Origin of the sequence: uncultured Zoogloea sp. (assembly GCF_937894855.1) — a bacterium.
Lineage (GTDB): Bacteria > Pseudomonadota > Gammaproteobacteria > Burkholderiales > Rhodocyclaceae > Zoogloea > Zoogloea oryzae.
The window spans coordinates 1-42,071 of the sequence record NZ_CALAYQ010000011.1; the positions used below are offsets into that span (position 1 = coordinate 1).

Consider the following 42,071-nt stretch of genomic DNA (forward strand, 5'->3'; position numbering starts at 1 on the left):
GCCCCAACATCCACGAATGCTTCGGCAAGGGCACGGCCACCTTCATGATCATGGGTGACATCTGCACCCGCCGCTGCCCCTTCTGCGACGTGGGCCACGGCCGTCCCGAGCCCCTCAACGCCAACGAGCCGGCGGATCTCGCCAAGACCATCGCCGCGATGCGCCTCAACTACGTGGTGATCACCAGCGTGGATCGCGACGACCTGCGCGACGGCGGCGCCCAGCACTTCGTCGAGTGCATCCGCTCCACCCGCGAGGCCAGCCCCAAGACCAGCATCGAAGTGCTGGTGCCGGATTTCCGCGGCCGCATGGAGATCGCCCTCGACATCTTCGACCAGGCCCCGCCGGACGTGATGAACCACAACCTCGAAACCGTGCCGCGCCTCTACAAGCAGGCCCGCCCGGGCGCCGAATACGCCTACTCGCTGGAACTCCTTAAGCAGTTCAAGGCGCGTCACCCCGATGTGAGCACCAAGTCCGGCCTGATGGTCGGCCTCGGCGAAACCGACGACGAGATCCTCGAAGTGATGCGCGACATGCGCGCCCACAACGTGGACATGCTCACCATCGGCCAGTACCTCCAGCCCTCCGGCGGCCACCTGCCGGTGCTGCGCTACGTCCATCCCGACACCTTCAAGATGTTCGAGACCGAAGCGCTCAAGATGGGCTTCAAGAACGCCGCCTGCGGCCCCATGGTCCGCTCCAGCTACTGGGCCGACCAGCAGGCGCATGGGGCGGGGGTGGTGTAAGCCGCTCAGCCGGTAGGCATTGAAAGGGCGTCCCGCGGGACGCCCTTTTTCGTTGACGCCGAGCTTGGCACCCAAAATCGGCAGCAATAATACAAAATCTTCTTTGCACAAAGAATTCTTTGCACTATATTTTCTTTGCGCAAACACCAAGACCACATCATGGACAACATCGCCGGCTCTCCCGTCGAGGGCGACAACTTCTTCGGTCGCGACGACGTCGCCCGCCACCTCCGCGAAATCCTCAACCACGACGACATCCTGCTCCTCGGCCCCCGGCGGATCGGCAAGACCTCCCTCGCCCGCGCGGTGATGGCCATCACCCACAAGGACGGCTGGAAGGTCGTCGAGATCGTCGTTGCCTCGTGTAACGATGAAAAAGGCTTTCTCGACAAACTCGAAGATGCCCTCAAAAAAGCCCTCGACTCCTTCACCGGCAAGCTGTGGGACGAGATGCGAGACAAGCTCGGCGCCTTGGGCAAGCGCATCAAATCCCTCAAACTCGGCGGTTTTGGCGCCACAGCCGAAGTCGGGCTGGCCAGCACCGACGCCGACGACTGGGCCACGGTCGGCAACGATCTGCTGGCCCTCCTCGGCGAGCTTGACGACCACTGGCTGATCTACGTGGATGAGCTGCCGATCATGCTCTTCAACATCATTCGGCAAGACTCGGCAAACGGCGTGCAGCGGGTGCGCCGCTTCCTCGACTGGTTCCGCAACGACGTGCGCGCCCTCGCCAGCGCCGGCAAGGTGCGCTGGCTGATCTCCGGCTCGGTGGGCCTCGACACGCTGGTGCAGGAGCACGGCATGGCCGACACCATCAACAGCCTCAATCACCAGAACCTGCCGCCCTTCACCGACCCACTGGCCTGCCAGCTGATCCGCGAACTGGCCACCAGCTACGCCATCACCCTCGACGACACAGCCGTCCGTAGCCTCGTCGATGCCGTGAGCTGGCCCCAGCCCTATTACCTCCAGATCGTCTTCCAGCAACTGCGCAGCCTGATCGCCGCAAACCCCGGCACGCCACCGCAGGATCTCATCGACAAGACCATCGAGCTGATCATCCAGCCCGGCGTCGGCGCCGATAACGATTTCCACCACTGGGACAGCCGCCTGAACATGCAACTCAGCGCGCCCCTCGCCGCCCTCGCCAAGGCCCTGCTCAACCAGAGCGCCACCCTCGCGCGCGGCACCCGCGCCGAAAACCTGCTCGCCACCGTCCAGCAACGCCACCCCGACGCCACTGACGACGAAGCCCGCGCCCTCTTCGTACGCCTGCGCGACATCCTCCTCCGCGACGCCTACTGGCTCGCCGACGACAGCAGCGGCACCCGCCACTACCGCTTCGCCCTCGAACCCCTGCGCCGCTGGTGGAACCGGAGGAACAGCCTGTGAGCGTCGCCACCCACCACTACAACCCCGACTGGCTCAGCGACGACGCCCTCGTCGCCGGCTTCATCGTCCGTCAGGCGGAGTTCCGTTTCTTGCGTGACGAACTCGCCCGCGCTCCCCTCGAAGGCAGCGTCCAGCACTACCTGCTCATCGGCCTGCGCGGCGCCGGCAAGACCACCCTGCTCAAACGCCTCGCCGTCGCCATCCGCCGCGACGCCGACCTCTCCGACCACCTCATCGCCCTGTCCTTCCCCGAAGAGCTCTATCAGGTCAAGGACTTGGCCGATTTCTGGTGGGCCGCCTGCGAAGCGTTGGTGGATGAACTCGACCGCCTGGGTCGCAGCGCCGAAGCCGACGCCCTGATGGACCGTACCGACGCCGGCCGCGCCGCCTCACGGAGCGGCGACCAACCCGCCAACGCCGGCCTCACCCTGCTCCTCGACACCTGTGCCCAACTGCAGCGCCGCCCGGTGATGCTGGTGGACAACCTCGACATGGTCTTCGACCGCATCGACAAGCAAGGCCGCAAGCGCAAGGACCCCCACGCCGCCGCCTACTGGGAACTGCGCGAAGCCCTGTCCACCACCCGCTCGCCCATCGTCATCGGCGGCTCGGTGCGCCTCTCCGAGCCCTTCACCGACTACGACAAGGCCTTCTACGACTTCTTCATCCCCAAGCGCCTGGGCCGGCTCGAACTCGCCGAAGTCCGCCAAGTGCTCGAACACCTCGCCGACCGCCAAGGCAGCCCCGAGATCAAGGACCGCCTCAAAACCCGCCCCAGCCGCATCGAAGCCCTCTACGACCTCACCGGCGGCAACCCCCGCGCCATCGGCCTGATCTTCACCCTGCTCCAGCAAGGCCCCAACAGCCGCGCGGTGGACGACTTCGAGCGCCTGATGGACCTCACCACCCCCTACTACAAGGCCCGCTTCGAGGATTTGCCCGAGCAGGCCCAGGTGGTCATGCACGCCCTCGCGGTACGCCGGCCCGGCGACGGCAGCGGCCTGCGCTTCGGCCACACCGCCGCCGAACTGGGCGCCCACGCCGGCCTGCCCACCAACACCGTCTCCGCCCAGCTGGACGTGCTGGAGCGGGAAGGCCTCCTCGAAAAATCTGCCGCCCACGGCCGCACCCAATACCGCATCGCCGAACAACTCTTCCGCCTGTGGCTACAGATGCGCGGCAACCGCCGCGTCCGCCAGAGCGCGCTGGGCCTTTCCGAATTCCTCGAGGCGATGTACGACGAGGAAGAACTCTCCGCCGCGCTGCAGGGCGCAAGCGGTTCTGCCCTCGCCGAAGCTCGTCTCGCCTTCGCGATGGCAGACATGCCAGGCAGCCGCCCCAACCGCCGCAGCCTAGAGGCCTGGGGTGCAGACTGTGCCACCCGCTACGCAGCCGAAGCCGGCGCAGAAATGGATGAAGTTCTTCCGAGTAGCGACTTGAGCGAAGACCTCGCCACCCTGCGGGCCCTGCGTGCACGCCTCGCCAAGTGCAACTACCACGGTCTCACCCCTGCCGAACAGGATGCGCTGGTCGGCGCGCTCGATCTGCGTCTGGAAGCCAAACGCGCTGCCGTCGATGCACTGTGCTCACCGGCCTCGGCAATCGCTGAGGCCAAGCGCATGCGCACGTACCAACTAGCCGAGCGACGCAAGCTGCTTTATTTCGGCCTAAAAAACGACGATTTGCCCCTGCTTCATAGCTTACGAGCCCGCGGCTTCTTCCCGCTCCCATACCTTCACCCTGGCGACATCACGCTGGCACAACGATCAAGTGGGCTGACGAACATTACCGATCTAGCGTGGCGACTAGCAGGTACGTGGAACTACGTCGAATTTGCCGATGCGGAAGCCGCAGAGCATTGGTACTCCTGGGGGCGACTCCATGCGACGGGGGCCAGCACAGACGAGTGGGCACAAGTCGCCGGCGCCTTCCGCCGAGCTGGGCAAGTTGAGCTGGCCCGACGTGCTCTCGATGAGGCCATCCGCCGTGGCATTACAGCTCGCGCAGAATTCGAACGGGGATTTTTACTAGCAGCCAGTAACAAAGATTCAACAGGTGCCGAAGCAGCGATTCAACTTGCTATACAACTTAATCCTACCGATGCTCGCCTATGGAACGGACTTGGCATACTCCTGGCTAAACAATTCGATCGCGCCGAAGAAGCTGAAGCAGCCTTTCGCAAAGCGATCAGTATCGACCCGAATATCTCATGGCAATGGGTGTGCCTCGGCAACTTGCTCGCCGATCTTCCGGGGCGCGGAAATGAGTCCGAAGCAGCTTACAGAAGGGCCATTGAAGTGGAACCCTCGAACGTCATGGCAATGAACAACCTAGGTGCTTTTCTTGCATCGCAATCCAAAAGTACTGACGAATCGGAAGCCATTTACCACAGAGCCATCGATTTAGACCCTACTCAACCTTTCCTATGGGGCAATCTCGGCTCACTCCTCTCACTCAAACCGAGTCGTATCGAAGAAGCTAAATCCGCGTACCAACAGGCTCTCGCACTAGACCCCTATTACGGTCGAGTCTATGGCAATCTGGGGCGCCTCCAAGCAGAGCAAGGCAACCTCGACGCAGCTGAAGCAGCCTTCGAGAAGGCCATAACTTTGGAGACGGATATCCGCGGCTTCTGGCAATCCGAACTCGACCGCACCCGCACCCGCCGCCAAACCAACGCCGCCACCCACGCCCTCGCCGCCCGCAACTTCGCCGACACCCGCGCCGCCCTGGAAGCCCTCCTCGCCGGCGCAGGCGACATCCCCACCGTTTTGGTCAGCACCGCCTTCGTCGAAGACTTCCTCGCCCCCCTTCTCGCCAACCGCACCCAGGCGGCCAGTGTGCTGGGCCTGCTGCACGGTCTCGGCTACGAGCGCCACGCCCGCCCGCTGCTCCTCGCCTTCGAGGCGGCAGTGGAGGACAAGCCCGATCTGCTCGATGTGCTGGAACCAGAAACCCGCAACGCGGCCAAACGCATGTACGAACGGCTCACCAAGGCCGCCCAACGCAAGGCGCAATCCTGATTACCCCCCAACCGAGGACAACAACGATGACCCAATCCCTCTACACCATCCCCCTCAACAAGATCGACGGCACCCCCGCCACCCTCGCCGAGCACGCCGGCAAGGTGCTGCTGGTGGTCAACGTGGCCTCCAAGTGCGGCCTCACCAAGCAGTACGAAGGGCTGGAAGCGCTGCATGAGCGCTTTGCCGACAAGGGTTTTGCGGTGCTGGGCTTCCCGGCCAACGACTTTGCCGGGCAGGAGCCGGGCACCGACGCCGAGATCGCCAGCTTCTGCACCGCCAACTTCGGCGTGCAGTTTCCGATGTACAGCAAGCTCGTCGCCACCGGGGCGGACAAGCACCCGCTGTATGCCACCCTCACCGCCGCCAAACCCGAGACCGAAGACCGCGCCGGCATGGAAGACATGCTCCGCGGCTACAAGATCGAGCCGACCGCCGCACCCGAAGTGGTGTGGAATTTCGAGAAGTTCCTGATCGGCCGTGACGGCACCGTGCTGCGCCGCTTCGCGCCCGATACCGCCCCCGACGCCGACAAGCTGGTGGCCGCCATCGAGACCGCCATCACCGGCTGATCGCCCTGTGCCGGCGGCACCTGCCGCCGGCTGGCTGGCCCTCGGGGCGCCAGACTGTCAATCGGCGTCAAATATCGCCCTCTCCCGCCGTTAATGTACGGACCTACCGTCCGTCCACTCCGCCGGAGACCCGCGATGCCGACCGTCCACGCGCCCCCTGCCGCCACCCAAACCAACCCGACCAATTTCGCCATCACCCTGATGGAGCACCTGGTGGTGCCCACCTTCGTGCTCGACGCCGAACAGCGGGTGCTCATCTGGAACCGCGCCTGCGAACGCCTCACCGGCATCCCGGCCCACGAAGTCATCGGCACCCGCGACCACTGGCGGGCCTTCTACGACACCCCGCGCCCCTGCCTGGCCGACCTGCTGGCCCGCAACGACTGGTCGCTGATCGACAAGCTCTACACCACCCACGACGAGCCCGACACCCCGGCCCACGGCGTGCACGCCGAAAACTGGTGCACCATGCCCCGCCGGGGCAAGCACCTTTATCTGGTGGTCGATGCCGGCCCGGTGTTCGACGACGCCGGCAAGCTCATCGCGGTGGTCGAAACCCTGCGCGACAACACCGAGAGCAAGCTCACCCAGATCAAGGTGGCCGAGCAGGCAAGCCTGCTCCAGCACCACTACGACGAGCACGAGCGCGAAGCCAGGATGGCCCGGCGCATCCTCGACCACCAGATCCGCACCGACCTCATCCGCCAGGCCGGCATCCACTACACCCTGATGCCCGCCACCAACTTCTCGGGCGACCTGATCCTCGCCGCCCGCTCACCGGACGGCCGGCTCCACGCGCTGCTGGCCGACGCCACCGGCCACGGCCTGGCCGCCGCGGTGAGCGTGCTGCCGGTGGTGCAGGAGTTCTACCGCCTGGTCGAACAGAACGAGCCCCTCTCCGGCATCGTGGACGCCATCAACTTCGTGCTCGCCAACTCGCTGCCCGCCGGGCGCTTCGTGGCCGCCGCGTTCGTCAGCCTGGACGAGCAGGCGCGGGAAGGCGAGGTGTGGGTGGGCGGCATCCCGGGCATGCAGATGATCGACGACAGCGGCCGCATCGTGCGCCGCTTCGAATCCCGCAACCTGCCCCTGGGCGTGACCCGCGAGGCCGACGGCATCAAGGCTTTCGAGACCTTCAGCTGGACCGAGCCGGCCCGGCTGGTGATGCTCTCCGACGGCGTGGTCGAAGCCACCGGCCCGGACGGCGAAGCCTTCGGCGAGGCCCGCCTCGCCCACAGCCTCGCCAGCCCCCGCAGCGAGGATCTGATCGCCCGCCTGCGTGCCGCCCTCACCACCCACCTCGCCGGCACCCCGGCCCACGACGACATCTCGATCCTGGTCATCGACTGCCCGGCATAAGCCAGCAGCACCACGACGACAAAAGGCGGCACCCGCAACCGGGGCCGCCTTTTTGCATTTCTGCCTGACGCGGGATCAGAAGCTGCGATTCACCGACGCGATCCAGGTGCCCGCGCCCATGTCCTTGGTGGTGCCGTTGCCGGCGACGCTGGGGTAGTTCTTCCAGTAGTCGGTGCCAACGGTGGTGGTGTAGGCGAGGCCGAGCACCCAGCCGCCGTCCATCGCCTTCGTCACGCCCGCCTTGTAGTCGCTGTAGCTGAGGCCGCTGGAGTGGGTGATGGTCTGGCGGCCGGCGTGGAGCATGCCGGTCCAGCCGGGCAGGAATTCGTAGGTGGCGTTGGCCTCGATGTACCACGAGCCCGAGGTGTCGCTGCCGCTCACCCCCGCGCCGGGATTGCCGGGAAAGGCGCCGGGGCCGGCGTTGTTGTTGTTGAAGCCGAAGTAGCCCACGTCGGTCATGGCCCGCGAGTACTTCACGTTGAGCCACTTCCAGGTGCCCGAAAGATACAGCTCGGTGGAGTTGTAGCGCTTGCTGGCGTAGCTGCCGGCGGGGGTGATCTTGTCGTAGTTGGCCCCCGGGAAGAGGAACTGCAGCACGCCCACGTCGTAGCTGAAGTCATCCACCGCGCCCCGGTAGCCGCCGTACAGATCCACCTCGATGTTGGCGTTGGCGTACAGGTTGCTGCTGGTGTTGGAGAGCCAGGTGCCGGCGTAGAAGCCGCTCTCGTGGGCATAGTCGATGCCACCCTGCAGCGCCGGGTTGCCCCAGGTCTGACGGATGCCGCGGAAGACGTACTCCGACACGATGCCGACGTTGCTGGTGAGCGCCGGGGCGGGGGCCGGCGCGTCTTCGGCGAAGGCCGGCGCGGCAAGTGCCGGCAGGCCCAGCAAAAGGGCAAGGCGCAGGGCTTTCGGGGTCGTGGTTTTCATGGTCATGCCTCTGTCGGTGTTGGGGTGATGCCATTCCACGCCCGCGCGCGATGATCCTCAATTCCCCCTCCGACCTACTCCCAAAGTCGAATTGTTCAGTGCACCAACGAAGCCGAGAGTGCAGCCGTATCGCATTGATTGCGGTGTGACTTTTCCGACCTTCGAGGAGTACGCAGATGAACACGACGACAGTGGATGCCGTATCAGGCGGCATCGAGAGTGGCGGCGCGACGCTCCACCGCCGGATCGGCTGGGCCGGCGCCTTCTGGGTGGCCAGCGGCGTGCCGGCGCTGGTGCTTTTCTCCATCGGCTCCATCGCCGCCACGGTGGGCAAGCCGTCGTGGGCGGTGTGGATCATCTCCATCGCCTTCGGCTTCCTGCAGTCCTTCACCTACGCCGAGATCGCCGGGTTGTTCCCCCACAAGTCGGGCGGCGCGTCGGTGTATGGGGCGGTGGCCTGGGTGCGCTACAGCAAGATGCTGGCACCGCTGTCGGTGTGGTGTAACTGGCTGGCCTGGTCGCCGGTGCTGGCGATCGGCTCGGGGCTGGCGGCGGGCTACATCCTGTCGATCCTGTTCGCGCCGGACGCCGCCATCAACACCTGGCAGATCACCCTGATGGACCTGGGCTTCATCAAGGGCGGCCTGGCGCTGCGGGTGAACGCCACCTTCGTGGTGGGCGCGGCGGTGCTGCTGGCGGCCTTCGCGATCCAGCACCGGGGCATCCTGCAGGCGGCGCGCATGCAGATGGTGCTGGGCGTCGCCGCCCTCGCGCCGCTGATGCTGATCGGCCTGTGGCCGCTGGTTTCCGGTGACGTGCCGGGCGCCAACCTGGCGCCGCTCTACCCCCTCGCCAAGGACGCCGGCGGGGCGGTGATCGACGGCGCCTGGGACATGGCCGGCTTCACCCTCATCGCCGGCGGGCTGTTCATGGCGGCGTGGTCCACCTACGGCTTCGAGACGGCGGTGTGCTACACCCGCGAGTTCCGCAACCCGCGCACCGACACCTTCAAGGCCATCCTGTACTCGGGCCTCTTGTGCATCTTCGTGTTCACCGTGGTGCCCCTCGCCTTCCAGGGCAGCCTGGGCCTCGGCCAGCTGGTCACCCCGGCGGTGCTGGACGCCGCCGGCAACGTGGTCACCCCGGCGGTGTACGACGGCATCCTGTCGCCGGACATCTACAGCGGCATGGGCGTGGCCCAGGCCATGGCCCACATGCTGGGCGGCGGCCCGCTGGTCGAGCACGTGCTGATGGCCATGCTCGTGCTGGCCCTGGTGCTGTCGATCATGACCTCCATGGCCGGCTCGTCGCGCACCCTCTACCAGGCGTCGGTGGATGGCTGGCTGCCCAAGTACCTCTCCAACGTCAATGGCAACGGCGCCCCCACCGCGGCCATGTGGACGGATCTGGGCTTCAACCTGCTCCTGCTGCTGATGTCCGACTACGTGTTCGTGCTGGCCATCTCCAACGTCTGCTACATCCTCTTCAACTTCCTCAACCTCAACGCCGCCTGGATCCACCGCATCGACCGCCCGCGCTGGCCGCGCCCCTACCGCGCGCCCACCTGGCTGATCGCCGTGGGCACCGTGCTGGCCTTCGTCAATCTGGCGCTGATGGGCATGGGCGCCGACATCTGGGGCGCCGGCACCCTGGCCACCGGCCTGCTGGCGGCGGCGCTGATCCTGCCGGTGTTCTTCTACCGCCACTACATCGTCGATAAAGGCCAGTTCCCGGCGGCGATGCTCGAAGACATGCACCTGGGCAGCGAATCGGGCGTCGGCACCCGCGCCGGCATCCTCCCCTGGCTCACCCTGGTCGGCGGCGCGGCGGTGATCGCCATCGCCCACGCCGTGGCGGTGATCTGAGGAACGCCGCCATGATGATCTCCGACATCAAGAGCCGCCCGGTCTACCGCGCCCTGGCCCCGGAGCCCACCGCCAGCGGCCACCTGCTGGTGGTCGAAGGCGAGACCCTCACCCCGGCCCTGCTCGCCGCCTTCGCCAGCGCTTTCGGGCCGGTGGCGCCCCGGCTCCACACCTGGCTCGTGGGCGGCCCGCAGGATGTGGGCCCCCACCCGGGCCGGCTGTGGCGGCTTGGCAGCCTGGCCGACGTGGTGGACAGCCTCTCCTGCGCCAGCCGCGGCTTCGGCATCGGCGACCGCCTGTACGTGAGCGGCACCGAACCCTTCCTGTGGCGCGTTGCCGAGGCCGCCGGCCACGTGGGCTTCGCCAGCGGGCAGATCCAGCTCCACCACGCCGGCAGCCTGCGCCGCCGGGTGTGGTGCACCCACTGCCACAGCATCACCGACGACGTGACCACCCACATCGCCGACTGCGCCGGCTGCGGCCGCCACCTGCTGGTGCGCGACCACTTCTCCCGCCGCCTGGGCGCCTTCATGGGCGTGATGGTGGATGCCGAGGCGCCCGGCCAGGTGCCCGCCCGCGAGGAGGTCTTCGCATGATCGGCGACTCCCTCCTGCTGCGCGTGGATGCGGCCACCGCCATCGCCCCCACCCTGCGCCACCTGCGCCTGGTGGCGGCGGACGGCGGCAAGCTTCCCCCGGCCTCGGCCGGCGCCCACGTGCAGCTCAGCCTCAAGGCCGCGGCACGCACCCACCGCAACGCCTACTCGCTGGTCAGCCGCCCCGGCGCCCGCGACGCCTACGAGATCATCGTGCGGCGGGTCGAAGCCTCCCGCGGCGGCTCGGCCTTCATCCACGAGCAGCTCGCGGTGGGCGACACCGTCGAGGCCGCGTGGCCGGGCAACCTCTTCCCCCCGGTGCGCACCGCCCGCCACCAGCTGATGATCGCCGGCGGCATCGGCATCACGCCCTTCCTGTCGTATCTGGCCGAGTTCGGCCTGAGCGGCGCGTCCCACGCGCTGCACGTGTGCTGCCGCCCGGACGAACGTGAGGTGTTCGCCCCGTGGCTGCCGGAGGGCGCCGAGGTGGCCTTCCACTGGAACGCCGACGGCCACCGGCTCGACATCCCGGCCCTCCTCGCCGCCCAGCAGGCCGGCACCCACCTCTACGTGTGCGGCCCGGCGGCCATGAACGATGCGGTGATCGCCGCCGCCCGCGACGCCGGCTGGCCCGACAGCCACGTGCATTGCGAGCACTTCGGCACCGCCCTCAGCGGTGGCGAGGCCTTCCGCGCCTTCCTCGCCCGCTCCGGCATCGAGGTGAGCGTGGGCGAGGACGAGAGCCTGCTCGAAGCCATCGAGCGCGCCGGCGTGGCCGCCCCCTGCCTGTGCCGCGGCGGCGCCTGCGGCGTGTGCGCGACGCCGCTGCTCGAAGGCGACGCCGAACACCGCGACCACTTCCTGTCCCCCACCGAGCGCGAAAGCGGCCGCCTGATCATGCCCTGCGTGTCGCGGGCGCGCTCGGGACGGCTCGTGCTGGACCTGTGACCCTGCCCCGGAGACTCATCATGACCCTCGCCTTCAAGCCCGACGAAACCTTCCGCGGCGACTACACCTACCGCAACAGCGACGCCGCGATCCTGCGTTTCCCCTTCCCCTTCCCGGAAGACCGCTACATGTACAGCGTCAACATCGAGCCGCACACCCGCAGCGGCCCGACCGACGTCTTCCGCCGCCCCTTCGACGTGGATGAGCACTACATCGCCGAATGCCGCGACAAGGCCATCACCCTGGAGCGCGACCCCAGCCGCTGCCAGGCCCTGCCCCACATGATGCTGGCCCAGTGGGACACCCTCGAGCTGCTGATGGAAAGCCTCGCCGCCGATTACCCGGCCCACTTCGCCCTCATCAAGGAAGGCGACGACTTCGGCAGCCGCTGGACGTGGATCAACCGCCCGCTGGGCATCGAGCAGAGCTTCATCTTCGGCAACCCCGACACCCTGCCCTGCGAGCCCTTCGAGTACATCACCCGCCAGGCCCAGGGCGACTTCGCCATCTGCGACCAGCGCGACAACAACCTCTTCATGGACGCCGGGATGGTCACCTCCCAGGCCGACTGGTCGCTGGAATTCGACGTGGGCATGAGCTTCATGGAGTGGCACGGCCCGGTGCCCCTGGCCCACCAGGCCGGCGTCTTCGAGCGGGCGCTCAAGTTCCTGCTGATGCTGCGCCTGGGCCAGCCGATGCGCCGCCTCAACTGGACGATGACCATCAACCCGCGCCTCGACACCTCTCCCGAGAGCTACCCCGAGTGGGGCCCGGACCGCGCCAGCCTCACCCCCGACAACATCGGCCGCAAGCTGCACCTGCGCGTCGAGCTGCAGACCCTGTGGCGGCTCCCCCGCAGCAACGCGATCCTCTTCCCGATCCGCTGCTACCTCGCCTCCCTCGACGAGCTGGCCCGCGTGCCCAAGTGGGGCGCCCGCCTGCACCGGGTGCTCTCCACGCTGCCGCCGGAGCTCGTCGACTACAAGGGCCTCACCCGCTTCCTGCCCACCGCCCTCGACTGGCTCGCCGCCCACGACGACGGCCGCGAGCTGCCCATCGGCATCGAGCCGGGCATCACCACCCTCGCCCGCCCCTGACGGGCTGACCACCGGATTCCCCCCTCTTCAAACTGACAAAAGGACTACCACCATGAACGCCCCCACCCAGATCACCCCCACCGGCATCGGCGCGGAATGGAGCCCCCAGTGGCTGCTCACCCCCGAGCAGCGCGCCCTGCAGGCCGACCTGATCGCCCTGTGCGAGACCACCCTGCGCCCCAACGCCATCGAGAGCGACAAGAAGTACATCTACCCGCGCAAGAACTTCGAGGCGCTGGCCTCCATGGGCCTCCTCAGCCTCACCATCCCCAAGGAGCTCGGCGGCCGCGGCGAGAGCCACGTGTGCGCCGCGATGGTGGTCGAGACCATCGCCCGCTACGGCTGCCCCTCCACCGCCATGTGCTACACCATGCACCTGGGCGCCTGCGCCGCCGCGCTCTTACGCCACCACGACAACGAACGCCTGAAGGACATCCTGCGCCGCGTGGACCAGGACGTGCTGATCGGCACCCTGTCGTATTCCGACCCGGAGACCGGCTCCCACTTCTGGTATCCCATGTCGTCCCGCGCCGAGCGCACCGACAAGGGCTGGAAGGTCTTCAAGAAGGCCTCCTGGACCACCTCCGGCGGCTTTGCCGACTGGTACATCATCCAGACCACCTCCCCCGATTTCGGCGGCGACTACTCCAACCTGTCCTGCTTCCTCGTCACCAAGGACCAGATCCACGCCGACCCGGCCAACTGGGACGGCCTCGGGATGCGCGGCAACCAGTCCGGCCCGATCTCGGTGGACGGCGTCGACATCGCCCCGGACGCGCTGGTCGGCCCCATCGGCGACGGCGCCAAGTCCAACGACGAAGTGGTCGATCCCTTCTTCCTGGTGTGCTCGTCGGCCTGCTGGAACGGCATCTGCCTCGCCGCCATGGACATCACCAAGAACCACACCACCCGCAAGGTGCACAACGACGTGGGCATGCGCGTGGCCGACTACCCCACCATCCAGGACTACGTGGGCGAGTGCCTGATCGACACCAACGCCAGCCGCAGCTACGTATATCTCGCCGCCAAGGCGCTGGACGACCTGACCGACGGCTGCGACTGGTCGGCCCACGCCAAGATCGACCACCTGCCGCGCACCCAGATCCTCAACTGGCTGTGGCAGGTCAAGTTCTTCGCCTCCAAGAACGTCACCTTCGTGGTGGACAAGATGCTCCACGCCTGCGGCGGCACCGGCTACAAGCCCGCCCTGGGCATCGAGCGCCTGCTGCGCGACGGCAAGGCCGGCTGGGTGATGGGCCCCACCAACGAGGTGCTGCGCCAGTTCGTCGGCAAGGCCGCGCTGCTCGGGTTCGAGGTGCTGGATTACTGGAACCAGTCGGTCAACCAGCGCGTCCTCAACAACGAGCTCAAGAAGATGAGCAAGGACGAAAAAGCCGCCTTCGCCGCCAAGCTGCTGGCCGAAGCCCAGGCTTGACGCAACCCGGGCCGTCCCACCGGGCGGCCCGCCCCTCCGCCCCCGAAAACGGAGACACCATGACCACCGCCTTCTGCCCCTCCGCGCCAGCCGAGAACCTGCTCAGCGCCCCCTTCGACGCCCGCCTGTTCCGCCGGGTGCTGGGACTCTTCCCCACCGGCGTCACCATCGTCACCACCTGGGATGCCGACGGCCGGCCGGTTGGCGCCACCGTCAGCTCCTTCAACTCGGTGTCCCTCACGCCGCCGCTGGTGCTGTTCAGCCTCGCCTGCGAGAGCGCAGCCTGCGAGGTGTTCTCGGGCGGCGGGCCGCTGGCGATCCACGTGCTCGGCCACGAGCAGGAAGCCCTCTCCAACCGCTTCGCCCGGGGCGGCGCCGAGAAGTGGGCCGATCTGGTGTATGGCACCGGCGAGCTGGGCAGCCCGCTGCTGGAAGGCGCCCTCGCCACCTTCGAATGCGTGCCCTACGCCCGCTACCCCGGCGGCGACCACACCATCTTCGTGTGCGAGGTGCGCGGCCTGCGCTTCAGGGATGGCGAGCCACTGGTCTTCAGCGGCGGCCGCTACCGCAGCCTGGCGAGCCAGGAGGCCTTCGCATGAACGACCCCACCCCGATTTCTGCCCTCGACCCCGAAGCCGACGCCGATCCCTTTCTGCTCGACGCCGACGCCCCGCCGCCGGCCCCGCAGGCCTTCCCCGAGCCGCTGGAAGTGATCCGCGTCGCCGCCGCCAGCGCCCGCGCCTTCACCGTCAAGGCCGGCCAGTTCATCCAGGTGATCGACGTGGACGGCAGGCAGTGCTCCGATCTCCTCGCCTTCGACGCCGAAGCGCTGGCGGCCGGCGAGGAATGGGGCCTCGACCCCACCGTCACCCGCACCCTCGCCGGCTCGGCCTACCCGCTGCCGGGCCTCCACGCCAAGTATTTCGACGCGCGCATGCAGCCGCTGCTCGAAACCGTGCAGGACACCGTCGGCCGCCACGACGCCTTCGCGCTCGCCTGCACCGCCAAGTATTACGAGGACGCCGGCTTTCCCGGCCACCCCAACTGCAGCGACAACTTCTCGGCCGCGCTGGCGCCCTTCGGCATCAAGCCCCGGGCCGGCTGGCCGGCGATCAACTTCTTCTACAACACCTTCATCCAGCCCTGCGGCAGCCTGGGCTTTGCCGAGCCGTGGTCGAAGCCCGGCGACTACGTGCTGCTGCGCGCCCTGAAGGATCTGGTGGTGGCGGTGTCGTCCTGCGCCGACGACATCGACCCCGCCAACGCCTGGCAGCCCACCGACATCGAGGCGCGCATCTACGATGCCGCCCACCACTTCCCCCGAGCCCTGGCCCATCGCATGACGCCCGACGCCCCCGCCCGCCTGACCCGCCCGAGCGCCTTCGCGCCGGTCACCGAAACCCTCACCCGCGACTTCATCGACTACAAGGGCTTCTGGCTGCCCCGCAGCTTCGTGGGCCACGGCACCCTGGCCGAGTACTGGGCCTGCCGCGAGAAGGTGGCGGTGATGGATCTCTCCGCCCTGCGCAAGTTCGACGTCACCGGCCCCGACGCCGAAGCGCTGCTGCAAAAGGTGCAGACCCGCGACCTGCGCAAGCTGGCCATCGGGCAGGTGGTCTATACCGCCGTGTGCCACGCCCACGGCGGCATGATGGACGACGGCACGGTGTTCCGCCTGGGGCGCGACGTGTTCCGCGTCGTGTGCGGCGAGGACACCACCGGCCTGTGGCTGCGTGAGCAGGCCGCTGCCGGTGACTTCGACGTGCGCATCCGCGACGCCACCGACGCGCTGCATAACCTCGCGGTGCAGGGCCCGAAGAGCCGCGAGCTGCTGGCCAAGATCTTGTGGACCGCCCCGATCCAGCCGGCCATCGGCGAGCTGGGCTGGTTCCGCTTCACCGCCGCGCGCCTGGGCGGCCCCACCGGCATTCCGCTGGTGGTGTCGCGCACCGGCTACACCGGCGAGCTGGGCTTCGAGCTATGGTGCGCCCCCAAGGACGGCCCCGCCGTGTGGCAGGCGGTGATGGAGGCCGGCGCGCCGCTGGGCATCGTGCCGCTGGGTTTCGACGCGCTGGACATGCTGCGCATCGAAGCCGGCCTCGCCTTCGCCGGCCACGAGTTCTGCGACCAGACCGACCCCTTCGAGGCCGGCATCGGCTTCACCGTGGCGCTCTCCAAGCCCGACGACTTCATCGGCAAGGCCGCGCTGGAAGAACGCAAGGCCCACCCCCGCCGCAAGCTGGTGGGCCTCGCCATCGCCAGCAACGAGCCGGCCGCCCACGGCGACGGCCTCTACGTGGGCCGCGCCAAGGTGGGCGAGATCACCAGCACGGTGCGCTCGCCCATCCTCGACGCCCAGATCGCGCTGGCGCGGGTGGATGTGGCGTATTCCGCCATCGACACCGCGCTACAGGTCGGCCAGCTGGACGGGCATCGCAAGCGGCTGGACGCGACGGTGGTGGCCTTCCCGCACTTCGACCCCACCAAGGCGCGGGTGCGGGCGTAGCGTGTCGGGCCAGCGAGGCCCGGAAGGCATGCTACAACCCGGCGACCAGCTATCCGGCAACGTCCGATGGCTAGTCGTGAAGAGTCGGTTCAACATCCAAGCCGCCCGCCATCCTGACCGCACAAAGCCGGTTGTAAACTTGGCTACCGAGCCACTTGGACACCAGCTCCTGCACATCGAGTTTGCCCATGTAGTCCGCGAAAAGCTCTTCGTTCAACTCCATTCGTTCGATGAAAAGGGACTCGAGCACCTGCCGGAACACCAGTTGAAATTTTTCGAGGGAATTAACCTCAGCCGCTTTCTGCAGCGATTCGTTGAGGATCGCGGCCTCAGCGATCTGATCGAAGAACAGCTGGTCTGCCTCGTTCAACTCACCACCGAAGCGCTGGTTGATGATGTCAATAAGGCGAGACAACGAAACGAGCTCTTCCCGCACCATGCCCGACCCCACCTCTCGTGGGCCGTCCAGTGGTGTGGCGTAGCCTTCATTGAGGCTGATCGAGCCTTCACTGATCTTCTGTAACCGGTAGTAATCAAGCTCAACCTCCTCGTCGAACTGGTAACCCGGCCCGCTCCTGCGCTTTGGCAGCTTCAACGCGAGGTGTCGCAAGTAGGTGAATAGCTTTTCCAGATCGCTATCCTGGTAAGGGATCACCTGACTCAGGAAACTGTATAGATTACGGAAGGCCTGCAACTTTCCACGCCATAGTTCCGCTTCCTCCTCTTCGGTGTTCTGCAAGTGGACGAAGCGCGCGACCGCCTGATCGAGCGTCGCGTTCATCCTCTTGTGGTCTCCCGGGCTCTGGCGGCGCTTCGGCGCAAAAAAGACCCGAGAGAACTCGGTCACTTCGGCATGCAGGTAGATGCCCGATGCATCCAGCTCTGCCTTTACCTCGTACAGCTTGTCGGGGTCGACTTCCTCTCCCATCACCGAGCCCTCGTAGTACTGGCGAAACGCCTCCTGAATCTCGCCGGGCTCGTTAACGAAATCGAGCACAAAAGTGTCGTCCTTGAGCGGATGGGTACGATTCAAACGCGACAGTGTCTGCACCGCCTGAATGCCCGCAAGGCGTTTGTCGACATACATCGTGTGCAGCAGCGGCTGATCGAAACCGGTCTGGTATTTCTCGGCCACCAGCAGCACGCGAAAATCAGGCTTGGCAAACGTCTCGGGCAGCTCTTTTTCCTTTAACCCATCATTCATCCCGATTTCGGTGAAATGCTTTTCCGGGATCTTGTCGTCTTCCACGCTCCCCGAAAATGCTACCAGGCTCTTGATCGGGTAGCCTTTCTCCTGAATATAGCGGTCAAACTCCTGCTTGTAGCGCACCGCCTCAAGCCGCGAGCCGGTCACCACCATGGCCTTGGCATGACCACCGATCTTATGGCGGGTAAAATGCTGAAAATGCTCCACCATCACCTCGGTCTTCTGGCCGATGTTATGCGGATGCAGGCGCATGAAACGAGCCAAGGCCTTGGCTGCCTTCTTGCGTTCGACACTGGGGTCGTCCTCTGCCCGCTTGATCAGCTTGTAATAGGCTTTGTACGTAACGTAGCTCTTCAGCACGTCCTCGATAAAGCCCTCCTCAATCGCCTGCCGCATCGTGTAGCGGTCGAAAGCCTTACCGTTGCGACCAAAGATCGCCAAGGTCTTGTGCTTTGGGGTTGCCGTGAAGGCGAAAAAACTCATGTTGGGCTGCTGGCCTCGTTTGACCATGGCGCGGAACAAGCGTTCGAGTTCCGCCTCGCCCTCCTCCTTGGCCATTTCCTGCGCCTTGTCGCGCAATTCAGCGCCGCCCAGCACACCTTTCAACTCAGTAGCCGTTTCCCCCGATTGCGAGCTGTGCGCCTCATCAATGATGACCGCGTACCTGCGTGTGGGCAGATGGCTCCGGCTGGCTTCGCCCCGCTCTTCGTTCAGCTTGGCCAGCTGAGCCGACACAAACGGAAATTTCTGCAAGGTCGTGATGATGATGGGCACGCCTGCCTCAAGCGCCTCGGCTAACTGACGCGAATCCTCATCGATCTTTTGCACCACACCTTGCCGATGATCGAACTGGTAAATGGTGTTCTGCAATTGGCGGTCCAGCACCACACGGTCGGTAATGACGATCACGCTGTCGAACAGCCGCTCATCCCGCTCGTCATGCAGGCTGGAGAGCCGATGCGCCAACCAGGCGATAGTGTTGCTTTTACCGCTGCCCGCCGAATGCTCCACCAGATAGCTACGCCCAACGCCCTCATGCGCCGCTGCTGCAACCATCTCGCGCACGGCACGTAGCTGGTGGTAGCGCGGAAAGATCAGGGTTTCCTTGCGCACCTTCTTGCCGTCGTCCGTGTTTTTTTCTTCGACGTTCAAGTGCAAGAAGCGGGCAAGTAGATCAAGCAGGCTGTCGCGTTGCAATACCTCTTCCCAGAGATAGGCTGTCTTGTAATTGCGACCACTCTGGTCGGGCGGGTTGCCAGCGCCGCCTTCGAAACCGCGGTTGAACGGCAGGAAATACGTAGAAGTCCCGGCCAGGCGCGTGCTCATGTGCGCCTCTTCGGTATCCACGGCAAAATGCACCAGGGTGCGCTTGGCAAAAACAAAAATCGGCTCACGCGGGTCGCGGTCATGGCGGTACTGATGGATGGCGTTGGCTGCGGTCTGCCCGCTCAGTGGATTCTTCAGCTCCAGCGTCACCACCGGAATGCCATTGACTGACAACACCACATCTAGTGATTTTTCGTTTTTGGGGCTGAAGTGAAGTTGCCGTGTCAGCCCCAGGCGGTTGGCCTGGTAACGTGCTTCCAGCTCGGGATTCAAGCCGTGGGCCGGGCGCAAGAAGGCAATGCGCAGCGTTCTGCCAAAGCACTTGAAGCCGTGGCGCAAGGTGGCCAACGCACCCTGGGTATCCAGCCATTTGCACATAGACTCCAGCACCCGGGCGCCGGTCTGCTCGCCGTGCAGGGCCTCCAGTTTCGCCCACACTTTACCTTGCGTCGCGCGGATGAAGCTCAACGCTTCGTCGGGAAAGATGGCTTGCTCGCGATCGAAACCTTGTCCATCGACCCGGGCATAGCCGCTGGGCAACAGAGCGGCTTCGATAGCGGCTTCAAAGGCGGCTTCGGAGGTGGATTTCATCAAAGGTACCCCCTGGCGATTGAACCTATCACAAAGGCAAACTCAGGAAGATAACCGTCAATAGAAATCTCAACTGCTCGGACAACCTCTTCAAAATCATCTCGTGATTGGATCACATCAGGATCAAGCCACGCCTCAATTGCAGACCTTCTCCAATCATTGAGAGTTTCGTGATCTAACCGAAGGACCTCAATGCTTGCCGCCCCTTCAGCAGTAAGTCCGACAACACCACCATCCACTTCTCTAAAGCAGAAGTGATCACTGCAACCGTCCTGAGTAGGTAGTACTGGAAGTACGGAATTTTTTTTCTTAACGGCACCAAAATGCTCAGACTCTGCGCCTCGCACCTCCAAAGCAGCAATCATATTCAGATAATTCAGGTCATCACCGAGATTTCTACCAAAGACCCCACCCGCATCAACCACGCTCTTTTTGCACGCATCTTGGCACTTCAAATGCTCAACGTGATTTTTGAAAGCAACCCCATCCGATGGGCTCTTTAATTTCGCAAGTCTTTCAGCATCGACAGGCGCGCCTGTATATCCACACAAACCATGTTGCTCGGACGTTAACTCACCAAGTAATTTTGATTTATCTCTGAAATCCGAATAAGTTAAGTTTACCGGCTCCGGGACAATGGCCAGCTGACCGTCAATAAAATCTGTCAAACACTTCGGCGGGTGGGTTTTTACAATAGTCTTCATCTCCCAATCCTCTCGATGCGCTCAAGAGTAGACGATATTTTTTGTATTGCTGCCGTATTGCCTACCCTCTTCCTCAGATCTACCACCTTTTCTCTTGCGACCTTGAGATTACGATCAGCGATGAGGCGGGATATTCTTTCGATGTCTCTTTCAACATCCTCATTCATCTCATCCGCCCCCATCAGAACGCTCAAGATCCAGTTTGAGTCCGCGCCATAGGCCATACCGGGCGTTTGAGTGACTACCTTTCCGTCATTCAAAGTGAGCAGCCTGACGCAATTCGCCTTAACTTCACCGATAACCTGTGGAGAATGGGTAGTAATAACGAACTGACAACGCTCAAAAATAGCTGGCAATCGCCTCATAACATCCCGCTGCCACTTCGGATGCAGGTGCAGCTCGATTTCATCAATCAACACCAATGCAACCCCCTCGGCGATCGGGTTGTCACTGTCCGGGTTTGCAATGGCTAGGCGCCGGGTGAGGTCGAACACCAAGGCTAACAAGCCGCGCTCTCCATCGGAAAGCTGATGCAGGTAATACGGCTGCCCTCGCTTGTCCACAACGAAGCCCAAGCGAGGCTGCTCCTGAACACGAAGATTACCGAACTCAGGCACCAGCTCGCTCACCACAGCGCGTAATGTATTCAGCACTTTGAAGCGGCGGGGCTCGTTTTCCGCGCCCAACCTCTCTTGAGTGCGAAACCAGTGCATGAACTCGCGCAAATCCACCTCACGGTCGAGCAGGGCGTGGCTATAGGCAATAGACGGATCGAAAGGCTTCGCCTCTGGCAGGCTGCGTGGTTGGCCAGGTAGCTGGCGCTTGGGGGAGAAGTACACTGCGAGCGGTGGGTGAACAGCACTTTTTAAGCTCGCCAGCCCTACGCGAGCCTTCTTTATGCTCGCCTCCAGTTCGCCTGTCAGCGTGCGTGCGCTCAGCTCCTGGGCAAAATCATTGGTAGTGGAACTCCGTTCCATCTGTCTCAGTAGGATAAAACGGTCACCCTTCTCGTCTGTCGCGCGCAAACGCTGTACACGAGCATTGACGGTCTGACCATCAATCTGGATGCGGGCAGAAACCTCCAGCGAAGCCTTGTCACCGTGGATGTCGTCGTCAGTAAAGTACAGCGGCGCTGGCCGTGAGGGCGTGAACTCCGGCATGGCGCGCGACAGCAGTACCGCTAACGCGCGAAGCACCGTGGACTTTCCCACGCCATTGACGCCAGCAATAAGCGTCACATCGGGCTCAAAGGTGAGGTCAAGCTGCGCGAATCCGCCGCAGTGTGCGAGAGAGAGTGATTCCAATTTCATTCCATCATTTCCTTAAGCGGTATCTGGCCGGTGACAGCAGCAGCAATCAGCGCAGCACGGCGCTCCCTTAACAGAGCTACGGAGCTTCTTATGTGTTCGCGGACTGGAGTTGATGTCTCTGCGTCCCGCTCAAGGAATGCAACGATCTCCTTTTGCTCGGGCTTAGGTGGAAGGGGAATGTGAATCTCCCCATATCGCGTCGGGCTCAAATTGGCCTGTCCAATCGAAGGAATTGCGCTCTTTCGAGCGAACTCCAGAAACAGTGACGCATTCAGCAACTCGACTAAATACTCGGGCATCACACGATGATTCGTACGAATACGAACCAGATAAGAGGCAAAGGTCAAAGGCTCTTCGGGGTCGAAATCCACAAGCCCGACCTTCGCGATCTGATCAAGACTATTGGTTCGATTGAAAAGCAGATCGTTTCGTCTGAGCAGCAAGTGGCCGTCGACTTCGGTGATCATACCTGACTTCGAAACATCAACCCGACCATCAACTATGCAACTCATACGAAGAACTGCGATATCTCCTTCGTCCCTGATGCTTTCCGATAGCCCATAGTCCGATGAAGCCCAGGTACGCTTCAATTGGCATAAATCCCAATGAGCCGGAATCTCGCCCAACCATTCGTGGCCAGAGGGTTTGAGCGGGGCGTTGGGATCAACCCCCCGGGTGACAAGGCGGCTGATGAGGACTGCGCGCTTTTCTTCCAACAGCACCAGCATGCGCTCCTTCTCGGAAATCAGGCTGTCAATGCGAGCAGTTTCTTTATCGAGGTAGTTACCGATACAGGATTGATGACGAAATTCAATTTTCGGAAACGGAAGATTCCTCACCTTGTCGGCATTCAAATTATCTTGGGTATTACTGCTCGCCTCCGCAATCAGTAAAGGTTGAAGGTGACGTAACCACCATTTCGCGAAACCCCACTCTACGCCATCAGCAAACTCCAAGCCGAGCAAAGCTTGGTTGATTGTTGCCGGTATCGCAAGTTCTGCGACGTGTCCCATGCTTGCATACATGGAGTAAATAAGCGTCCCGGGTGGCAAAACGCACAGACGCTTGGATGCGATGCCACTTTCAGTAATTCTCTTCTCGGTAACTTCGACTCGATCTTTTGTGCTCATGTCGCCAATTGCGACCCAAGCGATGCCTTCACCGGCGGCAGCCCAATACTCATCATTGTTCGTGTCCGGTGTTCCTCCAGAAAAAAGACCGGACAGGACGTGTTTCAGCCGTGGGGTAGCTCGGTGGATGTTGCCAGTGAGGCGATTCTGTTTATTCACTCCGTCACCTCCCGCAGCAAGCCCATGATCCGCTTTTCCACTTCAGCCAGCTCCGCATCTATCTCATGCAGCGGTCGAGGCGCTTTGTACTGGAAGAACACTCGGTTGAAGTTGATCTCATAGCCCACCTTGCCGATGCCGCCATCCTGCTCGTCCAGCGTTTCCCGGTCGATCCAGGCGTCTGCCACATAAGGGCGCACCTCGTTCAGCAGGTAGCTGACGATGTCTTCTTTGAGCGGGATGCTTTCCGCGTCCTTGAGCGCTGGGTCGGGTTCGTACTCCACGAGAGCTTTGCCATGGGTGTGTAGCCCCAGCAGCGCGTACAACTCTGTGGCTTCCAGCGTGGGCAGGGTCTGCTGCGGAAACAGTTCCGCGCCGATGGAAACCTCGCCCTTCTTGTGGCGCCTGGCGATGACCGGAGCGGCATCGGGGTCGACGGTCGTGAAACAGTCCCGAAAGATCTTTCTCTGCGCGCTTCCCTTAGTGCCCTTGGCCCACCCTTCCATATCGTCGGGCAGCTTCTTGAAGATCTGCTGCACTTCATCCCACACCTGGTTCCAGTCAAAATGTGGCTCGTGGCCGAGTTGCTCTTCCACCGCCAACAGGGCGTCATACAGCTCGGGACAGGTGTTGAGGAAGCGCTCGCGGGCGTCATCGGTGATTTCAAAGCGCAAGCGCAAGGGGCGCAGCACGGCGATGCGGCGGTAGCCGAAGTCGGTGTTGTCGAACACCCGGCTGGTTTTGCCATTCTCCATCGCACCGTGTTCGCGGGTGACTGCATCGATGGCGGCCTGGTCCAGATAGCGGCGTTTGTCACCCAGGCTGCGCTTCATCGGGGTGTAACGCTCGCGGGCGTCGATGAGCTGGACCTTGTTCTTTCGGTCGGCAGCCTTGCGATTGGTAACGATCCACACAAATGTGCCGATACCGGTGTTGTAGAACATCTGCTCAGGCAAGGCGATGATGGCTTCGAGCATGTCGCGCTCGATGATCCAGCGCCGGATGTCGCTTTCGCCGCTGCCAGCGCCACCGGTAAACAGAGGCGAGCCATTGAAGACGACAGCCGCCCGCGAACCGGGCAAATCTTTGCTGCCCGGCTGGTAGTCGGCAAACTTGCTGACCATGTGCAGCAAGAAGAGCAAGGCGCCGTCGTTGATGCGTGGCAGTTTGCCGGCGTAGCCACGGAAGTTGGGCCAGCGGTCAATTTCCTTTTTCTCGGCCTTCCAGTCCACACCAAACGGCGGGTTGGCCAGCAGATAATCGAACCAGTGCATATCGTCAAAGCGGTCATCGGTAAGCGTATTGCCGAGCTCGACGCGGCTGTCCTTCTGACCTTTGATCAGCAAGTCGGAGGCCGCCACTGCGTAGGAGCGCGGGTTGTAGTCCTGCCCATACACTTTCACGGTGGCCTGGCCGTTGTGGGCGCGTATCCAGTTTTGCGCTTCGGCCAGCATGCCACCCGTGCCGCAAGCCGGGTCGCAGATGGTGACGACGATGCCTGCTTGGGTGAGCACCTTGGTATCCGGCTCCAGCAGGAGGTTAACCATGAGCTGGATGACTTCCCGCGGGGTGAAGTGGTCACCCGCGGTTTCATTGGCCGACTCGTTGAAGCGCCGGATCAGGTCTTCGAACACCAAGCCCATGGTGATGTTGTCAACCTTGCGCGGGTGCAGGTCGATTTCGGCGAACTGGGAGACGACCTGATACAGGCGGTTGGATTCTTCGAGCTTCTCAATTTCCTTGTCGAAGTCGAAGCGTTCAAAAATCTTGCGGACGTTCTCCGAGAAGCCATTGATGTAATCGGTCAGGTGACGGGCAACGTTGTCCGGGTCGCCTTTCAGCCGGTAAAAATTCAGTTGGCTGTGGTTGTGAAAACCCAGCGGCGTTCCCTCGTCGTTTTTAGCGACTTCGTTCAGCACCCTGTCCACCAATACGGGCTCCTTGCCCTTCAACGCCTCATAACGTGCAAGCACGGCTTCTTTTGTGGGTGCCAGCACCGCATCGAAGCGGCGTAATACTGTAAGCGGCAACATCACGCGTTCGTACTGTGGTGGGCGATACGGTCCACGCAGGAGATCCGCGACAGACCAGATGAAGTTGGCAAGCTGTTGGAAATTGGCACTCATGGCTAAGGTCTGAAATGCGAGGGGTTCTTGACACTATCGCAGCCCATGGGGCGTACGTTACGGAGGGCTGATCGTCTGGTGTTTCGATGGCCGGCACTTTGGCTCAACCCAGACGCATGAGCCAAGCAGAAAATTCCTTTATGGCAAGGAGTTAGCTGAAAAATCTTGCCGTTTGGAGCAAGGCATTGACCAAGGCCTCGCCGATAGGCTCATTGTTGAGCCAAGTGTGGGCAAGCAAAGCGCCGTCCGCTGCTTCAACGCTCGTCTGATCCACGCAAGTCGCGATGTTATCGCGTGCCATATTGTAGTGACGAGCGAAACGCGAAAGCATCCGCCGGCCCTCCTAACCTGTGCCCCGGCGGCTTCACCGCCATCAAGGCGCCGCCCCAGGGCGACGGGTATAACAACCCGCCTGCCCCACCGGAGCCCGTCCATGACCGCCCCCCGCCACATCCTCCGCGTCGTCTTCGCCCTCAGCGCGCTCGCGTGCTCGGTCATCCTGGTGCTCTTCGTGCGCGGCCGGGCGGAATGGAGTGATGCCTTCTGGCTCCAGCTCGCCGCGGCGTCGAGTGTCCTGTGCGCGGCGGCCTGCGCCGTGGCCTTCCGCGACGGGCGGCTGCGGCTCGACGGGGTGCCGATGCTGCGCTTCGTCCTCGTCTTCCTGCGCGAGCTGGCGACCATCTACATCGTCTCCGGCGTGGCCGTCACCGCGATTGCGCTGGCGGTGATCTACGGCGTCACGCGCTCCGGCGCCAACGCGCTGGCGCTGGCGGTGATCGCCGGGCTGTGGCTGTCCCTGTGGCTCGCGCCGGGCATCGCGTCCTTCACCACCTGGCGCAGGCTGCGCAGCGCAACGGCTGGCGACGTCCGGCAGCCCGCAAGGCCATGAAGCGCGGCCGCCACGCCCGGGCGGGAGACGATCAGCGCGCTTTCCAGAAGATGTAGTCGGCCTGGTAGGTCACGGTTTCGCGCTTGCCGCGGGTTGCGGGGCTGCACTCTGAGGCCGGTGCCACGCCGCCCTTCAAGGCAACGCGCTGGATGTGGGTGACACCGGTGAGCGCGCCCTGGCCCATCGCAGGGTTGGCCTTGACGAGCTGATAGGGCAGGTTGCCGGCCCCCGCGGGCGCCACGGCCAGCTGGGTGCCGGTCAGCCGCGAGCCGTCGCTGGCCTCCCAGGTGGCGGGGGGGCCGTAGTAGCTGCCCACCACCTTGCCGGCGCGGTCCTTGAGCACCGCCTTGGGGCCGACGAAGACCCATTCTGTCTGCCCGCTGGCACCGGCCTTGTCCCGGCATTCGTAGGTGATGTCGCCGCTGCCGACGGTCTCCCAGGCCACCGCGTGACCGGCAGGCACCCGGATGCTGTCGGGGAGGCCGTCCTGACTGTAGGCGCCGCTCATGGGGGTGGTGGAGCAGGCGCCGAGGGCCAGGGCGGAAGCAAGGGTGACGATGGCGGTTTTCATGATCGTTTCTCCGTGGGTTGGGGGCTGCGGTGAGCCTTTTTAGGGCAACGCGCAAGACGCTGCTGTAGTCACTACTCACGGCGGAGCGATCTGGATGCAGATATCTGAAAATATTTTTCTGGCGATGCTTCCCCAACCCACTGGCCCGGTTGTTTGCGCTGAATTCTCGCCAGCGGAGCGACGCTCACGCAGCCCTCAGCGCTTCGGTCAGCAGGGCCGAAGCATCGGTGCAGATGTAAGGCGCGGGCGCAAGGCCGATGCGGGCCTGCAGCTTGATGGCGTGCCCATCGATGCGCAGGGGGCGCTCCACAAGGCCGGCAAGGGCCGCGGCCAGATCGCCCACGCCACCTGACGCCGCCGGCCCCGCCCAGGCCAGCGTGGCCGGCCGGAAATCGGTGATCAGCACCGCAAAGCCGTTGCCGTGGCGGGTCGCGCCGTTGCAGTCGCCATGCACCACGCGCAGGCGCTTGCCGGTCTCCACCATCACCCGCTCGGCCATCGCCGGGCCGTAGTTGGCGGCGAGTGTCTCCAGCGCGTCGATCTCCAGGTGGATCAGCGCGAAGGGGTAGCCGGCGATGGCCGAGTGGGCCACCACGTGCTGCAGCCGGTCGAGGAACAGGCTGAAGCTGAGCAGCCCCGTGGCGTTGTCGAAGAACAGCCGGCGGCGGGATTCCTCCTGGGCCTCATGGCGGCTGCTCACGTCGGTGATGAAGCCCTCCAGCCCGAGAAACTCGCCGCGGCTCGAATGGATGCCGCGCCCCTGCTCCCACACCCAGCGGGTCTGGCCGTCCCGGTCGATGATGCGGTAGCTCAGTTCGTAGCGCTCGCGCCGGGCGAGGCGCATCTGCACGTAGTTCCACACGAAATCCCGGTCTTCCGGGTGGATCAGCTCGGCAAAGCTCGCCGACTGGTTATCCACCAGCTCCAGCGGCGTGTAGCCGGTGAGCTCGAAGCAGCCTTCGCTGACGAATTCCATCGTCCAGTGCTTGTCGTTCTGGCCCCGATAGATCATGCCCGGCAGGTTGTCGAGCATGGTGTGCAGGCTGCGCCGCTGGGCGCGCAGGGCTTCCTCGCCGCGGCGGCGCTGGTCGATGTCGAGCAGCAGGCCGACGACACCGCCATCGCCGTCGGCCCAGGCGCGCAGCTCCACCCAGCGCGGCGCGCCGCCGCGGGTGGTGACGAGGCGCACCTCCAGGCACAGGCCCTCGCGCCCGCCGGCCTGCAGGCGGCGCAGGCCCTTGGTGAGCGCGGTACGGTCTTCCAGGTGGAAGTGCGGCAGAAACGGCGCGAACTGGCAGTCGGCGAGGCTTCGCCCGGTGCTGCGCGCCCACTGGGGGTTGAGCCAGGTGACGGCGAGCTGCGCGTCCAGCGCGAAGAGGATCTCCCCCGCCTCGTGGGCCAGCCGGTTGCCCCACTGACCGTCGGGCCCGGCCTCGGGCAGCACGTCCGGCGCGGCAAACTGCAGCAGGGCCACCGACGAGCGATCCGCCCGGAACAGCGAGAGCCGCGCCTGCCAGGGCAGGCCATCGGCCCGCAGCAGCGTCACCGTGCCGGCGTCGCCCGACGCGCCCTCGGCCCCCAGCAGCGCCGCCACCTCGGCGTGGTGGCGCGGATGGACGATGTTCTCCAGGGGCATGCCGATCACCTCGTCGCCCCGCTCGGCCAGCCCCAGCCCCTTGAGCAGCGCCCGGTTGGCGTGGGCGATGCGGCCCTCCTCCACCAGCAGCGCGGGCAGGCTGCTGTACTGGGCGAAGTGGGCCAGCGGCCGGCTGGCGCCTTCAGCCTGACGGGCATGGCGCGGCCGCCACGCGCCGGGGGCGAGGCGCAGGGCCAGCCAGGTGGCGGCGGGCAGCAGCGGCAGGCCCCACAGCAGCGGCAGGCCGAGGCCGGACTGGCTGAGCACCAGCGCCGAGAGGCTGGTGGCAAGCAGCGTGGCGACCAGATAGAGCGTCATCGGAGTCCATCAAAGCGGGGTTGGAAACACCCCGCATCTAGCAGGAATCACTCCACCCTGCCCACCTGTCTTGTTTCACTACAGGCGCAAAAGTTGCTTTTTACTCCTCAGTTCATCGACTGCGAGACGCCCATCCGTGCTGGCCCGCTACCCGCTCCTCGCCCATCTGGGACTGCTGCTGGCCTGTCTCGCCAGCCTGGCAGCGGCGCTGTTCGCCTGCGCGGGGCTGCTGGCGCGGCTCGAAGCCACGCAGCTCTCCACCCAGCAGGCGGGCGTCGAGCTGACCATCGCCACCCTCGCGCTGCTCTACGCCGGCGGCTGCGCGCTGATCCTGCGCCTCGCGTGGAAAGCCCTTGTGCAGCGCACCAACATCGCGCTGTCGCGGGTTGCCGCGCACACCGCCGGTGCGGTGACGGTGAGCGGCGAAGGCGTCGACGAGATCGACCGGCTGGCCCGCGCCCTCGATTCGGTATCGGGCCAGCTGGCCTGCCGCATCGCCGACAGCGCCCGGCTGTCGCGCCAGGCCGAGGAGCAGGAGCGCTTCGCCACCCGCTCGCTGGAGTTCATCTACCGCACCTGCGCCAGCCTCGCCGGCCACGGGGGCAGCGCCGGCGCGCTGCAGGCGATGCTCGAAGACCTCGCCGACAGCCTCGACGCCCGAGCCTGCGCGCTGGCGCTGCTGGAGCCGGTGGCCGAGGGCCTCTGCGTGCCGGAGCAGATCGGCGCGCCGCGCATCCCCGCGCTGCTCGACGAGTTCGACCCCGAGATGCTGGCCCGGGGCGGCGGCCTGCGCCGATCGGCCAGCGGCCCGGACGGCGAGGTGGTGGAGCTGGCCGTGCCGGTGGGCGACGCCGACGAGATCTACGGGGTGCTGGTGGTGGAGGCCCGCGGCAACTTCTGTTTCGAGAGCCGCCACCGCCGGCTGGTGGATGCGGTGGCCGGGTTGCTGGCCCTGTCGCTGGGCAACCTGCAGCGCAACCAGCGGCGCCGCCGGCTTGCGCTGATGGACGAGCGCAGCGCCATCGCCGGCGAGCTGCACGATTCCCTCGCCCAGGCGCTCTCGTACATGGAGCTGCAGATCGCCCGCCTGCAGCTGGAGATCGGCCGCAGCTGCGCCGCCTGCACGCCGGGCAGCGCCATGCTCGACATCTCCGGCGAGATCAAGACCGGCCTCGACAGCGCCTACCGCCACCTGCGCGAGCTGCTGTCGGCCTTCCGCACCTCGATGCCGCCCGGCGGCCTGCACCAGGCCCTGCGCGAGGTGGTGGATGAGCTGGAAGCCCGCGCCGGCACCGGCGTGAGCCTGGATTTCCGCCTCGGCAGCCAGCCCCTCACTGCCAACGAAGAATTCCACCTGCTGCAGATCGTCCGCGAGGCGCTCACCAACGTCATCCGCCACGCCCGCGCCGCCCACGCGGTGGTGCATCTGGCGCCCCTGCCCGGCGGCGAGGTGACCGTGCGCATCGAGGACGACGGCCGCGGCATCGCCCCGGACGCCGGCGGCGAAGGCCACCACGGCCTGTCGATCATGCGCGAACGCGCCCGCCAGCTGGACGGCACCCTCGCCATCCGCCCCGGCACCGGCGGCGGCACCTGCGTCGAGATGCGCTTCCGCCCCCGCACCGCGCCCACCGAATCCAACCTCCGGGAAAGCACCCCATGAACCTGCCCGACACCCCCGGCAGCAGCCCGCCGATCCGCATCGTGGTGGTGGACGACCACGCCCTCTTCCGCCGCGGCGTCGGCCAGCTGCTGTCCATGTACCCCGACATCCACGTGGTGGCCGACGCTCCCAGCGGCGCCGAAGGCATCGAAGCCATCCTCACCCACCGCCCCGACGTGGCGCTGATCGACCTGCACATGAAGGGCCTCGACGGCATCTCGGTGATCCGCGCCCTGCAAAGCGCCGGCAGCCCCGCGCGGCTGGTGATGCTGACCGTGTCGGATTCCAGCTTCGACGTGATGGAGGCCCTCAAGGCCGGGGCCGCCGGCTACCTGCTGAAGGACATGGAACCCGACGAGTTCTGCCGCAAGCTCCGCCAGGTGGCCGCCGGCGGCACCGTACTGTCACCCGAAGTCGGCGGCGTCCTCGCCAAACCCCAGGCGGCCAGCCGCGAAAGCATCGACGCCGGCTGGGCATCCCTCACCGTGCGCGAACAGGAAACCCTGGAACTCGTCTCCAAGGGCGCGTCGAACAAGATCATCGCCCGCTCCCTCGGCATCGCCGAGAGCACGGTGAAGGTGCACGTGAAGCACGTGCTGCAGAAACTGAACCTGCGGAACCGGTTCGAGGCGGCGGTGTGGTTGAGGGAGTTGAGGGAGGAGGAGCGTAGCGGGTGAGGGGTGGGCGACGGCACGGGCTTTCGGGAGGCACTTCGGTTACGCCAGCCGCAGGCGTTTTACTCACATTTATCGGCTTTCCAATAAATTATCGCTGCCACGATAATTTCCGATAATTGGCATTCTCTATGAGAGGGGTCAGCAATCGATCAGACCCAGCGGCCTTGTGAGTCGTCGCTCGCGTTGGAATCAATCACGCTGCCGATTGTGAGGATGCCCTTTTCAGTAATACTGCCGGATGTAGTTGAATGCCTTTTCGAAAAGCTCATCATCCGCGTGCAGCTTGTACTTGAAGAGCGCCTTTCGTAGCGCCTTCTTCACCTCACGCTCTCCGGCCTGCGTTCCTTGCCACCCCGGAAAACGAACCAGGCGCACGATCTCGTCAATGTCGGCCACCACGCGCTCAACCATGATGGGCGTCTCGGGGGTCCTTATCTCGTTGAACAGTTCGGTCAGGGCCGCCTTGCCGCGATCCTCATCCTCTTCGGGCAGTACTTCCTTTTCGGCCTGCAGGGCTTCCCTGGCGATCTCCAGCAACTGTTTCAAGAATTCGACGCTGTTGATCTGACCGGACTCAAAGCGGTCTTTCAAGGCATCAAGCCGCTCGGACAGCTTCTTGAACTTGGGGTTGCCACCATGCCCGCGCAGTCGGCGCTTGAGCTTGATCTCGATTTCCCTGGTCTTTTTCGGATCGGGGTTCGAGAGCACCGCTTCCAGCAGGTCGGCATCCAACACCAAGGTGTCGAGATCATCGCGCACCGCATCCACATGCACGTTCTGGTGAATCAGTTCAATGGTCTTGGCACCCAACGAATGCCAGATCAGCTTGCCGTGTCCGCTGGACGGCTGGACCGACTGGTACACCTGAGACAGCCACTTGTAATCCGTCTCGAATGGGCCCAGCACGGTGTCCGGTGACAGCGCCTCCCAGATACGGCCCAGTACGCTGAACTCGGCGGCGAAGTTGTCTCGCACCTCATTGTTGGGCAGGCACTGCTGTGCAGCGATCAAGCCTTCATAGCCCTGCAAGTTGCGATCACAGCCAGCAAAGAACGCCAGGCATTTCTGCAGAGCCTCGGGCAGCCTGTCCTTCAGCTCCTGGATGTTGCTGACCACCTGCCTGACGCTTTGGTCGTCGAATTCCAGTGCGGCGGCCACATCGTCAAAGATGCCCAGGTAGTCCACGATCAGGCCGTGGGTCTTCTGCTCCGAATAAGAGCGGTTCACCCGGCAGATGGCCTGCAGCAGCGTGTGATCGCGCAGCGGCTTGTCCAGGTACATGGCCTGCAGGATGGGAGCGTCGAAGCCCGTCAGCAGCTTGGCCGTGACGATGATCAGCTTGAGCGGATCGGCCGGGTCACGAAAGCGCTCCAGCAGTCGCTCCTCGTCGTCGCGGCTTCGGTCATAGGGCGCGAACTCCGGGTGTTCCTTTTTGTCTGCCGCCTGCACCGACATGACGATGTCCGTGGCCTCGGGCGGCAGCAGCTTGTCCAGTTCCGCCTTGAACAGCAGGCAGGACGCCCGATCGAAGGTGACGATCTGACCCTTGAAACCGTTGGGTTCCACCTTGGTCTGGAAGTGTTCGACGATGTCTTCGCAGATCTTGCGGATGCGCTCGGGCGTCTTCATCAACACGGCCATTTTGGCAGCCGTCTTGGCGAGATTGTCCTTGTCCAGATCCGACAAGCCCCCGGTCAGGTCTTTGTACGCCGCATCCAGTGCTGCCTTGTCGATGTGCAGTTCGATCAGCCGGGGCTCGAAGTGCAGCTTCAGGGTGGCGCCGTCGCGAATCGACTCCTCGAAGCCATACCGGCTCATGTAGCCCTTCTCGTCCTCATCGGCACCAAAGGCGTAAAAGGTGTTGCGGTCGGCGCGGTTGATCGGCGTGCCGGTCAAGCCGAACAGAAACGCGTTGGGCAGGGCCTCGCGCATCTTGCGCCCCAGATCACCCTCCTGGGTGCGGTGCGCCTCGTCCACCAGCGCAATGATGTTGCTGCGGTCGTTGAGGCAGCCCGTGGCCTCGCCGAACTTGAAGATCGTGGTGATGATGATCTTGCGCACGTCCTGCGCCAGCAGCAGCTGCAGCTTCTCGCGGCTGTCAGCCTTCTCCAGATTGGGAATGTCCGCGCCGGTAAAGGTGCCGGTGATCTGGCTGTCGAGGTCGATCCGGTCCACCACGATCAGCACGGTGGGGTTCTTCAGGCCCGCGTGCATGCGCAGCTTCTGCGCGGCAAACACCATCAGCAGGGATTTACCCGAACCCTGGAAGTGCCAGATCAGCCCTTTCCTGGGGTAGCCCGCCAGCACGCGCCCGACAATCCTGTTGGCCGCTTCAAACTGCTGGTAGCGGCAGATGATCTTGATGCGCTGCTTTTTCTTGTTGGTGGCGAACAGGGTGAAGCTGCCCAGGATGTCCAGCACCACCTGCGGGCGCAGCATGCTGCTGGCGGACAGCTTGAGCGACTTGAGCGGGTGGAGCTGACCATCCTCACCGTCACCGCCCAGATGCCAGGGCCCCCAGTCCTTGACCGGCAGGCCGATGGAACCATAGTGGTACGCCTTGCCCTCGGTAGCCACCGAAAACACATTGCAGACAAACAGCTCCCGCACGTACCGCTCGTAGTCGTCGTGCACCTGCACCGCCCCATCGACCCAGCTGATGCACTTCTTGACCGGCGTCTTGGCCTCGATCAGCACCAGCGGCAGGCCATTGACCAAGAGCACCAGATCGGCGCGGCGCTCTGTAGGCCCTGCGCGGTAGATGAACTGTTGGGTCACGACGTATTGGTTCTGCGCGAGGTCGTCCAGGTCGATCAGCCGCACCGGCACATGCTCGTTGTTCTGGCCGAAGGGCATCGAGCGCTCGCCGCGCATCCACGCGGTCATTTCCTCGTTGGCGCGGATCAGCCCATCCGAGCGCACCGACAGCACGATGGCGCGCAGCTTGTAGAGCACCTCGTCGGCTCGGTCAGGCTGGGCGGCAATCTCCGGGTTAAGGCGGATCAGCGCGTCGCGCAGCCAGGGCTCGACCAACACTTCCTGAATCTGGCGCGGCACGTCGGCCGGGGCGGCGTAGCGCCAGCCGATGCCTTTGGGGCTGGGGCCGTAGCTGGCTTGAGGTTCCCGAACGGTGTTGGCAGGTACGACCTTGACGGGGCCGGCGAGCAGATCGCGGACGTAGGCTTCGACGGTGTTGGATTCTGTAAAACTCATAGATCGCCGCCCAGTGCGTGCGCTGTCAAGGCGCGTTGCAAGGATCTTGCTGCCTCAACACGATGTCTCGCATCGGAAATGGCTAACTGGAACTCAGTAGCATTTTTGGCCACCTCTTCCTGCCTAGTTCGATCTGGGATAGATATTGGAAGACGACGCAAGTCAGCGATCGTGATCTCTCGCAAGTCCTCACCTTTCCAGCCGTTGGCATACTGCAGGACAGAGCGCTGCACAACTGGACTACGAAGTGCCCAGAGCAGATAGGCACCGAGACATCTATCGCCGACGGCAATTCGGGCCACGCCGCGCGACAGATTTCCCCCTCCCAACCCCGGCGGAACCATGTGTACCAACCCGGGAACGCCGCGCAATGCGATGACAATATCCCCCTGCTCCAGGATGGTCCTCGCATACGATCGATGTATCTCTTCGGAGGTTCTCATCATTCGCAAAGGATCTAGTTCGTCACAGTTGGTCATCTCGCTAACCCTGACATAGGGAACGCCCCCTTGACGATCAGGACCTGCTTGAACAATGCCGTATGTGATTGAGCTTGTACAAAGGTCTTGCAGCGGGACGGCATTGCTACTGCTTGGCACGACCTCCGCCAAGTAGCTGCTGAGTAGCTTTTTTGCGGTCGAAGCTAGGTCTTGAGCCGAACGAATCACTTCAGTGGCAGAACCCAGCTTCTCCAAGATTGCATGTTGATCTGCAAGCGGCGGAAGCGATAACTCGAAGTCCGCCAAACTCGTCCAGTTCGTCCGCGGACTCAGCGATCCCGCCGACGTGCCCACTGCGTGATCGAAGAAAGCGTCGGTCTGGCAAATGAAGGGCAGCAGCTCCGGCAGCAAAACCTGCGCGTCCTTGGTCTCCAGCACGTAGATGTCTCCGGAACACACCCCGGAAAAATCCGCCACGGCCACCTTGCGCTGGTAAGCGCGGCGCTTGCCGAACAGCACCTGGCCGGGTTGAAACACGCTGGTGAAGGTCACGCCGTCGGCCACCTTGCCCCAACGGCGGATGCGCAGGTCACCGGGCTCCAGATGTTCCAGACCGACGTAGCGCTCGATGCCATCGGCCAGCGGGTCTTGGCTACGGGCCTTGGAGAGGCGCACCACGTCGCCGAATTTCACCCGGCGCCAGCCGGGCTTCAGTGTCTTTTCAGTCATTGCTTTGCAATTGTGTCCACCGGCGCCACGTAAGCCTGATGGGGGTGTTTGGCGCTTTCCGGGTAGCGGAAGCGCAGCTGGCCGCTACCCACCATCGGAATGAGGTGCTTGTTGCGCAGGTAATCGCGGCTCTTGCCCAGCAAGGTTGCAAGCTGCTCCACGGTGAGCGGGGCCCAGGCGCACAGACGCACGATGGCCTGACGCAAGGCGTCCTCCTGGGCTCGGCCCTTCAGGGTTGCAAGCAAGGTTGCAAGCTCGGGGGGCAAGGTTGCAAGCGCTGGGTTGCAAGCCCCGAGGTCGAGCCCTGTAACAGTGGCGTCCAGTTCCGCCCCTGACGTGGCCGGGGCGGGCGTCGCCCCGATGTCCAGCGCCAACTGCGCGGGCGGCGCTGGTGGCGTAGCGTTGGCGCGGGCCAACACGTAGTAGGTACTGCTGCCAGAGCCTGCTTTGTCCAGCAGCCCCCTGTCGCGAAGGCGACGCAACACCTGGCTGGCCGCCAGGGTATCGAGGCCGCAGAAGTCACGGCAGGCGCTGTTGTCCACTGCTCCGGTCTCGCGGGCGTAGATCAATACCTTGGCCTCATCGTCACTCACGACGCCGCCGGCAAAGCTGCGCAACCAGGCGTGATCGTCTTCGGTAAGCAGGTTGTGCAGGAAGAGGGTGAGCTTGAACTCGTTGGCCTGGCGGTCGGAATGGAATTCGGGGGCGGTGAGGCCGGCTTCTGCAGCCAGGCGGCGCATGGCGCGGATACCGGTGCCCTTTGCTTCGGCCAGATGCAGGTCGTGCAGCACCGCCGCAATCGCGGGGTTGCGCAGACGTGAGCCCGGCGCGCCCAGTTGCTCGGGTGCCTTGAGCGAGTAACCCACGTTGCGCACCTCGATGCGGTTGCTGTAGCGAATGATCTGCGTGGGGCTGTGAACGGTGTAACTGCGGTGCATTGCCGCATTGGCCAGGGCCTCGCGGATGACCTTGCGCGGCAGGATCGGCTCTTGCACGCTTTGAAGCCGGCCTTCGGGCAGCCGGAAGCCTCTGGGCAGCTCGTCAATGATGCTGGCCTCCGCCTGGGGCAGGGCCATCAACAGGGGCTTGCGGATGTCGATGGACTGGAAGCGGTTCTCCGGGTCTTCCACCCATTCGTTGCCGGGCACGCGGATGTAGTCGATGCGCACCATCGGCAACAGCCGCCGCAAGGCGAGTGGCTTGCCGAACAGCACAATGCCGGCCAGTGTGGGCAGCAACACGCCGTCCATGCGGCGCAAGGCCCCCAAGGCTTCGAGCATGTCCTCATCGCCATAGGCAAGCTCTTCGGCCTGCGGGTTGATGTGCGCCCTGTCCCGGCGGTAAGCGGCAATTGCGGCCGGGTCGAAGTCGTCCAGCCGCGCATCGGGCAACACGCTGGTATCGGGGCCGTGGCTGGGCTGGCTTTCGCCACGCAACACCCAGAGATCTTCGTCGACGCAGTGCTGGTCTGTGCTGCCGATGCGCCGGAAAGCCCCCCGGGGCAGGCCGGTGGCCTTCAGGTAAACGGGCTTGTGGGTGACATCGGCCTCGGGCACGTAGACCACCAGCACGACGTGGCCATCCACGGTCTCCAGCTGCATCTCAGGGCGGAGCGTGACACTGAGCATGCTGGCGCACTGCGACGCCAGATCCCGCTGCACCTTGTCCGGGTCCGGCAGGCCTGCGGCCCGGTAGACCGTGTCGCCTTTGTCGTTGATGGACCAGTCGGCCCCCAGGAGCAGGTAGCCGCCGTTGAGACCGGGCTCGTTGGCGTATGCAATCACGGTCTGCATGACCGACTTGCCCAGCTCACTGGCCCGCTTGGCTTCGATGCGGGTGGACTCGTCCACGGCATTGAGTTCATCAAACAGGTCTGCGGCGCTACGCATGGGGAGACTCCTGCTCGACCAGGCTGTCCAGGATTTCAACCAGAGCATCCATCTGATGCCAGAACGCACGCCCTTCGGTTTGCCATGTATCCCAGGCAGCGCGCAATGAGACCACCTTGCCATTGCCGTCCGTGGCGACTGTCGGGGTGATGCGCTTTACGTACAGCGGGATCGAGAGGTTGCCCGAATTGGCGCCGATTTCGGCCAGGGTGGCGAGGTGGGCGAAGCCGGGCACATCCAAAAAGGCCTTGAAGGCACCCAGGATGCGCTGCTGGTGCTCAGGCTTGAGAAAGCTCTGAGCCCGCTCCCGCGTAACCTCGTTCACCGCGTCGATGAAGATCACCTTGCCCTTGCGAGCCGCCGGCTTCCTGCGGTTGCAGATGACGATGCACGACTCCATCGGCGAGTTGTAGAACAGGTTGGGGCCCAGGCCGATGACAGCCTCGACCCAGTCCTGTTCGACCATCCGGGCGCGCATGGTCTGTTCCTCGTTACGGAACAAGACGCCGTGGGGCCAGAGCACCGCACACCGACCCTTGGCGCTGAGGCTGGTCAGAATGTGCTGCTGGAAGGCGTAATCGGCGCGGCCCTGCGGGGGCGTGCCCAGCGAGTTGCGGCCCCACTTATCGCTACTCCAGGCCTCACGGTTCCACTGTTTGATGGAGTACGGCGGGTTGGCCAGGATCACGTCGAACTGCCTCAGGCGGTCACCCTCGACGTGCTTTGGTTCGGCCAGCGTATCTCCCCGCATGATGTCGAAGTCCTCCACGCCATGCAGGAACAGGTTCATGCGGGCAATGGACGAGGTGATGAGGTTGCGCTCTTGCCCGTAGAGCTTGAGGGTGCGGTACTCACCGCCAGAGCGTTTCACTTCGTCCAGGGCCGAGATCAGCATGCCGCCCGTCCCGCAGGTGGGGTCGTAGATCGACTCGCCCGCTTGCGGCGCCAGGAGTTGCGTCATCAGGTGCACGACGGTACGGTTGGTATAGAACTCGGCAGCCGTGTGGCCGGAGTCATCCGCGAATTTCTTGATCAGGTATTCGTAGGCGTTACCCAGCTCATCCTCGGGGACGTTGGCAACCGAAAGGGTCTGCGTCGAGAAGTGTTCGATCAGGTTCTTCAGCGTTTCGTCGGGCAGACGCTCGCGGTTGGTCCAAGGGGCATCGCCGAAGATGCCGTCGAGCATGTCAGGGTTGGCCGACTCAATGGCGCGCATCGCCTTCTGGATGGCGGCACCGACGTTCTTCGGAGTTTGCCGCACATCGTTCCAGTGTGCGCCCGTGGGAATCTGGAAGCGGTGGTTCTCCGCAAATTGGGCGTAAGACAAATCACCCTCGGAATCCGCCAGGGCACCCTGGTATTCCTCGTCCCAGACATCCGAAACGCGCTTGTAGAAGAGCAGCGGAAAGATGAATTGCTTGTAGTCACCCGCGTCGATGAGGCCGCGCAGCAGCACGGCGGCACCCCAGAGGTAGCTTTCGAGTTCTTGTTGAGTAATGCGTTTGGTGCTACGAGCGCGCTCTTGTTCCGTTCGAAAAAGCGCTTCCTTCAGCCGAGCGCGTGCAGCATCCGCCATTTCTTCAGTAAAAATCCTGTTGGCTTTGACGGGACGGTCCGAACTCATTGCAGCCCCCCTCCTTCGGTCATGACCTGCATGAGCTGTTCTTCGGCTTCACGGCAGCGGGTGAGCGCGTCCCTGAACGCCGCGATGGCGTCGGGCAGCGGTGGAATGTCTTCCTGCAAGGGTGGCAAGACATAGCGCGAGATGTTCAGCGTCCAATCCTCAGCCTTGATCTCATCAAGGCTGACCACGCGAACCGCGTCTTGCACATCGGCAAAGCTACGATACCAACGGAGGATCTCGGCAGCGTGCTCGGGCTCCAGATAGTTTTGCGCCCGCCCTCGACGGAACAGCCGCGAGGCATCAACGATCAGCACTTTCTTCCTGCAGTCGACCGGCTTGCGCTTACGCAGTATCAGAATGCACGCGGCGAGACCGGTGCCATAGAAGAGGTTTGGCGCAAGTCCGATCACGGCCTCGACCAGATCCATCTCCAGTAGCTTCCGGCGAATGCCGCCTTCCACCCCTTTACGGAACAGAGCACCCTGAGGAAGCACCACGGCCATTCGACCGGTCACATCAGCCATCGATTTGACCATGTGCTGTACCCATGCAAAGTCGCCGCTGGATGAGGGCGGCAGGCCGGCAAAATTGCGGCCAAAGGGGTCGTCCAGCCACAGCTCTTCGCCCCATTTTTCAAGCGAGAAAGGTGGATTGGCGATGACGCAGTCGAAGGTCGCCAGTTGGTCGGTTTCGAAGAAGGCCGGGTTGCGCAGCGTGTCGCCACGCACTACTTGAAAGTCCTCGATGCCGTGGAGAAACAAGTTCATCCGGGCAATGGATGATGTCGTAAGGTTTTTCTCCTGCCCATACAACCTGCCCCACAGCCGCTTGACGTCGCCATGCTGCTCCTTGACGTGCTGCACGGCAGCCAACAGCATGCCGCCGGTGCCACAAGCGGGATCGTAGATGGTCTCGGCTTCCTTGGGGTCGAGCATGTCGATCATCAGTCGAACTACGCTGCGCGGGGTGTAGAACTCGCCGGCCTTCTTGTTGGTCGCGTCGGCGAATTTCTTGATCAAGTATTCGTAGGCGTCGCCGAGCAAGTCCGAGTTAACATTCTTGTTGCCGAACGGTAGCTTGGAGAAGTGCTCGATCAGATCCTTGAGCAAGGCATCAGACAACCGCTCCTTATTCGACCATTGGGCATCGCCGAACACGCCGTACAGCGTGTCCGGATTGGCTTTCTCGATCTCGCGCATCGCGCGCTGGAGGGCTGCGCCGACATTGCTGGCCTTGGTGCGAACGTCGTTCCAGTGGCAGTCTTCGGGGATCTGAAAACGGTGCGACTCGGGAAACCAGGCCAGCTCTTCGTCGCCAGTCTCATCGACGATTTCGCGACATTCCTCGTCCCAGACGTCACAGATACGCTTAAAGAAAAGAAGCGGAAAAATGTAGGTTTTGAAGTCTGCTCCATCCACCGGGCCGCGCAGGATGTTGGCAGATTCCCAGAGATGAGATTCGAGTTGTTGCAGGTCCATCAACGAAGTGTACTTGGACTGCATTTCCAAGTCATTCGCACCAGGTCTGACGCGCGCTCCACCCCGGCATCCACGTTGTACGGCCCTTCATTCCATAGCCCGCCGCCCCGCCCTCTCCCCGAAGTAGTACCAGAGTAGTATTTCCCGCCGCCCACCCGGCTGGCCTAATGGACTCAATCCCCAACGCCTTCGAGAAGGAGTCAATGATGAGTTCATGGAGAATGTCGGTTCTGGCAGACCGCCACCGCGCCCTCGGGTCCAAGCTGGAAGACTGGAACGGCATGGGCACCGCGTGGACCTACGACACCTCGCTGGCCGATGAGCACGAGGCGATCCGCACCCGCGCCGGGCTGATGGATGTGTCGGGCCTGAAGAAGATGCACATCGTCGGGCCCCACGCCGAGGCGCTGATCAACTTTGCCACCACCCGCAACGTGAGCAAGCTCTACCCGGGCAAGTCGGTGTATGCCTGCATGCTCAACGAGGCGGGCAAGTTCATCGACGACTGCGTGATCTACCGCAACGGGCCCAACGCCTTCATGGTGGTGCATGGTTCGGGCGCCGGGCACGAGATCCTGACCCGCGGCGCGGTGGGCCGCAACGTGGCGGTGCTGTTCGACGATGACCTGCACGATCTGTCGCTGCAGGGCCCGCTGGCGGTGGATTTTCTGGCCAAGCACGTGCCGGGCATCCGCGATCTGCCCTACTTCCACCACATGCAGACGACCCTCTTCGGCCGCCCGGTGATGCTCTCGCGCACCGGCTACACCGGCGAGCGCGGCTACGAGATCTTCTGCAAGGCGGCCGATGCGCCGCTGATCTGGGACACCATCGTGGCCGAGGGCAAGGAGATGGGCATCATGCCGTGCTCCTTCACCGCGCTGGACTGGCTGCGGGTCGAGAGCTACCTGCTGTTCTACCCCTACGACAACTCCGACATGTACCCGATGGAGGGCGAGCCCATCGGCGACAGCCTGTGGGAGCTGGGGCTGGATTTCACCGTGTCGCCGGGCAAGAAGGAGTTCCGCGGCGCGGCCGAGCACTACCGGCTCAAGGGCAAGGAGCGCTTCAGGATCTTCGGCGTCGAGCTGGCCAGCCGCGAGGCCGCCCAGGCCGGCGACGCGCTCTACGACGGCGACACCAAGGTCGGCTTCGTCACCTGCGGGATGTACTCGCGCCTCACCGAGCGTTCGATGGCCATCGCGCGCCTCGACCCGGCCTACGCCGAGACGGGCATCAAGCTCGAACTGCGCGGCGCCAGCCTCACCTGCGCGGCCACCACCCACACCCTGCCCTTCGACGATCCGGACAAGACCAAGCGCACCGCCAAGGGCTGAGGCCGTCGCCCGCCCTTTGAGCCATCACCTGCGCCACCCCGAACGGCCCGTCAGAGGCCCAGTAAAAGGAACAGCCCCATGAGCACCCCCAACCCCAGACGTTACACACTGTCGCTATCGTGCCCGGATCGCGTGGGCATCGTGGCCGCGGTGAGCAGCTTCCTGGCCCAGCACAAGGGCTGGATCACCGAAGCCAGCCACCACGCCGACCCGGAGGCGATGCGCTTCTTCATGCGCCAGGAGATCCTCGCCGATTCGCTGCCCTTCGGCATCGCCGCCTTCCGCGACAAGTTCTTCCCCATCGCCCACGAGTTCGACATGGACTGGTCGATCAGCGACAGCGCCCGCAAGAAGCGCGTGGTGATCCTGGTCTCGAAGCAGGAGCACTGCCTGTACGACCTTTTTGCCCGCTGGCAGTCGGGCGACCTGGACATCGACATCCCCTGCGTGATCTCCAACCACGAGACCTTCCGGGGCTTTGTGGAATGGCACGGCATCCCCTTCCACCACGTGCCGGTGACGCCGGACAACAAGCCCGCCGCCTACGCCAAGGTCGAGCAGCTCTTCAACGAGGCCGAGG

The 42,071-nt window shown here is 64.1% G+C and carries 29 protein-coding genes and 1 pseudogene; 17 read left to right on the top strand and 13 right to left on the bottom strand.

Annotated features, from left to right (window positions below; all coding sequences use genetic code 11):
- The 5 genes from lipA to Q0672_RS00900 all read left to right on the top strand — a co-directional run.
- Positions 1 to 749 (top strand): lipoyl synthase (lipA, locus tag Q0672_RS00880; RefSeq protein ID WP_298618797.1); only part of this gene is annotated, 749 nt, incomplete at its 5' end.
- Between the two features lie 159 nt (positions 750 to 908).
- The gene (locus tag Q0672_RS00885) at positions 909 to 2,144 is read left to right on the top strand and encodes an ATP-binding protein (protein ID WP_298618799.1); all 1,236 of its coding nucleotides are present in this window, start codon (positions 909 to 911) and stop codon (positions 2,142 to 2,144) included.
- Positions 2,141 to 5,167, top strand: a complete 3,027-nt coding sequence (locus Q0672_RS00890; protein ID WP_298618801.1) for a tetratricopeptide repeat protein — start codon at positions 2,141 to 2,143, stop codon at positions 5,165 to 5,167. The genes Q0672_RS00885 and Q0672_RS00890 overlap by 4 nt, the downstream gene beginning before the upstream one ends.
- Positions 5,168 to 5,193: 26 nt before the next feature.
- The gene (locus tag Q0672_RS00895; RefSeq protein ID WP_298618803.1) at positions 5,194 to 5,739 is read left to right on the top strand and encodes a glutathione peroxidase; all 546 of its coding nucleotides are present in this window, start codon (positions 5,194 to 5,196) and stop codon (positions 5,737 to 5,739) included.
- A gap of 135 nt (positions 5,740 to 5,874) precedes the next feature.
- Positions 5,875 to 7,098: a SpoIIE family protein phosphatase gene (locus Q0672_RS00900; RefSeq protein ID WP_298618804.1), complete on the top strand. Its 1,224-nt coding sequence runs from the start codon at positions 5,875 to 5,877 to the stop codon at positions 7,096 to 7,098.
- A 75-nt stretch (positions 7,099 to 7,173) separates the two neighbouring features.
- Here the strand turns inward: Q0672_RS00900 and Q0672_RS00905 are convergent, their stop codons facing one another.
- Positions 7,174 to 8,028 (bottom strand): TorF family putative porin, encoded by an 855-nt coding sequence (locus Q0672_RS00905; protein WP_298618805.1) that lies wholly within the window; start codon positions 8,026 to 8,028, stop codon positions 7,174 to 7,176.
- A gap of 176 nt (positions 8,029 to 8,204) precedes the next feature.
- On the opposite strand from Q0672_RS00905, the gene Q0672_RS00910 reads away from it, so the two are divergent.
- From Q0672_RS00910 to Q0672_RS00940, 7 genes are read left to right on the top strand one after another with little or no spacing between them, the layout of a single operon-like run.
- Entirely contained in the window at positions 8,205 to 9,893 is a 1,689-nt protein-coding gene (locus Q0672_RS00910; protein WP_153162832.1) for an APC family permease, read from the top strand.
- Positions 9,894 to 9,904: 11 nt separating this feature from the next.
- A complete protein-coding gene (locus Q0672_RS00915; RefSeq protein ID WP_298618809.1) occupies positions 9,905 to 10,489 on the top strand; it encodes a dimethylamine monooxygenase subunit DmmA family protein in 585 nt (194 codons plus the stop codon).
- The gene (locus Q0672_RS00920) at positions 10,486 to 11,436 is read left to right on the top strand and encodes a PDR/VanB family oxidoreductase (RefSeq protein ID WP_298618811.1); all 951 of its coding nucleotides are present in this window, start codon (positions 10,486 to 10,488) and stop codon (positions 11,434 to 11,436) included. Before Q0672_RS00915 ends, Q0672_RS00920 begins: the two co-directional genes overlap by 4 nt.
- Positions 11,437 to 11,456: 20 nt before the next feature.
- Positions 11,457 to 12,533 (top strand): DUF3445 domain-containing protein, encoded by a 1,077-nt coding sequence (locus Q0672_RS00925; protein ID WP_298618813.1) that lies wholly within the window; start codon positions 11,457 to 11,459, stop codon positions 12,531 to 12,533.
- A gap of 52 nt (positions 12,534 to 12,585) precedes the next feature.
- Positions 12,586 to 13,968 (top strand): acyl-CoA dehydrogenase family protein, encoded by a 1,383-nt coding sequence (locus Q0672_RS00930; RefSeq protein ID WP_298618815.1) that lies wholly within the window; start codon positions 12,586 to 12,588, stop codon positions 13,966 to 13,968.
- A gap of 59 nt (positions 13,969 to 14,027) precedes the next feature.
- The gene (locus Q0672_RS00935) at positions 14,028 to 14,567 is read left to right on the top strand and encodes a flavin reductase family protein (RefSeq protein WP_298618817.1); all 540 of its coding nucleotides are present in this window, start codon (positions 14,028 to 14,030) and stop codon (positions 14,565 to 14,567) included.
- Positions 14,564 to 16,474 (top strand): DUF1989 domain-containing protein, encoded by a 1,911-nt coding sequence (locus Q0672_RS00940; RefSeq protein WP_298618819.1) that lies wholly within the window; start codon positions 14,564 to 14,566, stop codon positions 16,472 to 16,474. The genes Q0672_RS00935 and Q0672_RS00940 overlap by 4 nt, the downstream gene beginning before the upstream one ends.
- Positions 16,475 to 16,544: 70 nt before the next feature.
- Here the strand turns inward: Q0672_RS00940 and Q0672_RS00945 are convergent, their stop codons facing one another.
- Genes Q0672_RS00945 through Q0672_RS00965 form a run of 5 tightly spaced genes read right to left on the bottom strand, consistent with a single transcriptional unit; the run spans position 16,545 to position 25,027 of the window.
- Positions 16,545 to 19,598 (bottom strand): type I restriction endonuclease, encoded by a 3,054-nt coding sequence (locus Q0672_RS00945; RefSeq protein WP_298618821.1) that lies wholly within the window; start codon positions 19,596 to 19,598, stop codon positions 16,545 to 16,547.
- Positions 19,598 to 20,302, bottom strand: a complete 705-nt coding sequence (locus Q0672_RS00950; RefSeq protein ID WP_298618823.1) for a hypothetical protein — start codon at positions 20,300 to 20,302, stop codon at positions 19,598 to 19,600. The genes Q0672_RS00945 and Q0672_RS00950 overlap by 1 nt, the downstream gene beginning before the upstream one ends.
- On the bottom strand, positions 20,299 to 21,612 hold the full coding sequence (locus Q0672_RS00955; RefSeq protein WP_298618825.1) for an AAA family ATPase: 1,314 nt from the start codon (positions 21,610 to 21,612) through the stop codon (positions 20,299 to 20,301). The genes Q0672_RS00950 and Q0672_RS00955 overlap by 4 nt, the downstream gene beginning before the upstream one ends.
- Entirely contained in the window at positions 21,609 to 22,901 is a 1,293-nt protein-coding gene (locus tag Q0672_RS00960; protein ID WP_298618828.1) for a restriction endonuclease subunit S, read from the bottom strand. Before Q0672_RS00960 ends, Q0672_RS00955 begins: the two co-directional genes overlap by 4 nt.
- Positions 22,898 to 25,027 (bottom strand): class I SAM-dependent DNA methyltransferase, encoded by a 2,130-nt coding sequence (locus Q0672_RS00965; RefSeq protein WP_298618830.1) that lies wholly within the window; start codon positions 25,025 to 25,027, stop codon positions 22,898 to 22,900. The genes Q0672_RS00960 and Q0672_RS00965 overlap by 4 nt, the downstream gene beginning before the upstream one ends.
- 433 nt (positions 25,028 to 25,460) lie before the next feature.
- Between Q0672_RS00965 and Q0672_RS00970 the strand changes: the two genes are divergently transcribed.
- Entirely contained in the window at positions 25,461 to 25,916 is a 456-nt protein-coding gene (locus Q0672_RS00970) for a hypothetical protein (protein ID WP_298618832.1), read from the top strand.
- Positions 25,917 to 25,947: 31 nt separating this feature from the next.
- Here Q0672_RS00970 and Q0672_RS00975 read toward each other — a convergent pair whose 3' ends face one another.
- Together Q0672_RS00975 and Q0672_RS00980 are read right to left on the bottom strand one after the other, a co-directional pair.
- A complete protein-coding gene (locus tag Q0672_RS00975; protein ID WP_298618834.1) occupies positions 25,948 to 26,487 on the bottom strand; it encodes a DUF3455 domain-containing protein in 540 nt (179 codons plus the stop codon).
- Positions 26,488 to 26,671: 184 nt separating this feature from the next.
- Positions 26,672 to 28,441 (bottom strand): PAS domain-containing protein, encoded by a 1,770-nt coding sequence (locus tag Q0672_RS00980; RefSeq protein WP_298618836.1) that lies wholly within the window; start codon positions 28,439 to 28,441, stop codon positions 26,672 to 26,674.
- Between the two features lie 136 nt (positions 28,442 to 28,577).
- Between Q0672_RS00980 and Q0672_RS00985 the strand changes: the two genes are divergently transcribed.
- Together Q0672_RS00985 and Q0672_RS00990 are read left to right on the top strand one after the other, a co-directional pair.
- A complete protein-coding gene (locus Q0672_RS00985; protein WP_298618838.1) occupies positions 28,578 to 30,104 on the top strand; it encodes an ATP-binding protein in 1,527 nt (508 codons plus the stop codon).
- Complete coding sequence (locus Q0672_RS00990) at positions 30,101 to 30,781, top strand: response regulator (RefSeq protein ID WP_298618840.1); 681 nt, start codon at positions 30,101 to 30,103, stop codon at positions 30,779 to 30,781. The genes Q0672_RS00985 and Q0672_RS00990 overlap by 4 nt, the downstream gene beginning before the upstream one ends.
- 222 nt (positions 30,782 to 31,003) lie before the next feature.
- On the opposite strand, the gene Q0672_RS00995 is transcribed toward Q0672_RS00990, so the two are convergent.
- From Q0672_RS00995 to Q0672_RS01015, 5 genes are read right to left on the bottom strand one after another with little or no spacing between them, the layout of a single operon-like run.
- Positions 31,004 to 33,994, bottom strand: a complete 2,991-nt coding sequence (locus Q0672_RS00995; protein WP_298618842.1) for an HsdR family type I site-specific deoxyribonuclease — start codon at positions 33,992 to 33,994, stop codon at positions 31,004 to 31,006.
- A complete protein-coding gene (locus Q0672_RS01000; protein ID WP_298618844.1) occupies positions 33,991 to 35,163 on the bottom strand; it encodes a restriction endonuclease subunit S in 1,173 nt (390 codons plus the stop codon). The genes Q0672_RS00995 and Q0672_RS01000 overlap by 4 nt, the downstream gene beginning before the upstream one ends.
- Positions 35,160 to 37,052: an ATP-binding protein gene (locus Q0672_RS01005; RefSeq protein ID WP_298618846.1), complete on the bottom strand. Its 1,893-nt coding sequence runs from the start codon at positions 37,050 to 37,052 to the stop codon at positions 35,160 to 35,162. Before Q0672_RS01005 ends, Q0672_RS01000 begins: the two co-directional genes overlap by 4 nt.
- The gene (locus Q0672_RS01010) at positions 37,045 to 38,676 is read right to left on the bottom strand and encodes a class I SAM-dependent DNA methyltransferase (RefSeq protein ID WP_228111961.1); all 1,632 of its coding nucleotides are present in this window, start codon (positions 38,674 to 38,676) and stop codon (positions 37,045 to 37,047) included. Before Q0672_RS01010 ends, Q0672_RS01005 begins: the two co-directional genes overlap by 8 nt.
- Positions 38,673 to 40,178 (bottom strand): class I SAM-dependent DNA methyltransferase, encoded by a 1,506-nt coding sequence (locus Q0672_RS01015; RefSeq protein ID WP_298618850.1) that lies wholly within the window; start codon positions 40,176 to 40,178, stop codon positions 38,673 to 38,675. Before Q0672_RS01015 ends, Q0672_RS01010 begins: the two co-directional genes overlap by 4 nt.
- A gap of 197 nt (positions 40,179 to 40,375) precedes the next feature.
- Here Q0672_RS01015 and Q0672_RS01020 point away from each other — a divergent pair, with 197 nt between their 5' ends.
- Both Q0672_RS01020 and Q0672_RS01025 read left to right on the top strand, forming a co-directional pair.
- The gene (locus Q0672_RS01020; RefSeq protein ID WP_298618852.1) at positions 40,376 to 41,491 is read left to right on the top strand and encodes an aminomethyltransferase family protein; all 1,116 of its coding nucleotides are present in this window, start codon (positions 40,376 to 40,378) and stop codon (positions 41,489 to 41,491) included.
- Positions 41,492 to 41,569: 78 nt separating this feature from the next.
- Positions 41,570 to 42,071, top strand: a pseudogene (locus tag Q0672_RS01025) (formyltetrahydrofolate deformylase); the annotation flags it as partial.

Bases quoted from the DNA above. Each gene is read 5' to 3' on its own strand.
- Q0672_RS00885 (WP_298618799.1), top strand. From the start codon at position 909: ATGGACAACATCGCCGGCTCTCCCGTCGAGGGCGACAACTTCTTCGGT.
- Q0672_RS00895 (WP_298618803.1), top strand. From the start codon at position 5,194: ATGACCCAATCCCTCTACACCATCCCCCTCAACAAGATCGACGGCACC.
- Q0672_RS00900 (WP_298618804.1), top strand. From the start codon at position 5,875: ATGCCGACCGTCCACGCGCCCCCTGCCGCCACCCAAACCAACCCGACC.
- Q0672_RS00905 (WP_298618805.1), bottom strand. From the start codon at position 8,028: ATGAAAACCACGACCCCGAAAGCCCTGCGCCTTGCCCTTTTGCTGGGC.
- Q0672_RS00910 (WP_153162832.1), top strand. From the start codon at position 8,205: ATGAACACGACGACAGTGGATGCCGTATCAGGCGGCATCGAGAGTGGC.
- Q0672_RS00915 (WP_298618809.1), top strand. From the start codon at position 9,905: ATGATGATCTCCGACATCAAGAGCCGCCCGGTCTACCGCGCCCTGGCC.
- Q0672_RS00920 (WP_298618811.1), top strand. From the start codon at position 10,486: ATGATCGGCGACTCCCTCCTGCTGCGCGTGGATGCGGCCACCGCCATC.
- Q0672_RS00925 (WP_298618813.1), top strand. From the start codon at position 11,457: ATGACCCTCGCCTTCAAGCCCGACGAAACCTTCCGCGGCGACTACACC.
- Q0672_RS00930 (WP_298618815.1), top strand. From the start codon at position 12,586: ATGAACGCCCCCACCCAGATCACCCCCACCGGCATCGGCGCGGAATGG.
- Q0672_RS00935 (WP_298618817.1), top strand. From the start codon at position 14,028: ATGACCACCGCCTTCTGCCCCTCCGCGCCAGCCGAGAACCTGCTCAGC.
- Q0672_RS00940 (WP_298618819.1), top strand. From the start codon at position 14,564: ATGAACGACCCCACCCCGATTTCTGCCCTCGACCCCGAAGCCGACGCC.
- Q0672_RS00945 (WP_298618821.1), bottom strand. From the start codon at position 19,598: ATGAAATCCACCTCCGAAGCCGCCTTTGAAGCCGCTATCGAAGCCGCT.
- Q0672_RS00950 (WP_298618823.1), bottom strand. From the start codon at position 20,302: ATGAAGACTATTGTAAAAACCCACCCGCCGAAGTGTTTGACAGATTTT.
- Q0672_RS00955 (WP_298618825.1), bottom strand. From the start codon at position 21,612: ATGAAATTGGAATCACTCTCTCTCGCACACTGCGGCGGATTCGCGCAG.
- Q0672_RS00965 (WP_298618830.1), bottom strand. From the start codon at position 25,027: ATGAGTGCCAATTTCCAACAGCTTGCCAACTTCATCTGGTCTGTCGCG.
- Q0672_RS00970 (WP_298618832.1), top strand. From the start codon at position 25,461: ATGACCGCCCCCCGCCACATCCTCCGCGTCGTCTTCGCCCTCAGCGCG.
- Q0672_RS00975 (WP_298618834.1), bottom strand. From the start codon at position 26,487: ATGAAAACCGCCATCGTCACCCTTGCTTCCGCCCTGGCCCTCGGCGCC.
- Q0672_RS00980 (WP_298618836.1), bottom strand. From the start codon at position 28,441: ATGACGCTCTATCTGGTCGCCACGCTGCTTGCCACCAGCCTCTCGGCG.
- Q0672_RS00990 (WP_298618840.1), top strand. From the start codon at position 30,101: ATGAACCTGCCCGACACCCCCGGCAGCAGCCCGCCGATCCGCATCGTG.
- Q0672_RS00995 (WP_298618842.1), bottom strand. From the start codon at position 33,994: ATGAGTTTTACAGAATCCAACACCGTCGAAGCCTACGTCCGCGATCTG.
- Q0672_RS01000 (WP_298618844.1), bottom strand. From the start codon at position 35,163: ATGACTGAAAAGACACTGAAGCCCGGCTGGCGCCGGGTGAAATTCGGC.
- Q0672_RS01005 (WP_298618846.1), bottom strand. From the start codon at position 37,052: ATGCGTAGCGCCGCAGACCTGTTTGATGAACTCAATGCCGTGGACGAG.
- Q0672_RS01010 (WP_228111961.1), bottom strand. From the start codon at position 38,676: ATGAGTTCGGACCGTCCCGTCAAAGCCAACAGGATTTTTACTGAAGAA.
- Q0672_RS01015 (WP_298618850.1), bottom strand. From the start codon at position 40,178: ATGCAGTCCAAGTACACTTCGTTGATGGACCTGCAACAACTCGAATCT.
- Q0672_RS01020 (WP_298618852.1), top strand. From the start codon at position 40,376: ATGTCGGTTCTGGCAGACCGCCACCGCGCCCTCGGGTCCAAGCTGGAA.